This window comes from Sphingopyxis sp., assembly GCF_035998905.1.
GTDB lineage: Bacteria > Pseudomonadota > Alphaproteobacteria > Sphingomonadales > Sphingomonadaceae > Sphingopyxis.
Genome location: NZ_DASYHG010000023.1, coordinates 1 through 53,590 on the forward strand (window position 1 = coordinate 1; position 53,590 = coordinate 53,590).

64 protein-coding genes and 2 tRNA genes (1 of these 66 cut by a window edge) are annotated in these 53,590 nt (G+C 64.7%); 17 read left to right on the top strand and 49 right to left on the bottom strand.

Going from position 1 to position 53,590, the window contains the following annotated elements; translation table 11 throughout:
- Window positions 1–98: 98 nt before the first annotated feature.
- Together VGN62_RS12110 and VGN62_RS12115 are read right to left on the bottom strand one after the other, a co-directional pair.
- Window positions 99–1,460 carry a hypothetical protein gene (locus VGN62_RS12110; RefSeq protein WP_327454155.1) on the bottom strand — a complete coding sequence of 454 codons (1,362 nt, stop codon included), beginning with the start codon at window positions 1,458–1,460 and terminating at the stop codon, window positions 99–101.
- A 490-nt stretch (window positions 1,461–1,950) separates the two neighbouring features.
- Window positions 1,951–2,826: an N-formylglutamate amidohydrolase gene (locus VGN62_RS12115; protein WP_327454157.1), complete on the bottom strand. Its 876-nt coding sequence runs from the start codon at window positions 2,824–2,826 to the stop codon at window positions 1,951–1,953.
- A gap of 142 nt (window positions 2,827–2,968) precedes the next feature.
- On the opposite strand from VGN62_RS12115, the gene cpdR reads away from it, so the two are divergent.
- Together cpdR and VGN62_RS12125 are read left to right on the top strand one after the other, a co-directional pair.
- Window positions 2,969–3,346, top strand: coding sequence for a cell cycle two-component system response regulator CpdR (gene cpdR / locus VGN62_RS12120; protein WP_062180140.1), 378 nt, complete (start codon window positions 2,969–2,971; stop codon window positions 3,344–3,346).
- 70 nt (window positions 3,347–3,416) lie between these two features.
- A tRNA-Val gene (locus tag VGN62_RS12125) sits at window positions 3,417–3,491 on the top strand.
- A 54-nt stretch (window positions 3,492–3,545) separates the two neighbouring features.
- On the opposite strand, the gene VGN62_RS12130 is transcribed toward VGN62_RS12125, so the two are convergent.
- Window positions 3,546–4,337, bottom strand: a complete 792-nt coding sequence (locus VGN62_RS12130) for an SDR family oxidoreductase (RefSeq protein ID WP_327454163.1) — start codon at window positions 4,335–4,337, stop codon at window positions 3,546–3,548.
- A gap of 106 nt (window positions 4,338–4,443) precedes the next feature.
- Between VGN62_RS12130 and VGN62_RS12135 the strand changes: the two genes are divergently transcribed.
- The 4 genes from VGN62_RS12135 to VGN62_RS12150 all read left to right on the top strand — a co-directional run bounded on the left by VGN62_RS12135 (window position 4,444) and on the right by VGN62_RS12150 (window position 9,338).
- Entirely contained in the window at window positions 4,444–5,313 is an 870-nt protein-coding gene (locus VGN62_RS12135; protein WP_327454165.1) for an alpha/beta hydrolase, read from the top strand.
- Between the two features lie 46 nt (window positions 5,314–5,359).
- Window positions 5,360–6,085 (top strand): energy transducer TonB, encoded by a 726-nt coding sequence (locus VGN62_RS12140; RefSeq protein WP_327454167.1) that lies wholly within the window; start codon window positions 5,360–5,362, stop codon window positions 6,083–6,085.
- A gap of 119 nt (window positions 6,086–6,204) precedes the next feature.
- On the top strand, window positions 6,205–8,595 hold the full coding sequence (locus tag VGN62_RS12145; RefSeq protein WP_327454169.1) for a TonB-dependent receptor: 2,391 nt from the start codon (window positions 6,205–6,207) through the stop codon (window positions 8,593–8,595).
- Window positions 8,596–8,654: 59 nt separating this feature from the next.
- A complete protein-coding gene (locus VGN62_RS12150) occupies window positions 8,655–9,338 on the top strand; it encodes a Fe2+-dependent dioxygenase (protein WP_327454171.1) in 684 nt (227 codons plus the stop codon).
- Here the strand turns inward: VGN62_RS12150 and VGN62_RS12155 are convergent.
- The 5 genes from VGN62_RS12155 to VGN62_RS12175 form a co-directional block, all read right to left on the bottom strand.
- Window positions 9,335–10,198, bottom strand: coding sequence for an FAD:protein FMN transferase (locus VGN62_RS12155; RefSeq protein ID WP_327454173.1), 864 nt, complete (start codon window positions 10,196–10,198; stop codon window positions 9,335–9,337). The genes VGN62_RS12150 and VGN62_RS12155 overlap by 4 nt on opposite strands.
- Window positions 10,199–10,290: 92 nt before the next feature.
- Window positions 10,291–11,124, bottom strand: coding sequence for a DUF4198 domain-containing protein (locus VGN62_RS12160; protein ID WP_327454175.1), 834 nt, complete (start codon window positions 11,122–11,124; stop codon window positions 10,291–10,293).
- A gap of 20 nt (window positions 11,125–11,144) precedes the next feature.
- Window positions 11,145–11,675 (bottom strand): DUF2271 domain-containing protein, encoded by a 531-nt coding sequence (locus tag VGN62_RS12165; RefSeq protein ID WP_327454177.1) that lies wholly within the window; start codon window positions 11,673–11,675, stop codon window positions 11,145–11,147.
- A gap of 11 nt (window positions 11,676–11,686) precedes the next feature.
- Complete coding sequence (locus tag VGN62_RS12170) at window positions 11,687–12,331, bottom strand: PepSY-associated TM helix domain-containing protein (RefSeq protein ID WP_327454179.1); 645 nt, start codon at window positions 12,329–12,331, stop codon at window positions 11,687–11,689.
- Window positions 12,332–12,481: 150 nt separating this feature from the next.
- Window positions 12,482–12,574, bottom strand: a tRNA-Ser gene (locus tag VGN62_RS12175).
- 243 nt (window positions 12,575–12,817) lie between these two features.
- Here VGN62_RS12175 and VGN62_RS12180 point away from each other — a divergent pair.
- Both VGN62_RS12180 and VGN62_RS12185 read left to right on the top strand, forming a co-directional pair.
- On the top strand, window positions 12,818–13,582 hold the full coding sequence (locus VGN62_RS12180) for a DUF1134 domain-containing protein (RefSeq protein WP_327454181.1): 765 nt from the start codon (window positions 12,818–12,820) through the stop codon (window positions 13,580–13,582).
- A 104-nt stretch (window positions 13,583–13,686) separates the two neighbouring features.
- Window positions 13,687–14,064 (top strand): RidA family protein, encoded by a 378-nt coding sequence (locus VGN62_RS12185; protein WP_327454183.1) that lies wholly within the window; start codon window positions 13,687–13,689, stop codon window positions 14,062–14,064.
- Here VGN62_RS12185 and VGN62_RS12190 read toward each other — a convergent pair.
- The 4 genes from VGN62_RS12190 to petA are packed head-to-tail and all read right to left on the bottom strand — an operon-like array spanning window position 14,061 to window position 17,339.
- Window positions 14,061–14,615: an adenine phosphoribosyltransferase gene (locus tag VGN62_RS12190; protein WP_327454185.1), complete on the bottom strand. Its 555-nt coding sequence runs from the start codon at window positions 14,613–14,615 to the stop codon at window positions 14,061–14,063. The genes VGN62_RS12185 and VGN62_RS12190 overlap by 4 nt on opposite strands.
- A 22-nt stretch (window positions 14,616–14,637) precedes the next feature.
- Window positions 14,638–15,450 (bottom strand): cytochrome c1, encoded by an 813-nt coding sequence (locus tag VGN62_RS12195; protein WP_327454187.1) that lies wholly within the window; start codon window positions 15,448–15,450, stop codon window positions 14,638–14,640.
- Window positions 15,451–15,481: 31 nt separating this feature from the next.
- Complete coding sequence (locus tag VGN62_RS12200) at window positions 15,482–16,768, bottom strand: cytochrome b/b6 (RefSeq protein WP_327454189.1); 1,287 nt, start codon at window positions 16,766–16,768, stop codon at window positions 15,482–15,484.
- A gap of 13 nt (window positions 16,769–16,781) precedes the next feature.
- Window positions 16,782–17,339: a ubiquinol-cytochrome c reductase iron-sulfur subunit gene (gene petA / locus VGN62_RS12205; protein ID WP_327454191.1), complete on the bottom strand. Its 558-nt coding sequence runs from the start codon at window positions 17,337–17,339 to the stop codon at window positions 16,782–16,784.
- A 223-nt stretch (window positions 17,340–17,562) separates the two neighbouring features.
- Between petA and VGN62_RS12210 the strand changes: the two genes are divergently transcribed.
- Both VGN62_RS12210 and hemF read left to right on the top strand, forming a co-directional pair.
- A complete protein-coding gene (locus tag VGN62_RS12210; protein ID WP_327454193.1) occupies window positions 17,563–18,021 on the top strand; it encodes a tRNA (cytidine(34)-2'-O)-methyltransferase in 459 nt (152 codons plus the stop codon).
- A complete protein-coding gene (gene hemF, locus VGN62_RS12215) occupies window positions 18,018–18,878 on the top strand; it encodes an oxygen-dependent coproporphyrinogen oxidase (RefSeq protein WP_327454195.1) in 861 nt (286 codons plus the stop codon). Before VGN62_RS12210 ends, hemF begins: the two co-directional genes overlap by 4 nt.
- 55 nt (window positions 18,879–18,933) lie before the next feature.
- Here hemF and VGN62_RS12220 read toward each other — a convergent pair whose 3' ends face one another.
- Entirely contained in the window at window positions 18,934–19,815 is an 882-nt protein-coding gene (locus VGN62_RS12220; RefSeq protein ID WP_327454197.1) for a hypothetical protein, read from the bottom strand.
- Window positions 19,816–19,922: 107 nt separating this feature from the next.
- On the bottom strand, window positions 19,923–20,669 hold the full coding sequence (locus tag VGN62_RS12225) for a hypothetical protein (protein ID WP_327454199.1): 747 nt from the start codon (window positions 20,667–20,669) through the stop codon (window positions 19,923–19,925).
- A gap of 133 nt (window positions 20,670–20,802) precedes the next feature.
- Between VGN62_RS12225 and lipB the strand changes: the two genes are divergently transcribed.
- Complete coding sequence (gene lipB, locus VGN62_RS12230) at window positions 20,803–21,456, top strand: lipoyl(octanoyl) transferase LipB (RefSeq protein ID WP_327454201.1); 654 nt, start codon at window positions 20,803–20,805, stop codon at window positions 21,454–21,456.
- 9 nt (window positions 21,457–21,465) lie between these two features.
- Window positions 21,466–21,810, top strand: a complete 345-nt coding sequence (locus VGN62_RS12235) for a hypothetical protein (protein ID WP_327454203.1) — start codon at window positions 21,466–21,468, stop codon at window positions 21,808–21,810.
- Window positions 21,811–21,813: 3 nt separating this feature from the next.
- On the opposite strand, the gene queE is transcribed toward VGN62_RS12235, so the two are convergent.
- The 8 genes from queE to VGN62_RS12275 form a co-directional block, all read right to left on the bottom strand.
- Window positions 21,814–22,446 carry a 7-carboxy-7-deazaguanine synthase gene (gene queE, locus VGN62_RS12240; protein WP_327454205.1) on the bottom strand — a complete coding sequence of 211 codons (633 nt, stop codon included), beginning with the start codon at window positions 22,444–22,446 and terminating at the stop codon, window positions 21,814–21,816.
- A 4-nt stretch (window positions 22,447–22,450) separates the two neighbouring features.
- On the bottom strand, window positions 22,451–23,149 hold the full coding sequence (gene queC, locus VGN62_RS12245) for a 7-cyano-7-deazaguanine synthase QueC (RefSeq protein ID WP_327454207.1): 699 nt from the start codon (window positions 23,147–23,149) through the stop codon (window positions 22,451–22,453).
- A gap of 176 nt (window positions 23,150–23,325) precedes the next feature.
- A complete protein-coding gene (locus VGN62_RS12250; protein ID WP_327454209.1) occupies window positions 23,326–23,730 on the bottom strand; it encodes a hypothetical protein in 405 nt (134 codons plus the stop codon).
- A 128-nt stretch (window positions 23,731–23,858) separates the two neighbouring features.
- A complete protein-coding gene (locus VGN62_RS12255; RefSeq protein ID WP_327454211.1) occupies window positions 23,859–24,773 on the bottom strand; it encodes an Hsp33 family molecular chaperone HslO in 915 nt (304 codons plus the stop codon).
- A gap of 10 nt (window positions 24,774–24,783) precedes the next feature.
- On the bottom strand, window positions 24,784–25,710 hold the full coding sequence (gene argF / locus VGN62_RS12260) for an ornithine carbamoyltransferase (RefSeq protein ID WP_327454213.1): 927 nt from the start codon (window positions 25,708–25,710) through the stop codon (window positions 24,784–24,786).
- A complete protein-coding gene (locus VGN62_RS12265; protein WP_327454216.1) occupies window positions 25,707–26,894 on the bottom strand; it encodes an aspartate aminotransferase family protein in 1,188 nt (395 codons plus the stop codon). The genes argF and VGN62_RS12265 overlap by 4 nt, the downstream gene beginning before the upstream one ends.
- A gap of 115 nt (window positions 26,895–27,009) precedes the next feature.
- Window positions 27,010–27,996 (bottom strand): LLM class flavin-dependent oxidoreductase, encoded by a 987-nt coding sequence (locus tag VGN62_RS12270; RefSeq protein ID WP_327454218.1) that lies wholly within the window; start codon window positions 27,994–27,996, stop codon window positions 27,010–27,012.
- 66 nt (window positions 27,997–28,062) lie between these two features.
- Window positions 28,063–28,524, bottom strand: coding sequence for an Lrp/AsnC family transcriptional regulator (locus VGN62_RS12275; RefSeq protein WP_327454220.1), 462 nt, complete (start codon window positions 28,522–28,524; stop codon window positions 28,063–28,065).
- A gap of 63 nt (window positions 28,525–28,587) precedes the next feature.
- Between VGN62_RS12275 and VGN62_RS12280 the strand changes: the two genes are divergently transcribed.
- Window positions 28,588–29,178 carry a LysE family translocator gene (locus VGN62_RS12280; protein ID WP_327454222.1) on the top strand — a complete coding sequence of 197 codons (591 nt, stop codon included), beginning with the start codon at window positions 28,588–28,590 and terminating at the stop codon, window positions 29,176–29,178.
- 67 nt (window positions 29,179–29,245) lie between these two features.
- Window positions 29,246–30,262, top strand: a complete 1,017-nt coding sequence (locus VGN62_RS12285; protein ID WP_327454224.1) for an aldo/keto reductase — start codon at window positions 29,246–29,248, stop codon at window positions 30,260–30,262.
- Here VGN62_RS12285 and VGN62_RS12290 read toward each other — a convergent pair.
- Window positions 30,247–30,816 (bottom strand): hypothetical protein, encoded by a 570-nt coding sequence (locus VGN62_RS12290; RefSeq protein ID WP_327454226.1) that lies wholly within the window; start codon window positions 30,814–30,816, stop codon window positions 30,247–30,249. The two genes, VGN62_RS12285 and VGN62_RS12290, sit on opposite strands and share 16 nt — an antisense overlap.
- A 47-nt stretch (window positions 30,817–30,863) precedes the next feature.
- On the opposite strand from VGN62_RS12290, the gene VGN62_RS12295 reads away from it, so the two are divergent.
- Entirely contained in the window at window positions 30,864–31,331 is a 468-nt protein-coding gene (locus tag VGN62_RS12295) for a DUF411 domain-containing protein (protein ID WP_327454228.1), read from the top strand.
- Between the two features lie 10 nt (window positions 31,332–31,341).
- Here VGN62_RS12295 and VGN62_RS12300 read toward each other — a convergent pair whose 3' ends face one another.
- The 11 genes from VGN62_RS12300 to glmU all read right to left on the bottom strand — a co-directional run bounded on the left by VGN62_RS12300 (window position 31,342) and on the right by glmU (window position 39,117).
- Window positions 31,342–31,530, bottom strand: coding sequence for a hypothetical protein (locus tag VGN62_RS12300; protein WP_327454230.1), 189 nt, complete (start codon window positions 31,528–31,530; stop codon window positions 31,342–31,344).
- A gap of 17 nt (window positions 31,531–31,547) precedes the next feature.
- On the bottom strand, window positions 31,548–32,420 hold the full coding sequence (locus VGN62_RS12305; protein ID WP_327454232.1) for a dienelactone hydrolase family protein: 873 nt from the start codon (window positions 32,418–32,420) through the stop codon (window positions 31,548–31,550).
- 168 nt (window positions 32,421–32,588) lie between these two features.
- The gene (locus tag VGN62_RS12310; protein WP_327454234.1) at window positions 32,589–33,248 is read right to left on the bottom strand and encodes an HAD family phosphatase; all 660 of its coding nucleotides are present in this window, start codon (window positions 33,246–33,248) and stop codon (window positions 32,589–32,591) included.
- 7 nt (window positions 33,249–33,255) lie between these two features.
- A complete protein-coding gene (locus VGN62_RS12315; protein WP_327454236.1) occupies window positions 33,256–33,801 on the bottom strand; it encodes a hypothetical protein in 546 nt (181 codons plus the stop codon).
- A gap of 18 nt (window positions 33,802–33,819) precedes the next feature.
- Window positions 33,820–35,643, bottom strand: a complete 1,824-nt coding sequence (gene glmS, locus VGN62_RS12320; protein WP_327454238.1) for a glutamine--fructose-6-phosphate transaminase (isomerizing) — start codon at window positions 35,641–35,643, stop codon at window positions 33,820–33,822.
- Window positions 35,644–35,658: 15 nt separating this feature from the next.
- A complete protein-coding gene (locus VGN62_RS12325; RefSeq protein WP_327454240.1) occupies window positions 35,659–36,027 on the bottom strand; it encodes a PIN domain-containing protein in 369 nt (122 codons plus the stop codon).
- The gene (locus VGN62_RS12330; protein WP_327454245.1) at window positions 36,024–36,248 is read right to left on the bottom strand and encodes a ribbon-helix-helix domain-containing protein; all 225 of its coding nucleotides are present in this window, start codon (window positions 36,246–36,248) and stop codon (window positions 36,024–36,026) included. The genes VGN62_RS12325 and VGN62_RS12330 overlap by 4 nt, the downstream gene beginning before the upstream one ends.
- 41 nt (window positions 36,249–36,289) lie before the next feature.
- Window positions 36,290–36,910 carry a Pr6Pr family membrane protein gene (locus VGN62_RS12335; RefSeq protein WP_327454247.1) on the bottom strand — a complete coding sequence of 207 codons (621 nt, stop codon included), beginning with the start codon at window positions 36,908–36,910 and terminating at the stop codon, window positions 36,290–36,292.
- 1 nt (window position 36,911) lies between these two features.
- Window positions 36,912–37,226: a hypothetical protein gene (locus VGN62_RS12340; protein WP_327454249.1), complete on the bottom strand. Its 315-nt coding sequence runs from the start codon at window positions 37,224–37,226 to the stop codon at window positions 36,912–36,914.
- Window positions 37,223–37,759, bottom strand: a complete 537-nt coding sequence (locus VGN62_RS12345) for a GNAT family N-acetyltransferase (protein ID WP_327454250.1) — start codon at window positions 37,757–37,759, stop codon at window positions 37,223–37,225. Before VGN62_RS12345 ends, VGN62_RS12340 begins: the two co-directional genes overlap by 4 nt.
- Before the next feature lie 5 nt (window positions 37,760–37,764).
- Window positions 37,765–39,117, bottom strand: coding sequence for a bifunctional UDP-N-acetylglucosamine diphosphorylase/glucosamine-1-phosphate N-acetyltransferase GlmU (gene glmU / locus VGN62_RS12350; RefSeq protein ID WP_327454251.1), 1,353 nt, complete (start codon window positions 39,115–39,117; stop codon window positions 37,765–37,767).
- Window positions 39,118–39,176: 59 nt separating this feature from the next.
- Here glmU and VGN62_RS12355 point away from each other — a divergent pair, with 59 nt between their 5' ends.
- Window positions 39,177–39,839 carry an HAD family hydrolase gene (locus tag VGN62_RS12355; protein WP_327454252.1) on the top strand — a complete coding sequence of 221 codons (663 nt, stop codon included), beginning with the start codon at window positions 39,177–39,179 and terminating at the stop codon, window positions 39,837–39,839.
- Here the strand turns inward: VGN62_RS12355 and VGN62_RS12360 are convergent.
- The 8 genes from VGN62_RS12360 to VGN62_RS12395 form a co-directional block, all read right to left on the bottom strand.
- The gene (locus VGN62_RS12360; protein ID WP_327454253.1) at window positions 39,836–40,849 is read right to left on the bottom strand and encodes a nucleotidyltransferase family protein; all 1,014 of its coding nucleotides are present in this window, start codon (window positions 40,847–40,849) and stop codon (window positions 39,836–39,838) included. The genes VGN62_RS12355 and VGN62_RS12360 overlap by 4 nt on opposite strands.
- Entirely contained in the window at window positions 40,846–41,712 is an 867-nt protein-coding gene (locus VGN62_RS12365; protein ID WP_327454255.1) for an HprK-related kinase A, read from the bottom strand. Before VGN62_RS12365 ends, VGN62_RS12360 begins: the two co-directional genes overlap by 4 nt.
- Window positions 41,709–41,990, bottom strand: a complete 282-nt coding sequence (locus VGN62_RS12370) for an HPr-rel-A system PqqD family peptide chaperone (RefSeq protein WP_327454257.1) — start codon at window positions 41,988–41,990, stop codon at window positions 41,709–41,711. Before VGN62_RS12370 ends, VGN62_RS12365 begins: the two co-directional genes overlap by 4 nt.
- On the bottom strand, window positions 41,983–42,429 hold the full coding sequence (locus VGN62_RS12375) for a MarR family winged helix-turn-helix transcriptional regulator (protein WP_327454259.1): 447 nt from the start codon (window positions 42,427–42,429) through the stop codon (window positions 41,983–41,985). The genes VGN62_RS12370 and VGN62_RS12375 overlap by 8 nt, the downstream gene beginning before the upstream one ends.
- A gap of 88 nt (window positions 42,430–42,517) precedes the next feature.
- Window positions 42,518–44,614, bottom strand: a complete 2,097-nt coding sequence (locus tag VGN62_RS12380; protein ID WP_327454261.1) for a TonB-dependent receptor — start codon at window positions 44,612–44,614, stop codon at window positions 42,518–42,520.
- Window positions 44,611–45,243, bottom strand: coding sequence for a maleylacetoacetate isomerase (gene maiA, locus VGN62_RS12385; RefSeq protein ID WP_327454263.1), 633 nt, complete (start codon window positions 45,241–45,243; stop codon window positions 44,611–44,613). Before maiA ends, VGN62_RS12380 begins: the two co-directional genes overlap by 4 nt.
- Before the next feature lie 6 nt (window positions 45,244–45,249).
- Complete coding sequence (locus VGN62_RS12390; protein ID WP_327454265.1) at window positions 45,250–46,278, bottom strand: SO2930 family diheme c-type cytochrome; 1,029 nt, start codon at window positions 46,276–46,278, stop codon at window positions 45,250–45,252.
- Window positions 46,275–47,489, bottom strand: coding sequence for a parallel beta-helix domain-containing protein (locus VGN62_RS12395; RefSeq protein ID WP_327454267.1), 1,215 nt, complete (start codon window positions 47,487–47,489; stop codon window positions 46,275–46,277). Before VGN62_RS12395 ends, VGN62_RS12390 begins: the two co-directional genes overlap by 4 nt.
- Before the next feature lie 114 nt (window positions 47,490–47,603).
- Between VGN62_RS12395 and VGN62_RS12400 the strand changes: the two genes are divergently transcribed.
- Complete coding sequence (locus VGN62_RS12400) at window positions 47,604–47,999, top strand: DUF2147 domain-containing protein (protein WP_327454269.1); 396 nt, start codon at window positions 47,604–47,606, stop codon at window positions 47,997–47,999.
- A 147-nt stretch (window positions 48,000–48,146) separates the two neighbouring features.
- On the opposite strand, the gene VGN62_RS12405 is transcribed toward VGN62_RS12400, so the two are convergent.
- From VGN62_RS12405 to VGN62_RS12435, 7 genes are all read right to left on the bottom strand, one after another.
- A complete protein-coding gene (locus VGN62_RS12405) occupies window positions 48,147–48,842 on the bottom strand; it encodes an aspartate/glutamate racemase family protein (protein ID WP_327454271.1) in 696 nt (231 codons plus the stop codon).
- Window positions 48,843–48,954: 112 nt separating this feature from the next.
- Window positions 48,955–50,436 carry an NAD(P)(+) transhydrogenase (Re/Si-specific) subunit beta gene (locus tag VGN62_RS12410; protein WP_327454273.1) on the bottom strand — a complete coding sequence of 494 codons (1,482 nt, stop codon included), beginning with the start codon at window positions 50,434–50,436 and terminating at the stop codon, window positions 48,955–48,957.
- Window position 50,437: 1 nt separating this feature from the next.
- Window positions 50,438–50,719, bottom strand: a complete 282-nt coding sequence (locus VGN62_RS12415; RefSeq protein WP_327454275.1) for an NAD(P) transhydrogenase subunit alpha — start codon at window positions 50,717–50,719, stop codon at window positions 50,438–50,440.
- Between the two features lie 165 nt (window positions 50,720–50,884).
- Window positions 50,885–51,484, bottom strand: a complete 600-nt coding sequence (locus VGN62_RS12420; RefSeq protein WP_327454277.1) for a fasciclin domain-containing protein — start codon at window positions 51,482–51,484, stop codon at window positions 50,885–50,887.
- A gap of 40 nt (window positions 51,485–51,524) precedes the next feature.
- On the bottom strand, window positions 51,525–52,166 hold the full coding sequence (locus tag VGN62_RS12425; RefSeq protein WP_327454279.1) for a fasciclin domain-containing protein: 642 nt from the start codon (window positions 52,164–52,166) through the stop codon (window positions 51,525–51,527).
- Between the two features lie 131 nt (window positions 52,167–52,297).
- Window positions 52,298–52,624, bottom strand: coding sequence for a hypothetical protein (locus VGN62_RS12430; RefSeq protein WP_327454281.1), 327 nt, complete (start codon window positions 52,622–52,624; stop codon window positions 52,298–52,300).
- Window positions 52,621–53,590 carry the 3' portion of an NAD(P) transhydrogenase subunit alpha gene (locus VGN62_RS12435; RefSeq protein ID WP_327454283.1) on the bottom strand. 152 nt of this gene lie beyond the right edge of the window, so the window shows 970 of its 1,122 coding nt (coding positions 153–1,122); its start codon lies beyond the right edge, outside the window; it ends in the stop codon at window positions 52,621–52,623. Before VGN62_RS12435 ends, VGN62_RS12430 begins: the two co-directional genes overlap by 4 nt.

Consider the following 53,590-nt stretch of genomic DNA (forward strand, 5'->3'; position numbering starts at 1 on the left):
ACCACTGTCTCCACGATCAACATCCCGTTCTCGCCAACTGATCAAAACCAGTCGGCCGACTAAATCCCCGGGATGAAGGGGTCCTTTTTGCACGCCGATCACCCCACGAAGGGGGTGCCTATTGCACGCTGATCCTCAACCTCGCGCTCGCGAGCTTCCCGCTTGAGCGTGCGAAGGCGATTGTTCTGGAAAATCAGATGCGGGAGCACATCCTCCTCGCACACGACCTCCTCGACCAACAAGCCGCAGATTTCCCCTTGAGTTGCCGCTGTGTAGATCGCGAGCAGAAGGACCCAATAGGCCGCGTCCTGATGGATAAACTGACCGCTTTTCAGGCGCCGCTTCGGGCCGCCATTTCCGACATATATCGGAGATGCCAGCATTTCCTCGAGATGCGCCAGTTGCCAAGGCGACTTGGCTTTTGACTTCTGGCCGACCGTCACCTTCCGGGAAAATTTGAGCGGACTGATTTGACCTTCCCGCCAATACCCTTCGGTCACCATCCGATGACCAAACCGGGCAAGATAGGCCAGATCCTTGTTGAACGTGACCGCCTTACGGCTGTTCTGTGTCGTGAGCGGGGGAAATTTCTTCTTCGCCTCCTCATATGGCTCGTGCCAAAATGTCTGCACGCGCACCGTCTTCGGCATGCTCATCATTTCACGGCAAAAATGCGAAAGATGCTGTTGGCCATAGTCCTCGGCGGGCAAGTCGCCGACCATCCAGACAAATTGTTTGACCAGGCGCTTGCCATCTTCGGCCGTGCTGCCCGGGCCTTCTTTCCAAAAGCCTTGGCTGACAATTCCTGCCACGACTTCGTCGATCACCTCGCTCAACAATGGCGCCGACTTTTTGGGCGCTGGAGCGCCATGATCAGTTTCGCGGACCGATTGGACTGGCGGTTGCGATACGGCGGCCTCCTGCGGGTCGGATTTCGGCGTCTCAGAACGCGCCCGTTCAATTTCTTGGCGCGGAGCGTTCAGCAGGAACGCGATTGGCTCAGGCTGGCTCTGCACAAGGGGCGTATTGAATGTCGCGGCCCGAAACTGGGCGTCCGCCCAGGCGGTGAGCATGGTGCGACGATCATCGTCGGCATAGCGCTTGTCGAAGGACAGCCCCAATTGCGCGCACTGCAACGACAAATGCGCGTCTGACAGTGGATTGGTCCCGGCATTATGCCGCACCAGCAATTCGAGCTTGTGCATATGCCGCTCTGACCGTCCCTGCGCGCGCAAGCTTTCGCGCGTTGGATCGTCAAGAACCGCAGCGCCGTTGTGCCGCGCAGCAAGAAGATAATAGTCGCCGAACACGCGCGCCGCTTCTTCGGCTTCCGGATTTGGGCCGTGCAACTGCTCCCGGATTGCCAATCCGAGCTGCACATCGGTTGCCTTGCGAGCGATTTCGGCGAGCATGGATGCGGAGCGCGCTCCGCCGTTTAAAATGATCTCATGATTGATCATGGTCACAACCCTATCGAGGGCTGCGCATGCCGCGGCGGCCCGAAAGCGGGCCTGGGACAATTCTTTGGTCCCAAGCGACAAGGTTATGGGTTGAGGTTTAGCTTTGAAAAAGCATATTTTGCGTCGGAGCGCATAAATCCCGCCGCGCCGACGATAGGTGTAAGGAATGGCTCCCATTTGAAAAAATCATCTCGTGCGACTCGCCTGTGCGATACCCCCGTGGCATGCCTCGGCGAGGGCGCAGAAAGATTTTAGCTTTTACAGACACTTATCTCCAAACTCGGCGGGAATCCTCTCTCCCCGACCAATTTCTTGCATATTGCAAATTTTGCACCGTCTCTTCTTGTAAGTCGGCGCGCAACACCCTAAATTCCTCTTACACCGCCATGGTTTTCCCCCTTTCCATCGCGGTGAGTGCCCAGCCTTCATTGGCGCGGGCGCGTCCTCCCTGGACCCTGGCCACCTCGTACTTCGGTACGGGGTGGTTTTTTTATTCGGCCGCCTGCGGGAATATTTCGTCGGAAGGCCGCGTTCGCCCCGCCTCGGCCACCATTTTGGCGAACCAGCTTGCGAGCCTTGCGATACGCGCCGCATCGGGCAGGCGCTCCGGCGTGAGGTAAAGGCTGCGATCGATCTCGATCTGCACGGCGTGAATCGCATCGCCCGGGCGGCCGTGCGTCCGGACAATATGGCCGCCGGCATAAGGCTGGTTACGCGACACCGACGCGTCCAGGCGCTCGGCCGATGCCATCACCAGGTCGACGAGCCACGCCCCCGCCGTCGCACCGAAATGATCGCCCACGACGATCCGCGCGCCATGCCCCGGCTGTCCGGCCGGAATCGCAGGCATCGAATGCAGGTCGATCAATATCGCATGGCCGAACCGATCGCGCGCCGCCGCCAACTCTTCAGCCAGCGTCGCATGATAGGGCCGGTGAAGCGATTCGAGGCGCCAGTGCAGCGCCGCGGGATCGATCGGCCGCTTCCACAAGGGGCCGCAGTCGGCGAGTCGCGTGGGTATCACTCCCAACCCCGCCCGTTCCTTGCGGCCGGGTGCAGAGAACCGGTCTCGAAGCGACATCGCGACCTCCCCCGGGGCCATCTGGCCTTCGCCGCGGTTGCAATCGGCGACGGCACGCGCCCACAGGGCCTGCACGACCGTTCCCCCCGCTTCGACCGCACCGGCAGCGATCAGGTCGCACCAGCCATCCTCGAGCCGCTCGAGATGCGACCGCTCGACGCGCGCCGCGGCCAGGATTTCGGGCGGATAAATGCGCCCTGCGTGCGGCACCGACACGACGACGGGGCTGCTCGCAGCGGGCCGGTTGACAGCGATGGCGGCAGGCGGGATGCTGCGGAACGGCATGGATGCTGCGTGGCAAAAAAACCGCGATGAATCCAGCGCCGCGCGTCAATTTGTTAAATCTCTGACGCTATGCCGCATACAGCTTAGAGGACGCGGTCAAAGGGAACCGGCGGCGTCGAGGGACCAGGGAATAATATTCAGCATGATTCGTATTTTGCTGGCCGAAGACGACGACGTGATGCGCGAATATCTTGCGCGCGCGCTGACTAGCGCCGGCTATCATGTCACCGCGGTTGATCGCGGTACCGCGGCGGTGCCCTATATCGATTCGGGGACGTTCGACCTGCTGCTGTCGGACATCGTCATGCCCGAAATGGACGGAATCGAGCTTGCCCAGCACACGGCCAAGGCCGCGCCCCAGACGCAGGTCATGTTCATCACCGGCTTTGCCGCGGTGTCGCTGCGCGCCGAGGAAAATGTGCCGCAGGCGAAGCTGCTGTCGAAGCCGTTTCACCTCAAGGATCTGGTGCGCGAGGTCGACAATATGTTCGGCCGCGCCGACCGATCGAGCCAACAATAATCACGACAGCGCGCGCGAGGGCTTGCCAAGCCGCGCAGAGGCCTTTAGGGGGCGCGTCACCCCAAGGGATGGGCGTGTAGCTCAGTGGTAGAGCACTGTGTTGACATCGCAGGGGTCGCAAGTTCAATCCTTGCCACGCCCACCATTAAAAACGCCGCCACCCCAACGGGTTGGCGGCGTTTTTGCTTTCAGCCTCTCATCACGCCATTCCGCGGGCCAGGTCGCCGCGCGACGCATCCCCGACCTGACTGCCGCCGTCGCAGTCGAGGATCGTCCCGGTAATATATCCCGCGGCGGGCGAGCAGAGGAACACCGCCGATTCGGCGACCTCCTCGACCTCGCCCCAGCGCTTCATCGCGATGCGGTCGAAATGCGACTGGCGCGTCGCCGCATCAGGGGCGAGGCGCGCCATGCCTTCGGTTCCGGCGATCGGCCCCGGCGAAATGCCGTTCACCCGAACCTCGGGACCCCATTCGAGGGCGAGGACGCGAATCAGCTGGTTGATCCCCGCCTTCGCGGCGCAGGCGTGCGCCTGCAGCGCCGACGCGTTGACCGCCTGCCCCGCAGTGATCGCGATCAACGACGCGCCGGGGCGATTCAGCAGGTCGTGGCAGCCACGGAAGACATTGAACGTACCGTTGAGGTCGATGTCGACGACGGTGCGAAACGCATTCGCCGACATGCCGAGCGCAGGCACAAGGAAATTACCCGCCGCGCCCGAAATGACGATGTCCATCGGGCCCAGTTCGCCGGCGACGCGCTCCATCACCCCGCGGATCGCCGCATAGTCGCGCACGTCGCCCGACAGGCCCAGTGCGCCCTTGCCGATGTCCGCCGCCGCACGCGCGGCCTTGTCCGGATCGCGACCCGCGACAGCGACTTTTGCGCCGAGCTCGGCAAAGCGCTTGGCAATACCAAGGTTGATGCCGCTGGTACCGCCGGCAACAAACGCCGTCTTCCCGGCCAGCAGGTTGTCGCGGAATGTGCTCATATATCTCTCCCTTGATTTATCCCTGAAGGCCGATGGCACCGATGCGGGGTTGACGGATCGAAACCAGTCGCCTTTTGAAACTGGAACAGACAGCAAGGACGAACCGATGGCAAGTGCCGGCCCCACTTCGAACAGCTTCATCTCGCAGCGACTGAAGCTTCATTATGTCGATTGGGGAAACCGCGGCGCACCGCCGTTGCTGCTCGTCCACGGCGGGCGCGACCATTGCCGCAACTGGGACTGGGTCGCGGAGAAGCTGCAGGACCGTTATCACATCATCGCTCCCGACCTGCGTGGTCATGGCGACAGCGCTTGGTCGCCCGACGGCAATTACGCCATGGACACTTTTGTCTATGACCTTGCGCAACTGATCCACCAGCTCGACCTCGGCCCGCTGTCGATCGTCGCGCATTCGATGGGCGGCAATATCGCACTGCGCTACACCGGCCTCTATCCCGAAAATGTCAGCAAGCTGGTCGCGATCGAAGGCCTCGGCCCGTCGCCCAAGATGCTCGCCGAACGCGCGAAGACGGGATACGCCGAACGCTTCCGCAAATGGATCGACGACAAAAGGCAGGCAGCGGGACGCACCCCGCGCCGCTATGCGACGCTCGACGACGCGCTCGCACGCATGATGGGCGAGAACAGCTATCTGACCGAAGCGCAGGCGCGCCACCTGACGATCCACGGGATCAGCCGCAACGAGGACGGGTCGTGGAGCTGGAAGTTCGACAATTACCTCAACATCTGGCCGGCGTTCGACATGCCGCAGGACGATATAGCCGCGCTGTGGAGCGCGATCGCCTGCCCCACCCTGCTCCTCTATGGCGCCAACAGCTGGGCTTCGAACCCTGAACAGGACGGCCGCCTCCGGCATTTCAACAACGCAAAGGTGATCGAGTTCGAGAATGCGGGCCACTGGCTGCACCACGACCAGTTCGACCGGTTCATGTCCACGCTAGACGAATTCCTCTAAACGGGCGGCCGGTTGCGCGCGACGGCGCGCGATAAGAGGCAGCGCGATGGCCTATACGGGGCAGATTTCGGGGCGACAAAAGGCCGTGTCGGGTGGCGGCGCGCTTGTAGCGGCTGTCTCGGTCGGGCTGGCCCTCGCCAGCGGCCTCGACCTCGACGTCGTCCGCAAGGCGAGCGACGCAATCAGTGCGATCGCCATCCCGGCACCGAAGCCCCCGCGCGCGGAGGTCGTGCCGGCGAACGCCCCCAGCGAAAAGGCAAGCGGCAAAGCCTCGGCGGCGAACACACATGCCAAGGCCGCGGCCATCGCCGCGCCTCCGCCGAAACTGCCCGCGATTACCCCGCCAGTAGCCGCAGCTCCGCGCCCTGATACCGGGACCGACGCGTCGGCCGGCGCCGCCCCGAACCCGGGCGCCGGATCGGGCGCGGGCGGGCGCGGTGACGGTACGGGCGCCGGCGGCATGGGGAGCGGGACCGGCGGCGGTTCGAAAGCGGTGTGGCGCAGCGGTGCGATCCGCGACCGCGACTATCCCCGCGAAGCGAGCCGCGCAAAGGCCGGCGGCGAAGTCGAGGTCCGCTTCACCATTGAGACAAGCGGCCGCGTCAGTGGATGCCGCATCACCCGATCGAGCGGCGATGCCTCGCTCGACCGGACGACATGCGACCTGATCGAGGAGCGCTTCCGCTTCAAGCCCGCGACTAACGCCGCAGGCGATCCTGTCACCAGTCAATATGGCTGGCGACAAACATGGTGGCTCGAGCGGCGACATTAGGCCGCTCTCCGATGGTATCAATTGCGACAATATCGCGAACGATTCGCATTAGAGTTGACTTTGCAAGCGACTCTCAATAGCGGCGCCCCCGAACCGATCACAAAATAAGGGGGTTTACCGTGAAGCCATCGACATCTGCCTCGTTCCTCGCACTCTCCTGCGTGGGCAGCCTGATCAGCGCGCCGGCCTTCGCCGCCGAAGCCGACGCCGCTCAGGACGCGCCCGGCAGCCGCACCGACATCGTCGTCAGCGGTACGCTTGCCACCGAGGTGGAGTCGCCGAAATCGACCGCGCCCATCGTCGACACGCCGCAGACGATCACCGTCGTCTCGCAGGAACAGCTTCGCCAGCAGAACCTGCTGACGCTGCGCGATGCGCTTGCGACCATCCCCGGGATCACCTTCGGCGCCGGCGAAGGCGGCGGCGGTTATGGCGACTCGATCAATCTTCGCGGCTATTCGGCGAACAACGACCTGACGGTCGACGGCGTCCGCGATAGCGCGCAATACAGCCGCACCGACCCCTTCAACCTGCAGCAGATCGAGGTCTACAACGGCGCGAATTCGGTCTTCAACGGATCGGGCAGCGTCGGTGGGACGATCAACCTCGTCAGCAAGATCCCCTTCGCGCGGAACGCGACGACGGTCCAGGCCGCGGTCGGCACCGACAATTATTACCGCGCGGCGGTCGACAGCAACTGGCGCGTCAGCGACCTCATCGCCGTCCGCCTGAACGCGATGTATCATGAAAATGACGTCCCGGGCCGCGACGTCGAATCGTTCAAGCGCTGGGGCGTCGCGCCGTCGATCACGATCGGGGTCGACAGCGACACCAGCCTGACGCTCGCCTATATCCATCAGGACGATGACAATACGCCGATTTATGGCGTGCCCTATTTCCTGGGCGGCGCCAACAACGGCCCGCTTCCCGGTGTCGACGACAGCGACTATTTCGGTATCGTCAACCTCGACGAACAGAAGACCAAGGTCGATCGCCTGACGGCGACCTTCCGCCATGCCTTCAGCGACAGCGTCTCGATCCGCAACCTCACCCGCTGGCAGCGTGTCCATCAGTATAGCCAGACGAGCGCCCCGCAGGGTGTCTTCTGCCTTGCCAACGGGCTGCAGCCGATCGGCGCGAACGCGACGTCGACCGTCGGCATTCCCTGCCCCGCGGGCCAGAATACGCCGGGCACCTATTATCCTTCCGGCCCGCGCGGTCTTGTTCGCGATCAGGTCAACGACCTGTTGCACAACCAGACCGACCTGACGATCCTCAGCGGCGCTAAGGGCGGCCTGTTGAATACGCTGGTCATCGGCGCATCGTACAGCCAGGAAGATTATTCGATCGAGAATGCGCAGCTGCTGCGCAATCCGGGCGGCGCGACGCCCAATCCCGTGCTGCCGCCGATCAGCCTGTCGAACCCGAACACCGTCTGGACCGGCCCGGTCAATTACATCCGCACCGGCAACAGCTATGGCGACACGCGAAACTGGGCGATTTATGCGTTCGACACGCTCGAAATCTCGCCGATGTTCGAGGTCAATGGGGGCGTCCGCTATGAAAATGCGCGCACCGTCTTCCGTGCGGACACCGTGACCACCCCCGCGACGGGCGCGGTCTATACCCGCGGCGCCGATCAGGTCAGCGACGAGAATCTCTTCTCGTACCGCGTCGGCGCGGTGTTCCACCCGGTCGAGAACGTCAGCCTCTACGCTGCCTATGGCAACGCGAAGACGCCGACCTCGGCGAGCGTCCGTGCGGGCTGCGGCCTGCCGGCGAGCCCGACGGCAGCCGATCCCTGCGCGACCGCTCCGGAAAAGGCGCGCAACATCGAATTCGGCGCGAAGGCCGAGCTGCTGGACAAGAAGCTGCTCTTGACTGCGGCGGTGTTCCGGAACGAGCGCACCAACTATCGCGTGCCCTCGAACGACCCGGCGCAGCCCGCGTCGCTCCAGATCCTCGACGGCCGCTCGCGTGTCGACGGGGTCGCGATCGGCGCAAGCGGCAACGTCACGCCCGAATGGGCGGTGTTCGCCAACTACACCTACCTCGACGGCAAGGTGAAGCAGAGCGTTTCGGACTTCTGCCTTGCCAACCCGGGCAGCACCGGTTGCGGCAACAGCGTGGCCATTCCCGATCCGCAGCGCGGCGACCGCCTGTTCCAGACGCCCAAACATTCGGGCAGCCTGTTCACGACCTATGTCTTCCCGTTCGGGCTGCAGGTCGGATATGGCCTGACCTATCAGGGCAAGTTCACGACGCACCAGCGCAATCTGGCACAGCGTACGCCGCTCTCGGTCGACGATTATCTGATCCACCGTGCCTTTGTGTCGTACGACTTCAAGAACGGCCTCGTCGCACAGGTCAACGTCCAGAACGTCACGAACGAAGATTATTACACGGGCGTCCGCAACAATGTGAATGCGACGACGGGCGCCGTCACGGGCGGCTGGGCAACCCCCGGCGATGCGCGCTCGGCCGTGTTCAGCCTCTTCTACAATTTCTGATCCCGGCGGGCGGGCGCAGCGATTGCTGTGCCCGCCCTTTTGGGCCTAGAAGCGGGACCATGATCCGTATCATTCCCGACGTGCTCGACGCTGACGGCGTCGCCCGGCTCCGCGCCATCCTCGACGCCGCCGACTGGATCGACGGCAACGAGACATCGGGCCCGCAAGCCGCACTCGCCAAACGCAACCAGCAACTCCCCGAATTCGGCGAGGCGGCCGGCGAAGCGGGGCGCTTCGTGCTCGACGCACTCGGTCGCAGCCCGCTGTTCATCGCCGCCGCGCTGCCGCTCAAAATCTACCCGCCCTATTTCAACCGCTATTCGGGCGGCGAGAATTTCGGCGATCATATCGACAACGCGATCCGCCTGCGTCGCGGCAGTGATTTCCGGATGCGGAGCGACCTGTCTGCGACGCTCTTCCTCGCCGATCCGGACAGCTACGAAGGCGGCGGGCTGGTCGTCGAAGGTTTCACCGAAGCCCCCGGCCTCAAGCTGCCGGCGGGACACATGGTCCTTTATCCGTCGACGACGGTGCACCGCGTCGAGCCGGTGACGTCGGGTGCGCGTGTCGCGAGCTTCATGTGGATCCAGTCGATGATCCGCGATCAGGGGCAACGGAACCTGCTGTTCGACCTCGACATGGGTGTACAGGGCGCCGCCGCGGCACTCGGCCAGGGCGATGCCACCGTGGTTCGCCTGACAGGCGTCTATCATAATTTGCTGCGCCGCTGGGCCGACAGCTAGTCCAGCATGGCGCGCCACGCGCGCGAGACATGTTCGCGGTCGCCCGCGACGACACACGCAGCAAGGCCCTGCGCATCGGCGACCGCGATCGCCGCATCGGGTCCCAGCACGGTTAGCGCGGTCGCCCAGCCGTCCGCCATCATGCAGTCGCGGTGCAGCACCGTCACCGACGCAACGCCGTTGACGATCGGACGCCCGGTCGCCGGGTCGAAGCTGTGCGAATAATGCGTTCCGCCGGCACTGAAACCGCGGCGATAATTGCCCGATGTTGCGACCGACAGATCGTGGAGCGCGATGCGCCATGGCGGGATCGAGGAGGTTGGCGGCATTTCGACATCGACCCACCAGGGCTGCCCGTCGGGGCGAATCCCCTCGCCGCGCAATTCGCCGCCGACTTCGAGCAGGAAATGGCGGATGCCGTTCGCGAGCAGCCGTTCGGCGGCAAGGTCGACACCATAGCCCTTGGCGATCCCCGACAGATCGAGCGCGGCCCCTTCGCTGCGGCGGATTCGCCGCGTCGCGGGGTCGAAATCGATCGTGCGATCGAGTGCCCCAGCGTGTTCGGGAACAGCCTCGATCGGCCCTGCGCTGCCAAATCCCCATGCCTCGGTCAGATGGCCGAGGCCGAGATCGAACGCCCCGTCGCTGGCGCGAGCGATCTGGAGCGCCGCCTCGACGACATGCGCGAATTCAACGGGGATCTCGTGCCACGCCTCCGCCGCGCTGCGGTTGAAGCGCGACAGGTCGGACTGGGCTTCCCACTGGCTCATTTGCGCCACGACAAGGTCGAGCGCCGCCTGCACGCCTTCGGCCGCGCCGGGATGTGGTGAAACCGCATGCAGCGACCAATCGGTCCCCATGCTGGTGCCGGAGAAGAGTCGAACCGTTGCCCCCGCGTCGCGTGCCGCAAAGGCTGCGGGCGTCAGCGCGCGGGGGATCAGGATACGGTCGGTCAGGGCGCCAGCACTTCCAGCGTGGTGACATAGCTTGCACGGCGCTGCGGCGTCGCGGGTTCGGGTGCGCCCTCTGCGCGCTCGGCCTGCGGCGTCGTGACGTTCAGCCAATAGAGGCCGGGCTCGCCCCAGTTGATCTCGACCTTGCCGTCGGCACCGGTCTTGAGATCGACCTGGCCGAGCTGGTCGCGATAGCGGATACCGCCGGGGATCAGCGTCACCGGAAGGTCCGCAGCCGGCTTGCCGTCGAGCAGGAACTGGAAGGTCGCGGCCTCGCCGGCGATCAGGTCGTTCGGATGCGTTACCGGCACCAGTTCGATGCCCTTGCCCGTCGGCTTGAACAACGTCGTCGTCGGTTCGCCGACAGTCACGAAAATCTCGTTGCGATTGTTCGATTCGGCGGTCTTCACATTCGTCGCGCCGGCGGGGATGCGTTCGGCAAGATTGGCGGTGGTCGTTCCGCGCGGCAAACGCTCGGTCTTGCCGTTCAGGTCATAGCTGCCCATCACGCCGTCGGACACCGACGCGATCCGCCAGGTCCCTTTCTGCGTCAGATGCACGTCGAAGGTGCTGCGATAACGCCCCGTCGCCTTGTTCTCGATCGCGGCTTCGGTGCCATCGGGCGCCCACGCCTTCATCGCGTCGAGGCGCAGCGGCTGGTGCTCGAAATAGAAAAGGTCGTTCGACACCGCAGCGTCGACGGTGACCCAGACGTCGTCGCCCGACAGGACGGTCGACGACGGCATCATCCACTGGCGGTGCGCGGAGGCCGGAACGGCGACCAGTGCCGCAAGCGCGGCGGTCGCGGCGAAACCCCAAATTCGCTTTTTCATAATCCTGTCCTTTTCCCAGTTCAGCGGAAGGCGACCGAAACGGCCCCCAGTTCAGTCGTTCCAGCGGCGCGCCCGCCCGCCCCGGCCTTCGCGGGCCAGGTGAACGGGATGCGCAGAAGTTCGCGGCCGCCTACCTCGCGCGCCGCCTCGATCACCAGCGTGTACGCGCCGGGCGCCGTCGCGCCGAGCTGCGCGCGCGAGAAGGAGACCTTGTGCGCCCCCGGCGCGCGCGTCGCGCCGGTGATGCCATTGGCGGGGAAGGTCATCGAGCGGCCCGCGGCACGCCACCACTGGCGGACGTCGCGAAGCCACTTGGTGCCTTCGTTGGCTTTCATGTCATAATCGTACCAGACCGCGACGGTCTTTGCCTTCGCCCCGGCCTTCTCGACCCAGATCGCGACATAGGGCTTGTGATATTCGGCGACCTTCAGCCGCGGGATATTGATCGTCACATCCATCGTGCCCGGATCGGCCGCGAACGCCGGCGCAGCGAATACCGCGCCGAGGCCGATCGTGCCGCCAAGGATGCGCGCGGAGGTGGAAAGCTGCATGACTGGTCTCCCTAGTGAATGAAGATGACGGCGATGGCGGCAGGGATCGCGAGACCCAGCCCGACGAGCGGCCAGGTGCTCTTGCGCTTCGCCGAATGGAGCTGGAGCAGGAACAGGCCGGTGATCGCGAAGACGAGGCAAGCGAAGGAGAAGATGTCGATGAACAGGCTCCACTCGCCGCCCGAATTGCGCCCTTTGTGGAGGTCGTTGAGGTAGGATATCCAGCCGCGGCTGGTCACCTCGCTCGACGCTGCGCCGGTCGCGAGGTCGATCGCGACCCACGCGTCGCCGCCGGGTCGCGGCGCGGGCAGATAGACTTCGTCCGCGGACCATTCGGCCTCGGCCCTTGCCTTGACCGGGAAGCTGTCCTCGACCCACGCGGCAACGTCAGCAGGAAGCGGCGCCTTTTCGGCGTCGGGAATCGCCGCTTTCAATCGCGTGAGCAGTGCGGGCGGCATCTGCGCCGACCCCTGCGTGACGACCGGCGATCCTTCGATATCGGCGGCGTGATTAAGCGTGAAGCCCGTGATCGCGAACAGCAGCAGCCCGATCAGGCTGACGGCCGAGCTCATCCAGTGCCACATGTGCAGCTGTTTCAGCCAAAAGGCTTTCCGGCTCTTCTTGGCCGCCGGTCGCGAGGATGTGGGTGCGTGCATCAAAAGATTCTGTTTGGGAATGATGCGCGGGCATTATCGAGAACGATTCGCAATTACAATAATTATTCCCACTTTTCGGCTGGATAAAGCGCAGGCTGCCGCCCGCAGACGAAGCACTGCTTCGATCGGTTTTCGATGATGAGGAAAAGGTGGCGGAGACGGAGGGATTCGAACCCTCGGTACCGGATTTACCAGTACGACGGTTTAGCAAACCGTTGGTTTCAGCCACTCACCCACGTCTCCGCATGGTCTGCCGCGCTAACGGCAGTTTGGCCTAGGCGGGTCGCTATAGCCATGCACTTCGCGCCCCGCAACGGCAAAGATTGACCTATTTTGACGTCTCGACAGGCATTTCGTCGCCCGGATGATTCGGTCTGGCTTAAATTCGACTCAAGTCATCGCCCGTTCATTGCCCGCCGCCGAAAGCGAGTCATGATTAACGCCGGTTTCGCCTACGCGGCGCCATTCGATTTTTGGGGGTCCAATATGCGGAAGACATTCACCAGCCTGGCATTTGCGGCTATCGCGTCGCTCGGCCTCGCGCTTTCACCCCTGCCGGCGGCGGCGCAGATGCGCGAGGTCGATCCCAATACGGCCATCGATTCGGATATCGACAACCCCGCCCCGCCCCCGGTGAGCACGACCACAAGCGAACCCTCGTACGACAGCGATCTCGCCACCGGCGACCAGCAGACGAGTGCGGTTCCCGCTGACGGCACTACGGCCACCGGCGATGTCTCGGCGACCACCGTGGCCGCAGCGCCCGGATCGACCTACAAGAAGGACGACCTGATCGGCGCCGCCGAAGGCGTGTTCGGCAAGGGCGCGCAAGGCCTCGCCGGGATGATCGAGGATATCCTGAAAAAGCAGGGCGAACCCAACGCCTATATCGTTGGGCGCGAGGCTGGCGGCGCGCTGGTGGTCGGCGTGCGCTATGGCTCGGGTACGCTCCATCACAAGATCGAAGGCGAACTGCCCGCTTACTGGACCGGTCCCTCGGTCGGCTTCGACGCGGGCGCCAACGCCGGCAACACCTTTGTCCTCGTCTACAATCTCTTCGACAGCGAGGATCTCTACAAGCGCTACCCCGCCGGCGAAGGCGCCGCCTATCTGATCGGCGGCTTCAACGCGAGCTATCTGCGCCGCGGCGACGTGGTGCTCATCCCGATCCGCGTCGGCGTCGGCGCACGGCTTGGCGCGAACGTCGGCTATATGAAGTTCCGCAAGAAGCAGAACTGGGTCCCCTTCTAAGACGCAGTCCGTTTGCCACGGGGGCGATAGCCCGCGCTTCGGCGCGGGCTTTTTCTTTGCGCTGGTGATATTGCGCGAGCGAAGTCCATTGGGAGATCGACGACGTGACATCGCAGCCCGCTGACGGTCCGCATTATTCGCCCTTCACGATCGGCGGCGGCCTGATTTTCGTGTCGGGTCAACTGCCGTTGCGGCCGGGCCGCGACACGTCGCTGGCCGATGCGCCCTTCACGGCGCAGGTGGAGCAGGCGCTCCAAAACCTGAAATCGGTCCTCCAGGAAGCGGGTGCCGATCTGTCGCAGGTGATCAAGACGACGGTCTATCTCAGTGACATATCCGACTGGGACGAGCTGGACGCCGCCTATGGCCGGTTTTTCGGGACCACGCGTCCGTCGAGAAGCGTCGTGCCCACCGGCCCGCTCCATTTCGGGTTTCGCGTCGAAATCGAAGCCATCGCCCTCGCTTCGAGGGACATGGCCTAGTCGCCGTCGAAAGCGATCAGCGTTTCGCAAGTGAGACCCGCAGCCTCGAGCCGCTGCGATCCGCCAAGATCGGGCAGGTCGATCACGAACAGCGCGGCCGCAACCTCTGCTCCGACGCTTTGCATCAACGCCGCGGTCGCAAGGATCGTCCCGCCGGTCGCGAGCAGATCGTCGACCAGCACGACGCGGTGACCGGGCAGGACTGCACCTTCGTGGAGTTCGAGCCGGTCGACGCCATATTCGAGTTCATAATCGACGCCGATCGTGACGCCGGGGAGCTTGCCCGCCTTGCGCACGGGAACGACGCCCAGCCCCATCGCGGTGGCCATCGCCGCCCCGAACAGAAAGCCGCGCGCCTCGACCGCCACGATAAAGTCGGGTCGATGGACGGCGGCGAGCGCACTCAGGCGCCGCACGCTTTCGGCGAAACCGGCAGCATCGCCGATCAGCGTGGTGATATCGCGAAACTGGATGCCCGGCTTCGGAAAGTCCGGGATGGTGCGGACGAGCGACGCAAGGTCGAGGTCCGGCTGAGGCGGGAGGGCGATCATGAAGCTCGCCCTCCCCGGCTCATCAATGCTTCTTGTCGGCCCAGATGTTCCGGTACGACAGATAGGTCAGCACGGTGAAGATCAGCAGGAAGAAGAAGACTGCATACCCCACCTGGATGCGCTTGATCAGCTTCGGCTCGGCGGTCCAGACGAGGAACGCCGTGACGTCCTTCGACATCTGGTCGACGGTCGCCTTGGTGCCGTCGGCATAGGTCACCTGATTGGGTGCCAGCGGCGGGGCCATCGCTAGGTTGAGGTTCGCGAAATAGGGGTTGTAGTGCAGCCCCGTGCCCGGCTTGAGTTCGGCCGGCAGGTTCGCGGGCGGGCTCTGGAACCCGGTCAGCAGCGAATAGATATAATCCTTGCCGCCTTCGCGTGCCTTGGTGATCAGCGAAAGATCGGGCGGCAGCGCGTTGTTGTTCGCAGCGCGAGCAGCCGTTTCGTTCGCATAGGGCGACGGGAAATAATCCGACGGCAGGCCGTCGCGCGTCGCCGGCTCACCCGTGTCGGGGTTGATCGACGGAACCTGGAAGCCTTTGGCGAAGGTCTTGATCTGGCCTTCGCTGTAGCCGAGGTCTGCAATGTCGCGGAAGGCGACGAGGTGCAGGCTGTGGCACGCCGAGCAGACTTCCTTGTACACCTGCATCCCGCGCTGCAACTGGGCCTTGTCCCAATGCGGCAGCACGACACCGTCGCTGGCCAGCTTCAGATGCTTGGGATGCTTGTGAAACTCGTGCGCGACATTGGGTTCATTCTTGAGCGGCGTCGTGAAAATCGCGAGCACCAGCGCGGTTATGAAACCGAGACCGACGAGAAAACCGAGCGGACGAACCATGGCTGTATCAGCTCCTATTAAAGTCCGGCGCTCAGGCCGTTGCCGAAACCGACTTCACGTCGGTGGCATGTTTGGCAAGGACCGCTTCGGTGATCGAATTCGGCATCGGAAGCGGGCGTTCGATCCGCGACACGATCGGCAGGATCACCAGGAAGTGGGCGAAATAATAGATGGCACCCAGCTGGCTGAGGATCACCCACGGCTGTTCCGCCGGCTGCATGCCGCACCAGCCGAGAAGCAGGACGTCGGCGACGAGGATCCAGAAGAAGATCCGGTACAGCGGACGATAGTTCGACGACTTGATAGGCGAGCTGTCGAGCCAGGGCAGGAAGAACAGCAGCGCGATCGATGCGAACATCGCGATGACGCCCCACAGCTTCGCGTCGATCCACAGGAAGTTGAAGGTGAAGGCCTTCAGGATCGCGTAGAAGGGCAGGAAGTACCATTCGGGAACGATATGCGCCGGGGTCGAAAGCGAGTTCGCCGGGATATAGTTGTCGGCATGGCCAAGCGTGTTCGGGCTGAAGAAGGTCAGTGCGACGAAGACCAGCAGGAAGACGCCGACGCCGAAGCCGTCCTTCGCGGTGTAATAGGGGTGGAACGGAACGGTGTCCTGTTCGTCCTTCACCTCGATGCCCGTCGGGTTCGACGAACCCGGGATGTGCAGCGCCCAGATGTGCAGGATGATGACACCCAGGATCACGAACGGCAGCAGATAGTGCAGCGAGAAGAAGCGGTTGAGCGTGGCATTGTCGGGGACGAAGCCGCCGAGCAGCCATTCGCGCACCGGTTCACCGACGATCGGTATCGCCGAGAAGAAGCCGGTGATCACCTGCGCACCCCAGAAGCTCATCTGGCCCCACGGAAGCACATAGCCCATGAAGGCGGTCGCCATCATGAGGAGGAAGATCACAACGCCGAGCAGCCAGACCATTTCGCGCGGCGCCTTGTACGAACCGTAATAAAGGCCGCGGAAAATGTGCAGATAGACGACGATGAAGAACATGCTCGCGCCGTTCATATGCGCGTAGCGGATGAACCAGCCGGCGTTGACGTCGCGCATGATATGCTCGACCGAATTGAACGCGACGCTCGCGTTCGCGGCATAGTGCATCGCCAGAACGATGCCGGTGATGATCTGGATCATCAGCGCGGCGCCGGCGAGGACGCCGAAGTTCCAGAAATAGTTGAGGTTGCGCGGGACCGGATAACCGGGGCCCGTAGCATTATAGACGAGGCGCGGAATCGGCAGCTTCTCGTCCATCCACTTCATCAGCGGATGCGTCGGCTCATAGGGTTTGGCCCAGGGAAAGCTCATCTTATCTCGCTCCTCAGCCGATCGTCACGACGGTGTCGCTGTTGAATTCATAGGGCGGCACAACCAGATTCTTGGGTGCCGGGCCCTTACGGATGCGCGCCGCGGTGTCGTAGTGCGAACCGTGGCACGGGCAGAAATAGCCGCCGAAATCGCCCTTGTTCTCGCCTTCCGCAGCACCGAGCGGCACGCAGCCGAGGTGGGTGCAGACGCCGAGCGTGATCAGCCAGTTTTCCTTGCCGGGCTTGGTACGCTGGTCGATCGTTTCGGGATCGCGCAGGTCGCCCATCGGCACAGCCTTGGCTTCGGCGATTTCCTTGGCGACAAGGTTGCGCACGAACACAGGCTGCTTGCGCCAGCTGGTCTTGATGGCCTGGCCGGGCTGGATCGCCGAAATGTCGATTTCGGTGGTCGACAGCGCGAGCACGTCGGCCGACGGGTTCATCTGGTTGAGCAGCGGCAGGACCACCGCCACCGAACCGACACCAGCGAAACTCACTGCCGCAATATTGATGAAATCCCGGCGGCGTACGCCATCTTCGATACCGGCGTTGAGTTCAGATTCACTGGCCATTCGACTGCCCTTGCATGGGTGAACTAACAAAAGTTCTCGAAGATATGGCCGCCCCTGTTGCACGCGCACGAAAGCGCACAACCCGGCGGCCCCTCCGGGAATTGCGGGCCTGATAGCCGCACTGTCCGGGCTTGCCAACAGGCAATTTCTGCTTCTGTTACTGTACGAAGGCGCCGGGCCGAGACCTCTCGATTCCTCCGGCGGCGGCAGCTATGGGCCATTTATGGAAATCGCCCTGTTTCAGCCGGATATCGCGGGCAATGTCGGAACGACATTGCGCACCGCCGCCTGTTTCGGCGTACCCGCGCATATCATCGAGCCGTGCGGCTTCCCCTTCTCCGACAGCGCGCTGAAACGTGCGGGAATGGACTATGCCGTAAGGGCAAATGTGCGTCGCCATTCGGACTGGGGCAGCTTCCACCGGTGGAGCGTCGATGCCCAGCAGCGCATCGTGCTGCTGACGACGGCGGGCGCGACACCCCTGCCCGGCTTTGCGTTCGACACGAACGACGTGCTGCTGCTCGGGGCCGAATCCTCGGGCGTACCGCCGCATGTCCATGACGCCGCAGCGGCGCGGGTCGCGATTCCGATGCAGGCGGGCTTTCGCTCCTTGAATGTCGCGGTCGCGGCTGGCATCGCGCTCGCCGAGGCGCTCAGGCAAACGAAAGGCTTTCCGGCATGATCTCGCTCGATCCCCAGCAACAGGCGGCCCGCGACTGGTTCGAATCGCTCCGCGACCGCATCTGCGCAGAATTCGAGAAGATCGAAGCCGAGGCGGGCAGCAACGCGCGCTTCGCCTATACGCCGTGGGACCGCGAGGCCGACGGGCTGTCGCCGGGCGAAGGCGGCGGCGGGGTGCGCGGGGTGATGACGGGCCAGGTATTCGAAAAGGTCGGGGTCAATGTCTCGACCGTCGGGGGGCAGTTCGCCCCCGATTTCGCCGCATCGATTCACGGCGCAGGCGAGGACCCCAGCTTCTTTGCCACCGGGATCAGCCTCGTCGCGCATATGGCGAACCCGCATGTTCCCGCGGTGCATATGAACACGCGCTTCCTCGCCACGACGAAGCGTTGGTTCGGCGGCGGCGCCGACCTCAACCCGCCGATTCCCTACCAGGAGGACACCGACGCCTTTCACGCGCGGCTGCGCGCGGCGTGCGCCCCCTTTGGCCCTGACGTTTACGAACGCTATGCCAAATGGGCCGAGGATTATTTCTATATCCCGCATCGCGGCGTCCATCGCGGCGTCGGCGGCATCTTTTACGATCATCTCGAATGCGGCGACGATGCCGAGTTCGATCGCAATTTCCAGCTCACGCAGGCGGTGGGCGAGGCTTTCCTCGATATCTTCCCGCAGATCGTGCGGCGGCGGATGGGCCTGCCCTTCACCGAAGGCGAGCGCGACGCACAGCTGATCTGGCGCGGGCGCTATGCCGAATTCAACCTGGTCTACGATCGCGGCACGCTGTTTGGGCTTAAGACCGGCGGCAATATCGACGCGATCCTGATGAGCCTGCCCCCGCTCGCAAAGTGGAGCTGAAACAGAAAGGGCGCCCCCGTTTACCGGAGGCGCCCCTTGCTTCGCTAACCGGCGATCAGGCGAAAACGTCACCCGATGCGCGCGGCGCAAGCGCACGATAGATGCCGATCGGCATCGAGAAGGATATCATGATCATCGGCAGGTAAACCGCCGCGGCCATGACGATCATCGTCAGGATCGCGCCGACGACCGAGCCCCCTGCGATGGCGCCGAGGATGCCCCCGAAAATCATGCCCGCGATCAGCGCATAGATGAAGATGCCGATCGTGAAGAGCAGGTAGAAGCCGACGATTGCCCACTGCGACGCCCCGGTCAGCCGCCACGATTCGCCGAGACCTGTCACCGGATTGCGCGTCAGGCGATCGGCCATCACCGGACCGGCTACCGAGAAGCGGGCCTGCACCCACAGCATGAACACGATCACCGCGATATAGAGGATGATCATCAGGAAGATCGCTCCGCCGCCCACGGCGCCTGCGGCCCCCGATTCCAGTGCGGAAGGAGACAAAGCGCCCATCCCGCCCAACGCAGCGCCGAAGATCAGCGTCAGGATGAACATGACGATGAAGACGAGGATATAGGCCGCCACCATCACCACAAACATGCCGAATGCGAAGGCGGGACCTGCCTGGAACGCCCATGCAAAATTGGGTGCTTCGCCGGGATGCAGCCCGCCGCGCCAGATCAGCATCGACACACCATAAAGGATGACCGCCGCAATCAGCGCAAACAGGAAAATCTTGCCGAACGCGCCCATCACCAGCGACGGATCGTTAGGCGCCAGCGCCATCGCCGAAAAAGTCGATCCGAGGAACAGGTAACCGAGCAAGCCAACAACGACCAACGCGCCGCCCACCCACAACAGCATTTGCTGCCAATTCGCCTTCAGAAACGCAAAGGTTTCCGAGAAAGCTGCACCGATACTCATCTTTGTCATGTCACTTCCCCTGCTTATTACCACTCTCTCCCAAGTTTCATTCGAGACGGGCTAAGCCAATGGCTTCACCCTGGTTGCGACACGTTTCTTTTCGTTGATGATCTTTATCATTTGAACACGTCGGACGAAGTCCGAAGCGCGAGCTGGCGATAGGCAGCAGCCGATACGGCGACCGAGACGAGGCTGCCGATCGCGCCGAACGCAGCCTCGACGAAGCCGCCGAGCATACGTCCGAACCCGGGCTCGCTGCCGGCGATCACCGACAGGATGCCGCCGATGATCAGCGCGGCGATGACAATCACCAGCGCCACAAGGAACAGGAAAAAGAAGATCGCCCAGCCGTTGCCCTGCGTGAGCGCCCAGCTCGTCCGGATCGCCTCGAACGGATTGTAGATGCCCCGATCCGCCACCGCTGGTGCGACGAGCGAGAGCCGCCCGATCAGATAGAGGCCGGGGACGATCAACAGGATGAAGCCAAAGCCGATCGCGATGCCGCACAGGATCTGGATCGCGAGCATCGTGGGAAACACCATGAGCGCGAAGGTCAGCGCCTCGCCGACGCTGATTCCGCTACGCGAGAGCCAGAGCCGCAGGATGCCCGCCGTGCCGATGAGCGTGCAGAGCGCGATGACGACTTGTCCGGGGATCATCTGGCGAAAGCTTTCGCGGAAACTTGCCATCACCTGGCTCACATCCGCTCCCGCCGGCGGTTCGATCGGCACCGGGCCGAACCATGCCACCGCAAGCGCGGGAAGGAAGAGGAACACCGCCGCGATCGCACCGATCAACGCGGTGTGCGATTTCAGGAGCTGCAGGGTGTCGTCCCACGCCGCACCCATGTCGAATTTTACCATTGATACCCCGTCATTTTTTCGATTTCCCGGTCGGCGCGAAGGTGACGATGTTCGGCGCTCCTGTCCAGCCCTGTCGACACGCGGCGCGGAGGGCCTTGCGCAAGGCGCCGCAGCGCGCCAGATAGCCGGCGCGATGAACCCGCTTTCTCCGCCCGAATGGACCATCAGTCCCGGCCTGACCGCCTATGATACGGCGCTCGCCGACATGGAGGCGCGCGCGGCCGCAATTTACGCCGGAGACGCAGGCGAGCGCATCTGGCTGCTCGAGCATCCGCCGCTCTATACCGCGGGGACGAGCGCCGACCCCGCCGAACTGCTCGATCCGCGCTTTCCGGTCTACGACGCGGGCCGCGGCGGCCGCTACACCTATCACGGCCCCGGCCAGCGCGTCGGCTATGTCCAGCTCGACCTGACGCGGCGCGGCCGCGACGTGCGCGCCTATGTCTCGGCGCTCGAAGGCTGGGTGATCGACGCGCTCGCGCTGCTCGGGGTCGAGGCGCGGCGCGCCGAGGGCCGCATCGGCATCTGGACCGACGCGCCCGACGGCCGCGAGGCAAAGATCGGCGCGATCGGCGTGCGCGTGAAGCGCTGGGTGACGATGCACGGCTTTTCGCTGAACGTCGCGCCCGATCTCGCGCATTTTGGCGGCATCGTGCCATGCGGAATCGCCGAATTCCCGGTTACCAGCCTCGCCGCATTGGGGCGCTCGGCATCGTTCGCCGAAGTCGACGCCGCGCTGGCGCGGGCGCTTCCCGCCTTTCTCGACAAGCTTTCGCCGAAAGACTAGGAAGCCCGCATGACCCGCACCCTTCTTGCCTCGCTCTCCCTTCTCGCCCTCGCCGCCTGCGGCGGCAGCGACACCACAGGCAAATCGACGACCAAACTCGACGCTGTCGAGGTCCAGCCGGGATCGGTGAGCGATTCGATGATCATCCTCGACGACGCTGTCAGCGACGGCACCGCGGTGGACAACAGCATTCCCGACGACGGCGCCAAGAAAGACGCGGCCAAATCCGACGAAGCGGATGCTGCGGACGCGGCAACGCCGCCAAGCGAAGGGGACAATAATCCTGAGGCGGTCGACATGCCGGTCGCGAAAAAGGCCATCAGCGCCGATTCCGCTGCAAAAAAGAGCGAATAGCTCCTAGCGCAGTCCCAGATTCTTGTGCGTCTGGAGCGACAGGCGCCAGCGCGGATCGTCCATCACCAGATCGATGCACGCCTGCACATTGGCGGTGGCATGCGGATCGTCAAGCGGCTGGACGAGCAGATGCTTGAAATCGAGCGACGCGAGCCGCGCGACATCGCTGCCCGGCTGCGGCCATACCAGTTTCAGCTCGTCGCCGCTCAACTGCACCAGGTCGCTGCCCGCTTTCGGGCTGACGCAGATCCAGTCGATGCTGCGCGGGACCGGAAGGGTGCCGTTGCTTTCGATGGCGATTGTGAAGCCGCGCGCGTGGAGCGCGTCGATCAGCGCGCCGTCGACCTGCAACATCGGTTCACCGCCCGTTAGGACGACATAGCGGTCGTCGCTGCCCTGCCCCCAGCTTTCGGCGATCACATCGGCCAGCGCATCGGCGTGGCGATATTTGCCGCCGAGCGTGCCGTCGGTGCCGACAAAATCGGTGTCGCAGAACTGGCAGATCGCCTTGGCGCGATCCTTTTCGCGCCCCGTCCACAGGTTGCAGCCGGCGAAGCGGCAAAAGACGGCACGCCGCCCCGCCTGCGCGCCCTCGCCCTGCAGGGTGAGGAAAATCTCTTTGACGGCGTAGGCCATCGGCTCAGGCGTAGCGCGTCGGGTCGGCGAGCCCCGCGTCGGCGAAGCCCTTCGACCGCAAGCGGCAGCTGTCGCACGAACCGCAATGCAGACCCTCGGGGGTCGGATCGTAGCACGACCAGCTCATCCCCGCGTCCATCCCCAGCCGCGCTGCCTCGGCAGCAATATCGGCCTTGGTCATATGCTGCAGCGGGGCGTGGATGTGGAAATCGACGCCCTTGTCGCCGTCGCGCGTCGCCAGCGCCGCAAGTTTTTCGAAGCCCTGGATGAATTCGGGACGGCAGTCGGGATAGCCCGAATAGTCGAGCGCGTTGACCCCGATGACAATGTCCTGTGCCTGCCGCGCCTCGGCGAGGCCCAAGGTCAACGAAAGGAAGATCAGGTTGCGCGCGGGCACATAGGTGATCGGAACGTCGCCGCCGCCTTCAACCTCGGGTACGCCGTCCTTCGGCACATCGATATCGGCGGTCAGCGCCGAGCCGCCGAAGCGGCGCAGGTCGAGCGGCAGGACGATATGCTCGGCCGCACCGACATAGTCGGCGATCCGCGCCGCCGATTCCAGCTCGACGCGATGGCGCTGGTTATAATCGACCGTCAGCGCGACGATGCGCGCGCCCGCCTCGCGCGCGAGGCCCGCACAGACCATTGAGTCGAGCCCGCCCGACAGGAGGACGATCACCGTTTTTCCGGAAACTTGCTGCATCGGCGCCAGATAGGCCCGCGTTGCCGGGGGCGCAAGGGCCGCACCGCATCAAAGAAACGGGCCGCGAGGCGATCGCCGCACGGCCCAGTTCGGCATGACAGCCGTTAGGGAGAATGGGCACACATCGGTATGCCGCGCATCCCCTCTAGCGTCCGATGGTAAATATATCGTTTTCTTCAGCAGCCGCCGGTACGCCGCGCTTCGATCGCCTGCGAGAAGGGCTTGCCCTCGGCAATGCCCTGCGTGTCGATCTGGACGAGGCGATTGGTCTCGCTGCGAATGCTCGTGCGCCCGTGGCCCGCGCCGGGGCAGGTGTAATGGACGGTTACCGCGTTCGGCGTGTCTTCGATAACATAGCGCGAACAGCTCGCACGCGGATGATAGACCTGGATCAACTTGCGCGCATCGCCGATGCAGATCGTCTGCAGCACGCCGTCCTTGCCGCGTTCGCGCAGTTGCCAGCTGCCCTTTTCGAGCCGGTCGAGCATCGCCAGCGAAGGTGCTTGCGCCGGAACCGCGCTCGCGCCCGCGAGCGCACAGGCCGCAAGAGACCATCGCAAGAAGGGAGAGAAGATCGCCATTTTACCCTTTTCCACTGGCCGCCCGTGACCGGGCTGAACTGCGACCCCGTTCTCCTTTAGCTAGCAATGGGTCCGCCCGATTTCAACCGCTTGGCGTCAATTCACACCGCTTCGTCGGCGGATGACGGTCAGGAGCCTGCCGAAATTTCGTCGAGCGGGATCGGGAAAATCCGCGAACAGAAGGCGCAGTCGACGACGATATTGCCCGCATCGTCGGCCATCTCCGCGCGTTCGGCCGCGGGGAATTGCGCGAGGACACCGGCGAAATAGCCCGTGCTGCACCGGCAGCCACGCGACACCGCCACGCCCGCCTCGACGCGCACTTCGTCCTCGTGGAACAGTCGCCACGCGAGCGTTTCGAGCGACGTCGCGGGATCGGTGAGTTCCTCGTCCTTGAGCGTCGCGGCGATCGTGCGCGCATGGTCCCATTCGGGATTGTCATGGCGGACGTGGAGCCGGTCGCGACCGACCTCGCCCTCGGGAAGATGCTGGAGCAGCAGGCCGCCCGCGAGGCATCCCGCCTCGGCGTCATGGCGCGCGGCGAGCTTGATCAGGCTCGAAATCTGTTCGGACTGTTCGAAATAATGCTCGGCCGCCTCGCCGATCGAAGCGCCTTCGAGCGGGACGATGCCCTGATAGCGTTCGCCCGTCGTCGCCTGGTCGAAGGTGATCGCGAGGAAGCCTTCGCCGAACAGCGCAAACAAGGTCGGGTCGGACCCGACCTCGGCCAGCCGCTCGGCGTCGAACTTCAGGTAACCGCGCAGCTCGCCTCCGCGATAATCGCAAACGAGCAGTTCGACCGGGCCGCCGCCCGTCTGCGCCTGCAACGTCATCTGCCCGTTCTCGTCCTTCAGCGTCGACCCAAGCAGCACGGTGAGCACGAGCGCTTCGGCGAGCAGCTTTTCGGCAACCGGCGGGTAATTATGCGCCGCGATGATCGTCTTGAGCGTCGGCCCAAGCCGTACGAGGCGCCCGCGCACATGACGCTCGGCGATCGTGAACAGCAAAGGCTGATCGAACCAGGTTTCGATGGTTTCGCTCACTTGTCCGAACTCACAACTTCCCGAGCGCCCATAGCAGAATCGACTTCTGCGCATGAACGCGATTTTCGGCTTCATCCCAGACGCGCGACTGTGGCCCGTCGATCACCGCGTCGACCACTTCGTCGCCGCGATGCGCCGGCAAGCAGTGGAGGAAGATCGCGTCGGACTTCGCACCCGTCATCAGCCGCTCGTCGACCTGATAGGGCGCCATCGCCGCAATCTTGTTGTGGGCATGATCCTGCCCCATCGACACCCAAGTGTCGGTGACGACAAGGTCGGCGCCCGCGACGGCCTCGCGCGCATCGCGCACGACGTCGATACGCGAACCCTGCGCGCGCGCGGCCTCGACGAAGGCCGGGTCGGGGTCATAGCCCTGCGGAACCCCCGCACGGACGTGGAAACCAAACAGCCCTGCCGCCTCGATCAGCGAGGAGAGGACATTGTTGCCGTCGCCGAGCCATGCAAGCTCGAGTCCCGGCAACGCCTTACCGCTTTCGACGATCGTCAGCAGGTCGGCGACGATCTGGCACGGATGCGACAAGTCCGTCAGGCCGTTGATCACGGGAACACTCGCGAATTCGGCGAGTTCCTCGACCTTTGCATGGTCGTCGGTGCGGATCATGATCGCGTCGGCATAGCGCGACAGCACGCGCGACGTATCGGCGATCGTCTCGCCGCGCCCGAGCTGCGTCACGCCCGCGTCCATGATCATCGGCGTACCGCCGAGCTGGCGGATCGCAATGTCGAACGACGCGCGGGTACGCGTCGAATTCTTCTCGAACACCATCGCAAGCACATGGCCCGCCAGCGGGGCGTCGGCGTCGACCCTGCCCTTCGGCCAGCCCGCGCGTGCCGCCTTGCGATCGATCGCGTCGGCGAGCATCGCGGCGACCGCATCCCCGCCCGCATCGGACAGGTTGAGGAAGTGCCGCATCACACTTCAGGCGGCGTATAGCTCGCCGCGCCCGCTGACAGTTTTTCGATGAATTCGGCAATGTGGCTGTCGTCGATGTTCAGCGGCGGCAGCACGCGGACGACATTCTCGCCCGCCGCGACGGTCAGCAGCCCGTGATTGTCGCGCAGGTGCGCGACGAACGCACGGCTGTCCGAATTGAGCTTGAGCCCGAGCATCAGGCCGACGCCGCGCACGCTGTCGAACAGCTGGTCGTGGTTCGGAATAAGCTGCTCAAGCGCGCCGCGCAGCCGCTCACCGGTCGCCTTCACCTGGTCGAGGAAGCCCTCTTCGAGCACGACGTCGAGCACTGCCTGCCCGGCGGCGCAGGCGAGCGGGTTGCCGCCATAGGTCGAGCCATGCGTGCCGATGACCATGCCGCGCGCTGCCTTTTCGGTCGCGAGGCAGGCGCCCATCGGGAAGCCGCCGCCGATACCCTTGGCGCTCGCCATGATGTCGGGGGTGACGCCATAATGTTCATAGGCATAGAGGTGGCCGGTGCGTGCGACGCCGCACTGAACTTCGTCGAACACGAGCATCAGGTCGCGCTTGTCGCAAATGTCGCGCAGCGCCTGAAGGAAGGGCTGCGATGCCGGGCGGATGCCGCCCTCGCCCTGGATCGGCTCGACAAGGAAACCCGCCGTATTGTCGTCGACCAGATCGAGCGCGGCATTGATGTCGTCGAACGGCGCATAGGCGAAGCCCGGCAGCAGCGGGTCGAAGCCCTTGCGCAGCTTTTCCTGGTTGGTCGCCGAGATCGTTCCGAGCGTGCGGCCGTGGAAGGCATTGTTGAAGGTGATCAGCGTGTGCTTTTCGGGATTGCCCGCGCTCGAATGATAGGCGCGCGCGGTCTTGATCGCGCATTCGACCGCCTCGGCGCCCGAATTGGTCAGGAATACCGTGTCGGCGAAGGTGTTGTCGACGAGACGCGCGGCATAGGCCTCGCCCTGCGGGCTCCCGTAGAGGTTCGACACGTGCATCAGCGTCGCGGCCTGCTCCTGGATCGCCTTCGTCAGGTGCGGATGGCCGTGGCCGAGCAGGTTCACCGCAATGCCGCTCGCGAAGTCCAGATAGCGCTCGCCTCGCTCGCCGATCAGATAGGCGCCCTCGCCGCGAACCGGACGCACACCGCACCGGGGGTATACGGGCATCAGCGGCGTGATCGTCATGGCAAGCACCTTTCAGTCAAAAGTAAAAAGGCGACCCTCCTTGCGGGCCGCCCTTGGTCGGGCCGCTCCTATACTGCCGCAGTCCGAGGCGCGTCAACACAGCGCCGCAGCGCGGCTAGAGCGTTTTCGCCGCCTCCATCGTCAGCGCGAGCGAATGTTTGCGCGCATCATGGTCATACATCGACGACGCGATAATTACCTCGTCGACGCCGGTGCGCGCGACGAAGGCCTTCAGCCCCGCAGCGATATCGTCGGCGGTGCCGACCGCCGAGCATTGCAGCACATGGTCGAGGATCGCGCGCGCGTTCGGCGGCAGGCTGTCCTTGTAGCCCGCCAGCGGCGGCTGCATCTTGCCGGGATTGCCCGTGCGCAGCGCCACAAACGCCTGTTGCTGCGATGAGGCGAGAAGCTCGGCCTCCTCGCGGCTGTCGGCGGCAAAAGCATTGAACGCTGCGGCGGCATAGGGCTCGGCGAGCTGCGCCGACGGCTTGAATTGACGGCGATAGATGTCGAGCGCCTCGTCGAGCGCATCGGGCGCGAAATGGCTCGCGAACGCGTAGGGTAGCCCGAGCATCGCCGCGAGTTGCGCGCCAAAGGTGCTCGAGCCGAGAATCCACAGCGGGATATGCGTGCCCGCACCCGGGACCGCGGTGATGCCGAGTTGTTCATCGCCGGCGAGGAAGGCCTGCAATTCGAGCACATCCTGCGGGAACTGGCGCTCGTCGCTCGCAAGCGTCCGGCGCAAGGCGCGCGCGACGCGCTGGTCCGATCCGGGGGCGCGGCCCAGACCGAGATCGACACGGCCGGGGAACAAAGCTTCGAGCGTTCCGAACTGCTCGGCGATCACCATTGGGGCATGGTTGGGCAGCATGATACCCGCCGATCCGATGCGAATATTCTGCGTCGCGTGCCCGATATGCGCGAGGACCACCGACGTCGCGGCGCTGGCGATCCCCGCCATGCCGTGGTGCTCGGCGACCCAATAACGGGCATAGCCGAGCGCTTCGGCGTGACGGGCCAGATCGGCTGCGTTGGCGAGCGACTGCGCGATCGTGCCGGTATCGGTGACGGGCACGAGGTCGAGGAAAGAGAGTTTCGTCATGAAACCGATATGCGGTCGAGGCGCTTCGGGTTCAACCTTACCCTTCGCAAGGAGGTTGAAGAAAAACTACGCCCGCTCGTCCTTCGGCGAATCCATCAGCACATAGGTCGTGATCGAATGGACCTGCGGCAGCACGCCCAGCACCTCGGTATGGAAATGCTTGTACGCCGCCAGATCCTCGGTCTCGACGCGCAGCAGATATTCGATCGTGCCGGTGATATTGTGACATTCGCGTACTTCGGGCGCACCCGCCATCGCCGCTTCGAAATCGACCTGCGACTTTTTCGTGTGCGACGACAGGCCAACGGTCACATAGGCGAGGAAGGTCAACCCGAGCTTCGCCGGGTCGATCACCGCACGATAACCCTTGATCACCCCGCCGCGCTCGAGCTCCTGCACGCGGCGCAAGCAGGCGGAGGGCGACAACCCGACGCGCTCAGCCAGTTCAAGGTTCGAGATTCGCCCGTCCGTCGAAAGTTCATGCAATATTTTGCGGCCAATGGCGTCAATTTTGATCATAGATTGCATAAACTATCCGATCTCAGGCCATCTTTGCAATCCATCGAGGAAGAAACGAATTATGTTGCGCGCATGAACCAGACCACGCTTCTCGCGCTCTCCGCCTTTGCGCTCGTTTCGTCGATCACGCCGGGGCCTAACAATATGATGCTGATGGCATCGGGGGCCAATTTCGGGCTGCGCCGGACAGTGCCGCACGCCTTGGGCGTGGGTATCGGCTTCACGCTGATGATCGTCCTCGTCGGCGTCGGTTTGATGGGCCTGTTCGACCTTTTCCCGATCCTGAATACCGTGCTCAAGGTGGTGAGCGTCGTCTACCTGCTCTGGCTCGCGTGGAAAATCGCCAATGCCGCCGCGCCCGACACCGAGGCCAGCGCGCGCGGCAGGCCGATGACCTTCTTTCAGGCAGTACTGTTCCAGTGGGTCAATCCCAAGGCCTGGTCGATGGCGCTGACCGCGATCGCGCTTTACGCGCCTGACCGCAATCTGGGCGCGGTGTTACTCGTCGCCGTGGTGTTCGGGATCATCAACCTGCCCTCGACGAGCCTTTGGGCGGTGATGGGGCAGGTTCTGCGCGGCTGGCTATCGAGCCCGGCACGGCTCAAGGCGTTCAACTGGACGATGGCGGCACTGCTCGTCGGCTCGCTCGCGCTTCTCATCTGATCCGATTGCAAGGTTGCGGTTCGCAACCTATGCACAGCGCTCCCTATTCTGACCGGAGAACAGAGCCATGCAAAGCCGCCGCCTCGGACGAAGCGCCATCCATGTGTCCGACATCTGCATGGGGACGATGACCTTCGGCAGCCAGACCGACGAGGCAACGGCGTTCCGCGTCCTCGACCGCTGCTTCGATACGGGGATCAATTTCTACGACACCGCGGAAGGCTATCCGGTGCCGCCCGATGTCAAATGGGTCGGGCGCACCGAAGAGATCGTCGGGCGCTGGATGAAGACCAAGCCGCGCGCCGCGATCATCCTTGCGACCAAGGTGTCGGGGCCGAGCCACGTCTGGTTCAAGTCGCCGTGCCGGAATGGCATGACCGCGCTCGACCGCAAGAATATCATGCAGGCCGTCGACGACAGCCTGACGCGGCTCCAGACCGACTATATCGACCTCTACCAGACGCACTGGCCCGATCATGACGCGCCCTATGACGAGATGATGGACGCGCTCGACGAGCTTGTCCGCGCCGGCAAGGTCCGCATCCTTGGCTGCTCGAACGAAACGAGCTGGGGGCTGATGAAGTCGATCGCGGCGTCGGAACGGCTTGGCGGCGCGCGCTATCATACGATCCAGAATAATTTCAGCCTCAACAACCGCCGCTTCGAGGACGAACTCGCGCAGGTGTGCCGGCAAGAGGGCGTGAGCCTGATCCCCTATTCGCCGCTCGCCGGCGGGGTGCTCTCGGGCAAATATCAGGGCGGCGCGACGCCCGAGGGCGCTCGTTTCTCACGTTATCTGAAGATGGAGGGCCGACAGGCTGCGATGGGGCGGCGCTTCGTCAACGACAAGAGCCTTGCCGCGACCGAGCGCTATCTGAAGATTGCGGAAGAAGCCGGGCTACACCCGGTGACGATGGCGACGGCCTGGTCGAAGCAGCATGACTTCGTCGCCTCGACGATCGTCGGCGTGAGCGCTTATGATCAGGTCGACCCGATCCTCGACGCGATGGAGCTGGTGCTGCCCGACGATCTGATGAAGGCGCTGCACAAGGTCAGCAAGGATATCCTCTACCCCATGGGCTGAGTGGACGGCCACTCGAAGGTCAACGCGTCGCCGACGGGCAGCGCACGCCACGCTTTCGACAGCCGCTCGAAATCCTCGAACACCCGCGGCCGCGCGGCATCGATCCGCGCGCGTTCGTCGGCACTGAGCGAGGCGCGGGTCCGTTCGGCCTCGCCGATCGCCGCGCGCTGCGCCGCGCTGTCGGGGCGCTGGCCGCTCCACCACGCGATATCGAACAGGAAGGCGGCGAGTTCGGACAATTCGCCTTCGCGGCCCTGATTCTTGATCAGCTTCATGCCCTTCGCGATCTGCTTGCGCGCCGCGCGCTGGCGCTCCTTCGCGGACAGGGCACCGCCCGCCTCGACATGGAACGATCCCGCGTCGCCGCCCGCCGCGATCTGCCCGAACACGCCGGTCCCGATCCCCAGCACCGCCTCGACGACGAAATGCACCATGTCGTGCGGCAAGTCGGGATCGAAACCCGGCGCCGGGTCCATCACCAGCACCGGTGCATCGGCACGCTCGATCCGCATGCCATAGCGTCGCTCGCCCGACCGGATGAAATGGACTTTCATGGGGCCGGTCTATAGGCTCTCGGCAACCTGTTCAAAAAGGATTTGCGATGTTCCCTGCCCGCCGCGCGTTTTTCGCCCTCGCCGCTTTCACCGCCCTCGTCGGCACCGCGCACGCCGCGAACCCGGTGATGTTCCGCGACGCCGGGTGCGGCTGCTGCCTCAAATGGCTCGAGCAGGTGAAGGCCTCGTTCGGGCAGAAGGCGGTCGTGGTCAATTCGCCCGACATGAACGCGGTCAAGGACAAGCAGGGTGTGCCAGAGGCGCTGCGCAGCTGCCACACCGTGCTCGTCGGCGGCTATGTGATCGAAGGGCATGTGCCCGCCAAGGAGATTGCCCGGCTGCTCCGCGAAAAACCGAAGGGCGTGAAGGGACTCGCGGTCGGCGGTATGCCGATGGGATCGCCCGGGATGGAGCATGGCGACCACCGCGAGGCGTATAAGGTCATGACCTTCGGTCCCGCCGGCCAGCGCGTCTATGCCAGCTATGCCGCAAGCGGCGGCGCGCACGCGCACTGAGGCAGCGAAGCTAGTCGCCGCCCCCGCCGTCGCCGCCACCCCCGTAATCGCCTCCCCCCATATCGCCGCCGTCCGACGCGTCGTAATCGGCCCCGCCGCCGCGGCCTGAGCTCCTCCTTCGGCCGCGATAGAGACGAAGGCTGACGATGCCCAGGAAGAGCGCCCCGACGACACCGAGAACGATCAGATTGCCGTCCAACGCCTAACCTCCCCGCGTCAGGCCAGCTCAGCCTTGAACAGCGCGAGCATTCGCGCCCACGCCTTTTCCGCCGCGGCCTCGTTATAGGCGCGGCCGTCGGGCGGGCACCAGCCGTGCATCGCGCCTTCATACACCTCGACCTCGTGCCATTGTTTGCGCGGTTCGAGCACGGCCTTCAGCAAGACCTTCTCGTTCGGCGTTTCCTTGTCGTCGTTGTCCGCGATCGCAAAGAGATAACCCGCGTTGGTTCCCGGGATCAGCAGATGCGGGCTGTCGGGCTTGTCGGTGCCGACCCCGCCGCCATGGAAGCTCGCCGCCGCGCCGACACGGTCGGGTTTCAGCGCCGCGGTGTAGATCGTCATCGCACCGCCCATGCAATATCCCGTCGTGCCGATCCGGCGCTTGCGATCGACCTCCTTCTGCGCGTCGAGGAAGGCGAGATGCGCCTTGGCGTCGGTCTCGACGATCGGACGCGTAAGCTGCTTCAGGTAGCCGAACAGTTTCTGGCGGACCGCCTCGTTGCTCCAGTCGTTCGCGGCGTCGACGACGGGCGACTTCTGCCAGCGGTAGAAGGGGTTCACCGTCAGCACCGCATACCCCTCGCCCGCCAGCCGGTCAGCCATCTGGCGGAAGGCGGGCCGGAGTCCGCGAATGTCGGGCCATACGAGCACGGCGGGATGCTTGCCCGTCGCCGGCGCGACGAAATAGGCGTCGCAAATGCCGTCGGCGGTCTTGATCGTGACGTCGCGGCCCTTCACCGGCTTGCCCGCCAAGGCACGCGCCGGAAGCGCAGCCATCAGCGCACCGGTCCCGGCAAGCGCCGCAAAACTGCGCCGCGCGACGGGCATTCCGGCGCGGTCGAGGTCGGCTTCGGTGTTGTCGGTGCACATCGTTTCTCTCCTTGGGGGCGGCTCCGGAAAGTCGCGGAAAACTGCGCAACTTCACTCGCAATTTCATGTTTCGTCCCGCGATCGGGATCGAACGGAGCGCGAAGCTAATCCAGCATGACATGATAGGACAGCGGTTTTTCGCGCGGGGCCAGCCACCGCTTCGCCGGGTCAGGCGAAAGCCGCGACCTCGTCGAACGCCATCGCGACATGGTGCACCCCCGCGCGGCGCAACATCTCGCCATGGCCTGCGCGGTCGACGATATGCCCCGCGCCGCAAAAGCCGACGACGGTCATCCCCGCGGCGAGCGCGGCACGCGCCCCGATGGGCGAATCCTCGATCGCGAGGCACTCCGCCGGATCGACGCCCAGCCCCTTCGCGGCGGCGAGATAGATGTCGGGAAAGGGCTTGCCGCGGTCCCAGCCGTCGGCGCTGTAGACATGCGCGCCGAAATGATGCGCCAGGCCGAAGCGGCCGAGCGACATCGCGATATAGTCGGGACTGCTCGAAGAAGCGATCGCCCGCGGCCGCACATCGAGGTTGTCGAGGAAGGCCGGCGCGCCCGGTACCGGCGCGAAGCCCTCGGCGAAGCGCTCGCGCGCCCGCGCGCGGTGCTGCTCGCGAAAATCGGAGGGCAGCGGGCGCCCGAAGCGCGCAACGATACGCCGCTCGGTCTCCTGCCAATTATGCCCGCAATAATCGCGCAGGCAGTCCTCGTAAGTCGTCGGCAGCCCGATCGCGGTCAGACTCTCGGCTAGCGTCCGGTTCGCGCACACCTCGCTGTCGGCGATCACGCCGTCGAAGTCGAAGATGATGGCGGCGGGGGACATGTTTGGGCTATTCCCGAAGCAGCAATTTGGCAACGACCGACGAGATCTGGTTCTCGTAGCCCGCCTGGGCGAGCTCCTCCATTTGGGTTCTCAACCAGCTCTTATCAAGCAGCTCCCACCCGCGCACGTTAAAGTGATCCTTCAATATGGCATGGTCCCTTGCAGACGACAGCTTTCCGCAAGCAAGCCCCAGCGTCACGACAGGATTCGGACGGCAAGCCCCCGTTTCTTCCATCTGCTTTGCCAGCCGGCTGAATATCACGCTCCGGAGCGCGTCATCGGTGAACAGCTTGTAACTTCCGGCAAATTTCGAAGCGGGATCGATTATACTCTTCGCGCCGACACCTCGGCTGTCGAGATAGCTTTTGCATTCAATAATCCTGAGAAGATTGTCGCGCGCGGAATACGCAACGATATCAAGCTCCCAACGGGGTGCGGTGGGGCGGCCGATCGCAACCTTTTCTTCCTTGGTCAGATTCACTTTTACCGAGGTACGAACCCAATATCCCTCCTGCCAAAGCAATTCGCTGACGAGGGTTTCAAATGCATCCATGCTCGATTCCGGACTCGTTCATTCCACCGTCACCGACTTCGCGAGATTGCGCGGCTGGTCGACGTCGGTGCCCTTCGCCACGGCGACATGGTACGCCAAGAGCTGCACCGGCACCGCGTAAACGAGCGGCGCGATCAGCGGGTGGACCTTGGGCATCTCGATCGTCGCCATGCAGCCGTCGCCGGCTTCGGCAAGGCCTTCGGCGTCCGAAATCAGCACGACCTTACCGCCGCGCGCCATGACTTCCTGCATGTTGCTGACGGTCTTTTCGAACAGCGGCCCGCTCGGCGCGAGGACGATCACCGGGACGGCCTCGTCGATCAGCGCGATCGGGCCGTGCTTCATCTCGCCCGAGGCATAGCCTTCGGCGTGGATGTAGGAGATTTCCTTGAGCTTGAGCGCACCTTCCAACGCGAGCGGATAGTCGGGACCGCGGCCGAGGTAGAGCACGTCGCGCGCCGGGGCGACGAGATGCGCCATCTTCGAGATTTCCTCGTCATGCGCGAGCGCGGCGTTGAGCGCGGCGGGCGCCTCGATCAGATGCTTGACGATCTCGCGCTCCTCATCGGCGCTGAGCTTGCCCTTCTTGAGCGCAAGATGCGCGGCGAGCGCGGCGAGCACCGCGAGCTGGCAGGTGAAAGCCTTGGTCGAGGCGACGCCGATTTCGGGACCCGCGTGCGTCGGCAGCAGCAGGTCGGCCTCGCGCGCCATGCTGCTCGTCGGCACGTTGACGACGACCGCGATCGTCTGGCCGTTCGCCTTGCAGTGGCGCAGCGCCGCGAGTGTGTCGGCGGTCTCGCCCGACTGGGAAATGAAGAGCGCGAGCCCGCCGGGCTGGAGTACGGGGTCGCGGTAGCGGAATTCCGACGCGACGTCGATGTCGACGGGAACGCGCGCGAAGGTCTCGAACCAATATTTGGCAACCATGCCGGCGTAGAAGCTGGTGCCGCACGCGACGATCGTGATCCGGTCGATCTTCGACAGGTCGAAGTCCATCTGCGGCAGCGCCACCGTCTGTTCGAGCGGGCGGATGTAGGAGGAGAGCGTCTGCGCGACCACGGTCGGCTGCTCGAAAATTTCCTTCTGCATGAAGTGGCGGTAATTGCCCTTCTCGACCGCCGCCGCGGTGACGCCCGAGGTCGTGATTTCGCGCGTCACCGGGTTGTTGCCGGCGTCGAAGATCTGCGCGCCATCCTTGGTGATGACGACCCAGTCGCCTTCGTCGAGATAGGCGATCTTTTGCGTCAGCGGCGCAAGCGCCAAGGCATCGCTGCCAAGATAGGTTTCCCCGTCGCCATAGCCGACGACGAGCGGCGAGCCGAGGCGCGCGCCGATCAGGAGATCGGGATGCTGGCGGAAGGCGATGGCGAGCGCGAAGGCACCGCGGAGCTGGGGCAGCACCGCCTTCACCGCATCCTGCGGCGACAGCCCGGCCTCGACCTGTTCGGAAACAAGATGCGCGACGACTTCGGTGTCGGTCTCGCTCTCGAAGCTGCGGCCGCGCGCCTGCAGCGCCTCGCGTAGCGGCTTGAAATTCTCGATGATCCCGTTGTGGACGAGCGCGACCTCGCCCGTCGCATGCGGGTGCGCATTGCTCGTCGTCGGCGCGCCGTGGGTTGCCCAGCGCGTGTGCGCGATGCCGACAGTGCCGGGCGCGGGGTTGCCCGCGAGTTCCTTGACGAGATTGCCGAGCTTGCCCTCGGCACGGCGGCGGATCAACTGTCCGCCCTCGACCGTGCACACGCCCGCCGAATCATAGCCGCGATATTCCATGCGCTTGAGGCCATCGACCAGCCGGTCCGCCACCTGATCCTTGCCGATGATTCCGATAATTCCGCACATGGGGTCTGGCTTTCGTTAGAGCGTGTAGGGAACGCGAATACCCGGCATTGCGGCCGGGAACACCTTGATATTGCGAGTCACGAGGATGCGGCCGCTGATCTGCGCGGTCGCCAGTACGAAAGCGTCGGCCAAGGTCAAGCCCTTGCGCTCGGCGCGCAGCGCAGCAGCGCGGCGCGCGACCGCGTCGCCGACTTCCTCGACCTGGAAACAGCCGAGGAACGCCTCGACCGCTTTCACCGACGCGGGGTCGGCGGCGGACATGACCTCGGTCCAGCTTATCCGGCTGATGCTCTTGCGCCCCGCGCGGCGGATTTCGGCGCGCGCGGCCTCGACGCCATTGAGCGCATCGATCAATATATCGCTGTCGAACTGCGCGTCGATCATTCGCGCTTGCCCCTGAGGCGCCGCTGATATTTCAGCCCGTCGCCGATATCGTCGCGCCCCTTCCAGATGCCGAACGCATTGTCGATCGCGTCACCCGACACATCGGCGCGATAGGCCGCGACCGCGCGCCGCACAAGCTCGGCACGCGACACGCCCTGCCCGGCCGCGAGTGCGTCGAGCCACTGGATATCGTCGTCGGGAATGTCGGCGAGGAAGCGCATGCAGCTCTGATATCATATCATGATATCAATGCAAGCGACCGTCAGCGCATGCGGGCGAGAAACTTGTCGGCGGCGATCACAAGCCAGGCGGTAGTCACGACGCCGCCCAATATCGCTGCGACGCTGATAAGGAACTGCACCCAGCCCTGCTGCGCGGGGTTGAGGAAATAATAGGCGTACCAGCCCTCGACCGCGCCGCGCGCGAGCGCATAGGCGAGGTAAGCGGCGGGAAAGATCAGCGCCCGCGGCGCGTCGCGCCAGCCAAGCGCCCCGTGCCGGCCGGCGAGCCAGGCGAGCAGGTAGAGGATCGGGGTGGCATCGTGAAGCGCGTGATCGGCGACCGCTTGCCATCCCTGCGGGTTCCAGATGTGACGCAGCGCGAGCGAATAGACGACGCCGACCAGAAGGATCGCGACCAGCGCCGCGAAACGCACCCGCGCCGAGGCGAGCGCCTGACGCGGTGCCAGCACCGCAGCCGTTGCGACGATCGCGACAAACAAATTGGTGAGGACGGTAAAAAAGCCGAGGAAGCGCCAGATCGCCTCTGCCACCGACTGGCCGGCTTCGGGCGCGGCGGCAAGTGACAGGGCGAGTTGCAGCCCGAGCGCACCCCACGCGGCCAGCGCCGCGATGACATGGAGGGTGCGCGCGCCCCTCCCCATTTTAACTGCGGCCGAAATTGCGGTCGACGAAGATCATCGCGAACTGCACCGGATCGGGCGCCGCACCATTGCCCTCGGCGAACCTTGCCTTGCCATCGGTCCATATCTTGCGGATCTGCGCAGGCAGGTCGGGTCCGAATTTCATCTGCTGCTCGACGATCCGCTCCCACGTGCCGGTAACGCCAAAGCTTTGCTGGAGCTGCGGCGCCATCGCCTTGCAATAAGTTTCGGTTGCCTCGTCGAGGTGTCCGATCGCCTTCAATACCCACGCATCGACGAAGCGCAGGAATGGCTTGTCGGTATAGCGGTCGGTCATTTTCTCTTCTCCATCCATTCGTCACGGAGCAGGCCGTAGATCAGCGAATCGCGGACGCCGATGTGCGTTTCCCATTCGCCGCGCAAATGGCCTTCGCGCTGGAAGCCCAGACGTTCGAGCAGTCCGATCGAGCCGGTATTTTCGGGATCGGTGTCGGCGAAGATCCGGCGCAGCTTCAGGTCGGCGAAGCCGTGTTCGATCACCCGCGCGGCCGCTTCGCGCACGATGCCACGGCCCCAATGGTCGCGGTGCAGGATATAGCCGATCTCTTTCACGTCGGGCTTGCCGTCGATCAGGATCACCCAGCCGAGCGCGGTATCGTCGCCCGCGGTGATCGCCCAGCACAGATAACCCTCCCCTTCGCTCGCGTTGCCTTTGACATAATCTTCAGTCTCGGCGGGCGACGTGTGCGGGCCGCTCGACCACCAGGTCATCACCTCGGGATCGGACAACACAGGGAACAGCGCGGCGGCGTCATCCTCGCGCAGCTGGCGCAGCACGAGCCGCGCGGTGGTCAACGTTGGTGCGGGCATGGCGGCTACTTCTTCTCTGCGGCTTTTTTCTTGCGCATCGCATCGTGGAAGCGGTCGGCCCAGCCGGGCTTGACCAGCTGCTCGCCGCGCACGAGGCGGAGCTCGCCGTCGGCGACGTCGCGCGTCACCGTGCTGCCCGCGGCGACGATCGCGTCGGCTCCGATCCTGATCGGTGCGACGAGCGCGCTGTTCGATCCGATGAAGGCGCGCTCGCCGATCTCGGTTTCATATTTGAAATAGCCGTCATAATTGCAGGTGATCGTGCCTGCGCCGAAGTTCGTGTCGGCGCCCACGGTGACGTCGCCGAGATAGGTCAGGTGGCTCGCCTTCACACCCTTGCCGAGCACCGCCTTTTTGGTTTCGACAAAATTGCCGATCTTGGCCTTTTCGCCGAGGATCGTGCCCGGGCGGAGACGCGCGAAGGGGCCAACCTCGCATCCCGTGCCGATCGTCGCGCCCTCGATATGGCAATTGGCGCGGATATTGACGCCGTCGGCGACTTTCACCCCGGGGCCGAAAAAGACATTGGGTTCGATCGTCACGTCGCGGCCAAGCTCGGTATCCCACGAGAACCAGACGGTTTCGGGCGCGCGCAGCGAGGCCCCGCCCGCCATCGCCTCTTCGCGCTTGAACGCCTGCCACTGCGCTTCGGCTGCTGCGAGTTCGGCGCGACTGTTGATCCCGGCCACATCGTCGGGGTCGGTTTTCACGACCGCGCACGAACGTCCGTCAGCGTTCGCGATATTGACGATGTCGACGAGATAGAATTCTTTCGCCGCATTGTCGTCGGTGACGCGCGCGAGGAGCGCGAACAGATCGTGCGCCTTTGCTGCCATAAGCCCCGAATTACACAGCCTTACCGCGCGTTCGGCGTCGGTCGCATCCTTGTGTTCGACCATCTTCACGACGCGGTCGCCCTCGGTGATGACCCGGCCATATTGCAGCGGGTCGGCGGGCTCGAAGGCAAGCACGACAACCGCGGGGGCGTCAGCCGCGCCGAGGCGGTCGAGCATCGCTCGCATCGTCGCAGCGGGAACGAAGGGCACGTCGCCATAGAGGATCAGCACGTCGCCGTCGAAACCCGCGAGCGCTCCCTCGGCCTGCTGCACCGCGTGGCCGGTGCCGAGCTGCGGATCCTGCACGGCAAGCTCGGCCGTGCCGCCAAGCGCGGCCTCGAGCTGGTCGGCCTTGTCGCCGACAACGACCACCTTCTTCGCCGGGCTCAGTTCGTCGACGCTTGCCATCAGGTGCAGCAGCATCGGCCGCGCGGCGATCGGGTGCAACACCTTGTGCAGGTCGGACTTCATGCGGGTTCCCTTGCCGGCAGCAAGGACGATAGCGGCGATCTTATTGCTCATGCGCGTTGCCATGCCAGCAAATCATTGCGGTTTCCAGAGCATCGCGCCATGCGCGGCGAATGAACGGATTTCCTTTCGCGATCGTCGGCTTCGACCTCGACGGTACGCTCCTCGATACGCTCGGCGACCTGGCCGCCGCAGTCAATCATGCGCTGGCGCTGATGGACCGCGCACCGCTGCCCGAAGCCGCCGTGCGACCGATGATCGGACGCGGCGCGAAGCATATGCTCGAAGAGGGTCTCCGCGCTTCGGGCGGCGTCCCCGATGGAGCAGTCGAGCGGCTCTATCCCGAACTGCTCGACTTTTACGCGGCACATATCGCGGTCCACAGTCGGCCCTTCCCCGGCGTGATCGCCGCGCTCGACCAGCTCGATGCGCTGGGCGTGCGTACTGCTGTCGTCACCAACAAGGCCGAGCATCTGGCGCGCCAGCTGCTCGCCGAGTTCGATCTGGCCGACCGCATGACGACGATCATCGGGGGCGACACGCTGAATGTTCGCAAGCCGTCGCCCGCGCCTATCCATGCGATGGTCGAGCGATGCGGCGGCGGGCGCGCGGCGTTCGTCGGCGACAGTATCTATGACGTCATGGCGGCAAAGAATGCGGGCGTGCCCAGCGTCGCCGTCAGCTTCGGCTTCCTCGACCGTCCCGCGCCGGAGCTTGGCGCCGACCATGTGATCGATCATTTCGACGAGCTGGTCCCCCTCCTCGCAAAGCTCTAGCGCTTGCGCCACTTCGTCCAGAGATGCTTCGCGAGCATCGCGGGCGGCATCCGCAGCCAGTGCGAACGGATGTAGAAAGCCTGCTCGAGCAGCGGGTCGGTCACGCGGCCCCAATCGTCGCGCGCGAAGAGGCGGCGGCGGAACCATATATCGGTTGGATCCATCCGATCCCACCCGCTCGGCAACGCCGCACTATAAAGATCGCGCGACAGCCGCGCCGCACGATGCACCGCGTCCTGCAAGCCGTGGAGCGCCGCGCGCCCGTCGAGCTGCCCCCAGAAACCCGGATCGGCGTCCGCGAAATCGCGCGTCATCGTGTGGAAATCCCACAGATTGCGCAGCCCGCCCTGCAAATCGCCGTCGGCCAGCATATGCGCCGCGCAGTGACACGCCATGTCGGCGGGGTTCAGCACGGCATAGCCGCCACCGCTGGTCACCGCATCGCTGACCAGCGCGAGCGCGTCGGGGGTGATCCGGTGCGTGCGCGGCAAGATCGTGTGGTGGACGTCGATCATCCGGTCGCGCGCCTTGTGAATCAGCGGCGGCAGCTCGTGCATATGCTCGCGGTAATAGAGGTCGTCATAGGGGTCCGACTTGACCCACTCCCATCCGGCATTGAGCAGTTCATTCTCGGCACGGCGAATGTCGGTGGCGAGGACGAGGATATCGAGATCGCCGATCTGCCGCCCTTCGGAGCACGCCATGCCGGCGGCGGCATAGGCCGTACCCTTCAGCAGCACGAATTCGATATCGGCGGGGGCGAGCGCGCGCCGAGCCATCTCCGCCTCCCACAAGGCTTGGCGCTGCGCAACTTTGGCGGCGGCGCGCTGGTCGGCAAAGAGCGCGGCGACCGTCGGCGGCAGGCCGGCCTCGGCGAGAAGGTGCGCCAGCGTCGCGAGCATTGCCTCGCTGCGCGCGACGCCGATCACGCCCTCCCAGTCGCGCGGGGCCAGCGCTGCCGGGTCGCGGCGGCCGGCGAGCAAGTCGACGAAGATTCGCACCGCGCTCATTTGGCGGCCTCGGCCCATAGCTGTTCGACGAGTGTGATCCCGGCGGCGCTGTCGGGATAGGAAATGCCGAACGCCGGGGTTTCGCGAACGAGCCGCGTCAGCGCGGCAAAGCCTGCCTCACCCAGCGCGACATAGTTGGTCGACGCCTCGGTCAGCCGCACGAAGGCTTCGCCCTCGCCCATCGGCTCGACCGCCATTTCGCCGCCGAAGCGCGGGAAGAGCAGCAGCGCGGGGCGCGCGGGTTCGTGCATCGCGGCGATCGCGTCGGCGCGCGGGATCAGGTGGCGGATATCGCCCTTCGGCGTTCCCGCGAGCAGCGGGCCGAGCCGCGCCGCATCGACGCGCGCGGCGACCTCGGCGATCGCCTCATTCTTCAGGCTGACCGCGCGCGGGAACGCAAGGGCATCGCCGGCGGCGGGATCGATCAGCGTGAATTCGTCGCCCATCAATCGCCAGTCGCCCTCGCCCAGCAACGCCGCGAGCGTCGACTTGCCCGACCCCGATTCGCCCGACATGATCAGCGCGCGGCCATCCTTCGCGACCGCGCTCGCGTGCAGCAGCATGTGCCGCCGCCAGCCCAGCGCGACCTGCAGATTCATTCCCATCTCGGCGGCAAGCAGCCCCATCGACAGCGGCAAGGGCAGCGCGTCGGGGACGATGAAATCGCCGCCGATATGCACCGACGGGCGCAGCCAGCGCAGCCACGGCCGCGCCGCGAACAACCGCACCGTCGCATCGGCGGGGCGCGCATCGCCCTTTGGATAGCCGACGTAGAGGCGTTCGAGCGCCGCCACCGGCTCCTGCCAGTCGCTGCCGATACGGAATTGCACCGGGCCGACCGCGATGCGTGTGTGGTGCCTCACGCGCGCTCCACCAGCCCCATCGCCGCGAGTTCGGCGAGGCGTTCGGCGAGGATCGGCCGCGCGTCCGTCGCCGCGTCGAGGTCAAAGCCGGCGGCCAGCCGCGCAGCGAGATCGGCGGCGTCGCAGGAATCGGAACCCATCGCGTCCAGTATCTCGGGCATCGGCGACACGACGAGATGCGTCTGCATCGACCGCCGGTCGAAGATCGCGATCAGCTCGCCCAGCGGTTCGATGCGCAGCGCATCGGCCGGCGCAGCACGATACGCACGATCAACCATAATCTTCGGCGGCGGCGGTCAGCTTTGCAAGGATCGCCATCAAGGTGGCGCGTTCGCCCGCGCTGATATTCGATTCGAGCTGCGCCTCGCTCGCCAGCGCGGCGGGAACGATCGCATCATAGAGCGAGCGTCCGGTTTCGGTGAGGTCGAGGTGATGCGAGCGCCCGTCGGCTTCATGCGCCTGGCGCGCGATCAGCTGGCGGTCGGCGAGCGCCTTGGCGGCGCGGTTCACCGTCACCTTGTCCATGCGCGTCGCCTCGACCAGCTCGCGCTGCGTCTTCGGCTGGCCCTCGCCGAGCACCGCCATCAGCCGCCATTCGGGAATTTTCAGCCCGAAGCGATTCTCATATTCGGCGGCGATCCGGCTCGACAGGGCATTTGATGCGATGGACAGGCGGTACGGCAGGAAATTGTCGAGATTCAGCTTCTTCGCGGCCATGAATTGGTAACCCCCACACGCTCGAAAATCCCGGCGCCGTCCATCCTATCGCCTGTTTCGGGGCTGTGAAGGGCGGAACGGTTGAAAATCAGAAAGAAAGGCGCGCGCCGACCCACAGCGTGCGCGGTGTCGCGCGCTCGACGATGCCCGACGACGAGATCGCGGCGGGAACCAGTTCGTCGAACAGATTTTCGCCGCGCGCCTCGATGCTGATCGCCTCGGCAAGTTGCCACGACAGCCCGGCGTCGAGCGTCAGCGCATCGTCGAGCACAAGCAGCCCGACGTCGTCCTCATTCTGCTTGCCGACATAGCGCAGCGTCGCGAAGCCGCCGAACGGCCCGCTCGCATTGCTGCGCAACGACACGCTCCCTCCATGCTTCGCGATCTGCGCCGGACGGCGGCCGTCGAGCGTTGCAGCAACGCCTGAGGCGTCGACCTTCGCATCGGTAAAGGCATAGGTCGCGCGCAGCGTCGCCGGGCCGAACCGCTGCTCGGCGCTGACCTCGACCCCCTTGCTGTCGATCGCGTCGAGATTCTGCCGCTGGTTGAGGTTCGGCGCGAGCGTAACATTGGCGATGGCGTTCGTCAGATGGTTCGCGAACAGTGTCGCCGACAATTTGGTATCGCCGCTCTTCCAGTCGGCGCCGACCTCACCGCCCCACAGCCGTTCGGGTTTCAGCATCTCGTTCGCGGTCGTCACTTCAGCCCCGACGCGGAACGGGCGGTAGAGTTCGTTGAGCGTCGGCAGGCGCCAGCCGCGATAGGCGGCGGCGCGGAGCGAAAACGCGTCGGAGGTCCAGCGCACGCCTGCACGGCCGCTACCTTCCCACCCCTGCCGCGCCGCAAAGCGCAGGTTGGTGATGACGGGGCCGGCGATATTGCGTTCGAGCCGGTATCCCTCGCCAAGCCACCAGCGATCGACGCGGCCGCTGAGCGTCCAGAGGAAGCCGTCATTCGGGTCACCCGACGTCCATTCGGCGAAAGCCCCCACCGTGTCGCTACTGCCGCCCGCGATACGGTGGCGGCCGGGAACCACGCCGGTGAAGAAGAAATCCTCCTCGGTGCGGCCGGATGTGCGGCGCCAATCGGCCCCGACGCGAAGCGGATTCGCTCCCCCTATTGCGGGACGCAATTCGAACCGCGCGCCAAGACCCGTCGCCGGAACCCGCTGAAACAGCGCGGGCGCGACGCTATTCCGCCCGGCCGCGACGCTCGCGAAGCCACTTTCGAAGTCGCGCAGCTGGACATAACCGAGCGCAAGCCATTGCGTTTCGGCCGCCGGATCGTGGACCACGCGCAAGCTGGCGTCGACGCCATCGAATTTGCTTTGCGTGAAATCGGTCCCGCGGTCGCGCCGGTCCGAAAAACCACGCAGGCTGGCCTCGATCCGGCTGTCGTCGCCAGTGTCGAAACGCAAACGCAAGCCAAGTCCGCCCTGTTCATAGGGCGCCGCCCGGTCGACCGCACCGCGCTGCCCCTTCGCGACGGGAATGAAGCCGTCGCCGCGGCTATAGCGGCCATCGACCGCAATCTTGCCCCTGCCGATTTCGCCGCCGATCGATGCCGATGCGTCCCAGCCATCGCGGCTGCCATATGCCATGCTGGCTTCGACACCATCGGTCATCGTCGAATAGAGGCCGACCGTTCCCGCCAGCGCACCGGGACCATCGACCCCGCTCCCGCCACCGCGCGCGACGAGGATGCCGCCAAGATGGATCGCGTCATAGGCGCTCCACGCGACCCATCCGCCGAAGGGGTCGGCCTGCGGAACACCGTCGAGCGTCACGAGCGCGCGCGCAGATGCGTTGCCGCCAAGACCGCGCAAGGTGATGCCCTGGCTGGTCGGATGCGCCGAGCGGCCGTCCGATCGACGAAACTGGACGATGCCCGCCTCGTCGCGCAGGCGGTTCTCGATGCGCGCGCCGAGGCCCTGTTCGGGATAGGCGATCAGGCTGGAGCCCTGAACCGTATCGCTGTCGACTGGTTGAAGCGCACCGCTCCCCCGCACGACGATGATTTCGGTCGGAATGCGCGGAACCCAGAAGCTGCAGCAGCCACCGGCTTCGTCTGCAATCGCCTGGTCGATGGCAGCTGCGGTTGCAGCCTCTTCGTCGATGGAGCCGCCCTGTGCCATCGCCGCCGCCGGCAATGCCAGCGACGCAACCCCCGTCAAAAAGCGGATCACGCGGGTTTGACCGCGTCGGGATGCGCACGTTGGAAAGCCTCAAGCTCCATGCACGCCGCCTCGATCTCGATCAGCCGCGAGAAAGCCTCAAGCGGCACCTCGAAGCGGCGCGCGTTGTAGATTTGCGGCACGAGGCAGCAGTCGGCGATCCCCGGCGTATCGCCGCCGAGATAGCGTCCGTCGCCTGCCATCGCTTCGAGCGCCTCGAACCCCTGCGTGATCCACGTCGCGATCCAGCGCTCCTTGGTCTGCTCGTTGAGCCCGAGGTCGCGCTTCAGATATTTGAGCACGCGGAGGTTATTGAGCGGGTGGATGTCGCTGGCGATCACCTGCGCCCGCGCCAGCGCGACCGCGCGCGGCATCGCTTCTTCGGGGATCAAGCGCGGTTCGGGGAAAGCGCGGTCGAGCCAGTCGATGATCGCCATGCTCTGGATGATCGGCTCGCCGTCGACGACGAGCATCGGCACGAAGCCCTGCGCATTCTGCTCGAGATAGGCGTCGCTGCGCTGCTCGCCCGCGATCAGGCTGATCTCGACGCGCTCATAGTCGAGCCCCTTGAGATTGAGCGCGATGCGGACGCGAAAGCTGGCGGAGGAGCGGAAATAATCGTGGAGGACGAGCTGGGTCATGACCGCCTAATGCGATGCTTTCGGCATCTCCGCAATCCATTGCCGCAGCAGCGCTGCGCCTTCCTTGTGCACGGTCGATCGCCCCACCTCGGGCATCGCGATGCCGGGATCGGTGCTTTCGAGGCGATAGATCAGGAAGCTGTGCGCGGGATCGCCCGGGGCAATCGCGAAATCCATGCCCCCGCTGCCGCGTCCGGCCGCGGTCGGACGCTTGCCGATGCCGTAATTGACCCCCGCGGGATCGTCGGTCCAGCGCAGGAACAGCCCGCTGTTCGACGCGCTGCCCGCCGGATTGTGGCAATGCGCGCAATTGACGTCGAGATAGGCGCGCGCGCGGTCGGCGACGCTACCGCTCTTGGGGTCGTCCCATTGCGGCATCGTCGGTTTCAGCGCCGCCGGATTTTCGAAATAGAGGCCGCGCAGCTTGTCGGGCGCCGCCGGGTCGAGGATGAAATTGCGCGCCTTGGGTCCGATCGGTACGATCTCGCCGGCAAGGCTGTGGCATTCCTTGCACTGATTCTTGTTCGGCACCGCGTAGCGGATGTCGTGCGTTTCGCCGTCGGGGCTTTTGAAGGTCACGGGCACGCGGCGGCCGCCAAGCGCCAGCGTCGCATCCTTGCCGTCGGCATCCCAGATGTAGGGCAGCGCGGTCCAGCCCGACGCACGCCGGATCAGCAGGCGCGTCTCGACCGGACGGCCGCCGTTGACGTCGCCCCAGCCGAAGCTTTTGACGAGCACCGTGCCGACAGGAAAGTCGATGACCCCGTCGCTTCCGACCTTCGCCTTCTTTCCTGCGGGGATCGAGATGAAGCGGTGCTTGTCGGTATAATCGCTGAACAGCGGCGCGCGCAGCGTGTAACCGATGCCGGTCGCAGGCTGCGCCGGATCATTGCCTCGAAACAGGCCGAACGCCGACAGCTTCGGCGGCATCGCATCGCTCTCGACGAGCGCCTGATCGACCGTCGGCGCCACCACGGCCGCCCCGCCGCTCGCGCACAGCAGCGCCGCACCAATCGCGGCGAATATGCGCCTCACCGGACCTTCGCCTCCATCGCATCGGGCAGCTTGATCGCCGGCAGCGCCGCGGGCGGCGTGCCTTTCGACAGGTCAGCGGGCGACGGCTTCGCCTCGCTCTGCGGCGTCTTCACGTCGGGCAGGTTCAACGACAGCACGCCGACCTTGTCGAGCACGATCGCATCGCCCGCGCCGTCCCACAGCACCGGCGGAATACTGCCGCCCATGGCGGCGGCGATCATGTCGCCGCCCGGAAACTTCGGCGCATAACCCGCCTTGCCATGCTGGTTGCCGCGCACAACGATTTGCTTCGGCAGCGGCTGGTATTTCGGGTCCTTATGCTCGTAGCGATAGCCGACGATCATCACGTTCGCGGTGCCATTGTCCGCGAACACATTGTCGAAAATCTCGACATTGCGGTTCGCCATGATCAGCACCCCCGTACCGGTCGGCACGCTCGCGACGATATTGCCCTTGGGCGCAAAGTTCGGCGTGCTGTTGTCATTGACGATATTCTCGAACACGCGGACATTGTGGCCGCCCTGCATCGGCAGGCTGGGGAGGTCGAACACCAGGATACCGCCGGTATTCTTCGTCGCGATATTGTCGTGAACGTCGGCGTCGTAGCTGTTCTCGATCTCGATCCCCGCAACATTTTCGGTCGCGATCGAATCGCGGACGACGATATTCTTCGACTGGCCGACATAGATGCCCGCGTCGGACGCGCCGCGCACGAACACGCTGTCGATCAGCACGTCGCTGCTTTCGACCGGATAAATGCCGTAAGCGCCGTTGGTTTCTTTCGGCCCCGCGGTCCATTCGACGCGCAGCTTGTGATAGACGATGCGGTCGGCGCCTTTCGACTTGATCCCGTCGCCCTTGGTGTTGAGCACCGCGAATTCGGTCAGGAACACATCGTCGGAGGTGACGAGCAGCCCCTCGCCCGCGCCCTGCTGTCCGGTAAAGTCGAGGATCGACCCGCCCTCGCCCGCCCCGGCGCCACGCACCGTCACATTCGCGACATCGAGCGACAGGCCGTCGGTCAGCTTCCACACACCCGCGCCAAGCTGCACCGTATCGCCGGGCGCGGCGAGGATCAGCGCCTCTTGCAGCTTTTCGTTCGCGTCGGGCGTTGTCGCACTGACGCTGATCACTTTCGCCGCCGCCGGATGGGCGGCACATGTTGCCACGATGCAAAGCGTCGCCGCGTGGCGCAGGCCATGGAATCGCATATGTCTCTCCCCTTATTTCCGGGGAGCATGGTGCAAGACTTGACGGATGCCAAGCGATGTTGCTGACATAGGTGTAGTTACCGGGGAGAGGTCGCTTTGATTCACAGATACGCATTGGCGCTTGTCGCCCTGATTGCCGTGCCATCGATGGCCGCGGCGCCCGCGCCGATCGCCGGGCGTTGGAAAACCGACGATGGCAAGGCGGTCGTCGTCATGGCCGCGTGCGGCAACAAGATGTGCGGGCGCGTCGATCGCCTGCTGATCAAGCAGCCCGCGGGCGGCCAGCGCGACGAGCGCAATCCCGACAAGGCAAAACGCGGCCGTCAAGTGACCGGGCTGCAGATTTACTGGGACCTCGTCCCCCACGGCGACGGCTGGAAAGGCGAAGGCTACAGCCCCGAGGACGGCCGCTATTACAAGGCGCATCTGCGCGCCAACGGCGGCAAGATGACGATGAAAGGCTGTGTCAGCCTGTTCTGCCGCACCGTGACGTGGACCAAGATGAGCTGATTTTGGTCCTCCCTGTGCCACAGGCATGGGGAGGTGGCAGCGCGAAGCGCTGACGGAGGGGCTACTGACGCGACGTCGCCGGCCCCTCCACCGCTCGCTTCGCAAGCGGTCCCCCTCCCCATCGCTACGCGACAGGGAGGATGACGATCAATCTTCGCCCAAAATCCAGTCGACCCCCGCCGCGACATGGATGCGCGTCGTGTCATAGATCGGCAGCAGATTGGCGTCGGTGTCGACGAGCATCACCAGTTCGGTGCACGCCAGCACGATCGCCTGAATATCCTGCTTCGCGATGTCAGTGATGAAGGTCTTCATCGTGCGCCGCGAGCTTTCGTTCGCCTTGCCGAGCATCAGTTCTTCGTAAATGATCCGGTCGATTTCGTCCGCGCGGCTCGCGTCATAGGGCGCAAGCGTCAGCCCGTGACGCACCAGCCGCTGGCGGAACCAGGGTTCGGTCATCACATTGCGCGTGCCGATCACCGCCGCCGCCTTGATCCCGTCGGCCTTCATCTTCTCGCCGGTTTCGTCGACGATATGGAGGATCGGGATCGAGATCGACGCGGCGACATCTTCCGCCACCTTGTGCATCGAATTGGCCGCGATCATCAACGCGGTCGCCCCCGCCGCCTCCAGCCGCTGCGCCGAGGCGATCAGCACCTCCTTCGCATGCGCCCATTGCTCGGGCGTCGTGATCCGCGATAGCTCGCAATAATTCAGGCTCTCCATCAGGATCGGCGCCGAACAGGCGGTGCCGAGGCGCTTCTGGACCCCTTTGTTGAGATGGCGGTAATAGAGCTCGGTCGACGCCCAGCTCATTCCCCCGATCAGGCCGATTTTGCGCAAGATGGTCCTCCGGAATACAAAAGGACCGGGCCTTTGCCGGCCCGGTCCCGTTCATGGCTAGATAAGTTGTTGCGCCCCGGCAAGGCCGGGAACGCAAGTTTGCGGCAAGGCGTCAGTGCCCGCCGCCGTTGAGCGCCTTGACGATGTCGTCGGCCATCCTCTTGGCATCGCCGAGCAGCATCATCGTCTGGTCCATATAGAAGACGTCGTTATCGACGCCGGCATAGCCGACCCCGCCCATCGAACGCTTCACGAACAGCACGGTCTTCGCCTTTTCAACGTCGAGCACAGGCATGCCGTAAATCGGCGAGCTCTTGTCGGTCTTTGCCGACGGGTTGGTCACGTCGTTCGCGCCGATGACGAAGGCGACGTCGCACTGCGCGAATTCGCCGTTGATGTCTTCGAGCTCGAACACCTCGTCATAGGGCACATTCGCTTCGGCGAGCAGCACGTTCATATGGCCGGGCATGCGGCCCGCGACCGGGTGGATCGCATATTTGACGTTCACGCCATCTTTCTTGAGCAGGTCGGCCATTTCACGCAGCGCGTGCTGCGCCTGCGCGACCGCCATGCCGTAGCCGGGGACGATGATGACATTTTCGGCCTGGCTCATCAGGAAGGCGGCGTCGTCCGCGCTGCCCGGCTTCCACGGACGCTGTTCCTTCGACCCGCCATCGCCCGCCGCCGCGTCGGCGCCGAAGCCGCCCGCGATCACGCTGATGAAGCTGCGGTTCATCGCGCGGCACATGATGTACGACAGGATCGCACCCGACGAACCGACGAGCGCGCCGGTGATGATCATCGCGGTGTTGCCGAGCGTGAAGCCCATCGCCGCCGCAGCCCAGCCCGAATAGCTGTTGAGCATCGACACGACGACCGGCATGTCGGCGCCGCCGATCGGAATGATCAGCAGGAAACCGATCGCGAAGCTCAGGCCCGTGATCGTCCAGAACACCCACGCCGACTGGTCCTGCGTGAACCAGGCGGTCAGCGCGATGATCGCTGCAAGCGTGCCGAGGTTGATGACATGCCGTCCGGGCAGCATGATCGGCGAACCCGACATATTGCCGTTGAGTTTCAGGAACGCGATAACCGAGCCACTGAAGGTGATCGCACCGATCGCGATGCCCAGGCCCATTTCGATCCGGCTGACGGTGTGGATCTGTCCCGTGGCATCGGCGATGCCGAACGCGCCCGGGTTGAGATAGGCCGCAGCCGCCACCGCCACCGCGGCGAGGCCGACGAGGCTGTGGAACGCCGCGACGAGCTGCGGCATCGCAGTCATCGCAATCTTGCGCGCCATGACGATACCGATCACCGCGCCGATACCGATCGCAACAAGGATTTCGACGAGCGAAATGGTATCGAGCAGGCCGTCGGCACCCACCGGCGAATGCGTGAGCATCGTGGTGACGACCGCAATCGCCATGCCGATCATGCCGAAGCGGTTGCCGCTCTGCGCCGTCGCCGGCGACGACAGGCCGCGCAATGCGAGAATGAAGAGGATGCCCGACACCAGATAGGCGATCGCCGCGTACGGATTTACCGCGCCATGGCCGCCGGTCGCGGCGGAAAGAATGGCCTGAACGTCCATCTCAGCGCCCCTTCTTCTTGTACATCGCGAGCATGCGCGACGTCACGGCAAAGCCACCGAAAATGTTGATGCTCGCCATCACCACCGCGGCAAGGCCGAGCCATTTGGACGAGGCCGAACCAGCGGCGGCGGCGGCGATCAGCGCGCCGACGATGATCACCGACGAAATCGCGTTGGTGACGCTCATCAGCGGCGTGTGCAGCGCCGGGGTCACTGACCAGACGACGAAATAGCCGACAAAGCAGGCCAGTATGAAAATCGAAAAAATCGCGATAAAATCCACGGGCTCGCTCCCCTGCTGATTCCGTTTCGCGCACCTCTTGCCGCGCGCGATCCAGCCTGTCGACTCCAAAGCAGCCAAAAAGCATCGCCCGCATTTCCCGGCGCGGGAAATGCGGGCGTTCCGCGAAATCAAATATCGCCTCGCCCGGTCGGGCGGCAATGTTTTTTACATTTTCGGAAGGAGCACCGCGTCGACGACATGGACGACGCCGTTCGACTGGGCGGCATCGGCCTGCGTTACCGTTGCCTTGTTACCGCTCGCGCTGGTCAGCAGGATCGCATCGCCGCTCTTCGTTGCGGTCAGATCCTGCCCATCCGCCGTCTTCAGCACGGCCTTGCCGCCGCCTTCGGCGATCGACGCGGCCAGATCGGCCGCGGTCAGCTTGCCCGGAACGACATGATATTTGAGCACGCCCGCCAGCACGTCCTTCTGCGCCGGACGCATCCAGCCGTCGCGCGTGACGGGCGGAACCTGGGCAAACGCCGCATCGGTGGGCGCGAACAGCGTAAACGGCCCCGTTTCCGAAAGTGTCTGGCCCAGCCCGGCCTGCGTCACCGCGGCGGCCAGCGATTTGTGATCGGGCGCGGCTGCGAGGTTCGCCGCGATCGTGCTGCTCGCGAGCATGGCCGACGGCGTGGCGGCGGCAGGCGCCGCCGTTTCGTCACCAGCGACGCTGGTCGTGTCGGCGGGGGTTTCGGTTTTGCTGCCGCAACCCGACAGCGCGAGCGCGACCGCTGCGGCCGTCAAGATCAGATGGGTTTTCATATCCTTATCCTTCAAATGGCGATCGCAGCGGCGCGAATCGTCAGCCGAGGGTCGGCATCAACACGCCGTTGATGACGTGAATATTACCGTTCGACTGTTCGACGTCGGCCTGGGTGATGAAACCGCTGCTGCCCTGCGTGCCGTCGACCTTGATATTGCCCTGCACCTCGGTGAAGGTCAGCGCTTCGCCTTCGATCGTGTTCAGCGTCGCCTTGCCGCCGCCGGCCTTGATCTTCGCGAAGAGATCCTCGGCGGTCACGCGGCCGGGAACGACGTGATAGGTCAGCACCTTGGCGAGCGATTCGGTGTTGCCCGGATTCATCAGCCAGTCGGTCATCGACTGCGGCACGGCAGCGAAAGCCTGGTCGGTCGGCGCGAAGATGGTGAAGGGCTGGCCCGCAAGCTTTTCCGAAACACCCGCAGCGGTCAGCGCATTCGCCAGCGTCTTGTGATCGGGCTTGGCACCGATTTCGAGCGCGATGCCCGTCCGCTCGGCGGGCGCTGCGGCGTCGCCCGCAACGTCAGCGGCGGCATCGGCCGGAACTGCGACATCGACGGCAGCATCAGCGGCGGCATCAACGGCGACTTCGGCCTCGGCCGGCGCGGCGGTTTCCTGCGCATAAACGGGCGAGAGCGTGGCAAGCACAAGGAGGGGAGTGGCGAAAAGCTTCGCAGACGACATCAATCATTCTCCAGTTGGTTGAGAGTCAGGGTTACAAACCCTGAACGCATAGTAACCAAAGGAAGTTTCATGAAAAGGCCGAAATCGGCCAATTTTCAGGAAAAAGCGCCATCCCGCGCCGGTCCAACCGGCTAGGGCGCAGCCGCCAGCGCGGCGGCGGCATCGCGCTTGAAATCGCCGAGATTCGTTCGATACACCATCACGGAGATGTAGCAGTCGCCTTCGTTCCTGCCGGCGGGCGGCGGCGTTTTGGGCCAGGCAAAAGCCTCCTTGCCGTAGCGCTTGGCAAGCTGCTTGCGGACCGATTCGAGTTCGCCGTCGAGCCCGCCCGCATTGCAGCCGAGATCCTTTGCCCGCGATTTGAAAGCCGCCAGGCGCCAGAAGGAAAATTGCAGGCCCGGCGGCGGTGCGGCCGGCGCCGTCGCTTCGGCCAGCGCAAGGGCCAGCAGCAAGCTCAACCCAGCAGCCGCTCGTTCACGACCTTGCCGCCCTGCGTCAGGCGCACCGCATTGCCGATTTCCTCATCGAGCACGGGCTTGCCGGCTTCCTTGTCCCAGAAGGCCGAGAGGAAGTTGAACAGGTTGCGGCTGAACAGCGCGCTCGTATCGGCGGGCATCAGCGCGGCGATATTCTTCGCGCCGATCACGGTGACGCCGTGGATCTTCTTCGCCTCGCCCGACACCGATCCTTCGACATTGCCGCCGCTTTCGGCGGCCATGTCGACGATCACGCTGCCGCTGCGCATCGTTGCAAGCTGAGCGTCGCTGATCAGCCGCGGCGCGGGACGCCCCGGGATCAGCGCGGTGGTGATGACGATGTCCTGCTTTGCGATGTGCGACGACACGAGTTCGGCCTGCGCCGCCTTATATTCGTCGGACATTTCGGTGGCGTAGCCCCCTGCACCCTCGCCCTCGATCCCCGCGACGCTCTCGACGAAGATCGGCTTGGCGCCGAGGCTGAGGATCTGTTCCTTGGTCGCGGCGCGCACGTCGGTCGCGCTGACCTGTGCGCCGAGGCGGCGCGCGGTCGCGATCGCCTGGAGCCCGGCGACGCCGACGCCCATGATGAACGCCTTTGCGGCGCTGACGGTGCCCGCAGCGGTCATCATCATCGGAAAGGCGCGGCCATAGGCGTTCGCCGCCATCAGGACGGCCTTGTAGCCCGCGAGGTTCGCCTGGCTCGACAGGATATCCATCGACTGCGCGCGGGTGATGCGCGGCATGAATTCCATCGCCAGTGCTTCGAGACCGAGCTTGGCATATTCATCGACCCGAGCGCGCTCGCCGAACGGGTTGAGCCCCGCGGCAAGCCAGGCGCCGTCGGCAAAGCCCGAGAGGCTCTTGGGGTCGGGACCCTGGATGCCGAGAATGATATTCGCGCCCTTCAGCGTATCGGCGCGGCTGCCGACCTTGGCGCCCGCGGCG

What these genes read in the sequence shown, in the direction of transcription:
- VGN62_RS12110 (WP_327454155.1), bottom strand. Translation starts at nt 1,460, where the DNA reads ATGATCAATCATGAGATCATTTTAAACGGCGGAGCGCGCTCCGCATCC.
- VGN62_RS12115 (WP_327454157.1), bottom strand. Translation starts at nt 2,826, where the DNA reads ATGCCGTTCCGCAGCATCCCGCCTGCCGCCATCGCTGTCAACCGGCCC.
- cpdR (WP_062180140.1), top strand. Translation starts at nt 2,969, where the DNA reads ATGATTCGTATTTTGCTGGCCGAAGACGACGACGTGATGCGCGAATAT.
- VGN62_RS12130 (WP_327454163.1), bottom strand. Translation starts at nt 4,337, where the DNA reads ATGAGCACATTCCGCGACAACCTGCTGGCCGGGAAGACGGCGTTTGTT.
- VGN62_RS12135 (WP_327454165.1), top strand. Translation starts at nt 4,444, where the DNA reads ATGGCAAGTGCCGGCCCCACTTCGAACAGCTTCATCTCGCAGCGACTG.
- VGN62_RS12140 (WP_327454167.1), top strand. Translation starts at nt 5,360, where the DNA reads ATGGCCTATACGGGGCAGATTTCGGGGCGACAAAAGGCCGTGTCGGGT.
- VGN62_RS12150 (WP_327454171.1), top strand. Translation starts at nt 8,655, where the DNA reads ATGATCCGTATCATTCCCGACGTGCTCGACGCTGACGGCGTCGCCCGG.
- VGN62_RS12155 (WP_327454173.1), bottom strand. Translation starts at nt 10,198, where the DNA reads ATGGGGACCGATTGGTCGCTGCATGCGGTTTCACCACATCCCGGCGCG.
- VGN62_RS12160 (WP_327454175.1), bottom strand. Translation starts at nt 11,124, where the DNA reads ATGAAAAAGCGAATTTGGGGTTTCGCCGCGACCGCCGCGCTTGCGGCA.
- VGN62_RS12165 (WP_327454177.1), bottom strand. Translation starts at nt 11,675, where the DNA reads ATGCAGCTTTCCACCTCCGCGCGCATCCTTGGCGGCACGATCGGCCTC.
- VGN62_RS12170 (WP_327454179.1), bottom strand. Translation starts at nt 12,331, where the DNA reads ATGCACGCACCCACATCCTCGCGACCGGCGGCCAAGAAGAGCCGGAAA.
- VGN62_RS12180 (WP_327454181.1), top strand. Translation starts at nt 12,818, where the DNA reads ATGCGGAAGACATTCACCAGCCTGGCATTTGCGGCTATCGCGTCGCTC.
- VGN62_RS12190 (WP_327454185.1), bottom strand. Translation starts at nt 14,615, where the DNA reads ATGATCGCCCTCCCGCCTCAGCCGGACCTCGACCTTGCGTCGCTCGTC.
- VGN62_RS12195 (WP_327454187.1), bottom strand. Translation starts at nt 15,450, where the DNA reads ATGGTTCGTCCGCTCGGTTTTCTCGTCGGTCTCGGTTTCATAACCGCG.
- VGN62_RS12200 (WP_327454189.1), bottom strand. Translation starts at nt 16,768, where the DNA reads ATGAGCTTTCCCTGGGCCAAACCCTATGAGCCGACGCATCCGCTGATG.
- petA (WP_327454191.1), bottom strand. Translation starts at nt 17,339, where the DNA reads ATGGCCAGTGAATCTGAACTCAACGCCGGTATCGAAGATGGCGTACGC.
- VGN62_RS12210 (WP_327454193.1), top strand. Translation starts at nt 17,563, where the DNA reads ATGGAAATCGCCCTGTTTCAGCCGGATATCGCGGGCAATGTCGGAACG.
- hemF (WP_327454195.1), top strand. Translation starts at nt 18,018, where the DNA reads ATGATCTCGCTCGATCCCCAGCAACAGGCGGCCCGCGACTGGTTCGAA.
- VGN62_RS12220 (WP_327454197.1), bottom strand. Translation starts at nt 19,815, where the DNA reads ATGACAAAGATGAGTATCGGTGCAGCTTTCTCGGAAACCTTTGCGTTT.
- VGN62_RS12225 (WP_327454199.1), bottom strand. Translation starts at nt 20,669, where the DNA reads ATGGTAAAATTCGACATGGGTGCGGCGTGGGACGACACCCTGCAGCTC.
- lipB (WP_327454201.1), top strand. Translation starts at nt 20,803, where the DNA reads ATGAACCCGCTTTCTCCGCCCGAATGGACCATCAGTCCCGGCCTGACC.
- VGN62_RS12235 (WP_327454203.1), top strand. Translation starts at nt 21,466, where the DNA reads ATGACCCGCACCCTTCTTGCCTCGCTCTCCCTTCTCGCCCTCGCCGCC.
- queE (WP_327454205.1), bottom strand. Translation starts at nt 22,446, where the DNA reads ATGGCCTACGCCGTCAAAGAGATTTTCCTCACCCTGCAGGGCGAGGGC.
- queC (WP_327454207.1), bottom strand. Translation starts at nt 23,149, where the DNA reads ATGCAGCAAGTTTCCGGAAAAACGGTGATCGTCCTCCTGTCGGGCGGG.
- VGN62_RS12250 (WP_327454209.1), bottom strand. Translation starts at nt 23,730, where the DNA reads ATGGCGATCTTCTCTCCCTTCTTGCGATGGTCTCTTGCGGCCTGTGCG.
- VGN62_RS12265 (WP_327454216.1), bottom strand. Translation starts at nt 26,894, where the DNA reads ATGACGATCACGCCGCTGATGCCCGTATACCCCCGGTGCGGTGTGCGT.
- VGN62_RS12270 (WP_327454218.1), bottom strand. Translation starts at nt 27,996, where the DNA reads ATGACGAAACTCTCTTTCCTCGACCTCGTGCCCGTCACCGATACCGGC.
- VGN62_RS12275 (WP_327454220.1), bottom strand. Translation starts at nt 28,524, where the DNA reads ATGCAATCTATGATCAAAATTGACGCCATTGGCCGCAAAATATTGCAT.
- VGN62_RS12280 (WP_327454222.1), top strand. Translation starts at nt 28,588, where the DNA reads ATGAACCAGACCACGCTTCTCGCGCTCTCCGCCTTTGCGCTCGTTTCG.
- VGN62_RS12285 (WP_327454224.1), top strand. Translation starts at nt 29,246, where the DNA reads ATGCAAAGCCGCCGCCTCGGACGAAGCGCCATCCATGTGTCCGACATC.
- VGN62_RS12290 (WP_327454226.1), bottom strand. Translation starts at nt 30,816, where the DNA reads ATGAAAGTCCATTTCATCCGGTCGGGCGAGCGACGCTATGGCATGCGG.
- VGN62_RS12295 (WP_327454228.1), top strand. Translation starts at nt 30,864, where the DNA reads ATGTTCCCTGCCCGCCGCGCGTTTTTCGCCCTCGCCGCTTTCACCGCC.
- VGN62_RS12305 (WP_327454232.1), bottom strand. Translation starts at nt 32,420, where the DNA reads ATGTGCACCGACAACACCGAAGCCGACCTCGACCGCGCCGGAATGCCC.
- VGN62_RS12310 (WP_327454234.1), bottom strand. Translation starts at nt 33,248, where the DNA reads ATGTCCCCCGCCGCCATCATCTTCGACTTCGACGGCGTGATCGCCGAC.
- VGN62_RS12315 (WP_327454236.1), bottom strand. Translation starts at nt 33,801, where the DNA reads ATGGATGCATTTGAAACCCTCGTCAGCGAATTGCTTTGGCAGGAGGGA.
- glmS (WP_327454238.1), bottom strand. Translation starts at nt 35,643, where the DNA reads ATGTGCGGAATTATCGGAATCATCGGCAAGGATCAGGTGGCGGACCGG.
- VGN62_RS12325 (WP_327454240.1), bottom strand. Translation starts at nt 36,027, where the DNA reads ATGATCGACGCGCAGTTCGACAGCGATATATTGATCGATGCGCTCAAT.
- VGN62_RS12330 (WP_327454245.1), bottom strand. Translation starts at nt 36,248, where the DNA reads ATGCGCTTCCTCGCCGACATTCCCGACGACGATATCCAGTGGCTCGAC.
- VGN62_RS12335 (WP_327454247.1), bottom strand. Translation starts at nt 36,910, where the DNA reads ATGGGGAGGGGCGCGCGCACCCTCCATGTCATCGCGGCGCTGGCCGCG.
- VGN62_RS12340 (WP_327454249.1), bottom strand. Translation starts at nt 37,226, where the DNA reads ATGACCGACCGCTATACCGACAAGCCATTCCTGCGCTTCGTCGATGCG.
- VGN62_RS12345 (WP_327454250.1), bottom strand. Translation starts at nt 37,759, where the DNA reads ATGCCCGCACCAACGTTGACCACCGCGCGGCTCGTGCTGCGCCAGCTG.
- glmU (WP_327454251.1), bottom strand. Translation starts at nt 39,117, where the DNA reads ATGAGCAATAAGATCGCCGCTATCGTCCTTGCTGCCGGCAAGGGAACC.
- VGN62_RS12355 (WP_327454252.1), top strand. Translation starts at nt 39,177, where the DNA reads ATGAACGGATTTCCTTTCGCGATCGTCGGCTTCGACCTCGACGGTACG.
- VGN62_RS12360 (WP_327454253.1), bottom strand. Translation starts at nt 40,849, where the DNA reads ATGAGCGCGGTGCGAATCTTCGTCGACTTGCTCGCCGGCCGCCGCGAC.
- VGN62_RS12370 (WP_327454257.1), bottom strand. Translation starts at nt 41,990, where the DNA reads ATGGTTGATCGTGCGTATCGTGCTGCGCCGGCCGATGCGCTGCGCATC.
- VGN62_RS12375 (WP_327454259.1), bottom strand. Translation starts at nt 42,429, where the DNA reads ATGGCCGCGAAGAAGCTGAATCTCGACAATTTCCTGCCGTACCGCCTG.
- maiA (WP_327454263.1), bottom strand. Translation starts at nt 45,243, where the DNA reads ATGACCCAGCTCGTCCTCCACGATTATTTCCGCTCCTCCGCCAGCTTT.
- VGN62_RS12395 (WP_327454267.1), bottom strand. Translation starts at nt 47,489, where the DNA reads ATGCGATTCCATGGCCTGCGCCACGCGGCGACGCTTTGCATCGTGGCA.
- VGN62_RS12410 (WP_327454273.1), bottom strand. Translation starts at nt 50,436, where the DNA reads ATGGACGTTCAGGCCATTCTTTCCGCCGCGACCGGCGGCCATGGCGCG.
- VGN62_RS12420 (WP_327454277.1), bottom strand. Translation starts at nt 51,484, where the DNA reads ATGAAAACCCATCTGATCTTGACGGCCGCAGCGGTCGCGCTCGCGCTG.
- VGN62_RS12425 (WP_327454279.1), bottom strand. Translation starts at nt 52,166, where the DNA reads ATGTCGTCTGCGAAGCTTTTCGCCACTCCCCTCCTTGTGCTTGCCACG.